Origin of the sequence: Streptomyces phaeofaciens, assembly GCF_014648915.1 — a bacterium.
GTDB lineage: Bacteria > Actinomycetota > Actinomycetes > Streptomycetales > Streptomycetaceae > Streptomyces > Streptomyces phaeofaciens.
The window spans coordinates 53,790-108,661 of the sequence record NZ_BMSA01000010.1; the positions used below are offsets into that span (position 1 = coordinate 53,790).

Annotated in this window: 56 protein-coding genes, 3 tRNA genes and 1 riboswitch (2 of these 60 cut by a window edge); of the genes, 20 read left to right on the forward strand and 39 right to left on the reverse strand. The window is 71.4% G+C overall.

The window, feature by feature from the left end; all coding sequences use genetic code 11:
* The 7 genes from IE275_RS18230 to IE275_RS18260 form a co-directional block, all read right to left on the reverse strand.
* A protein-coding gene (locus IE275_RS18230) for an SCO4651 family lipoprotein (protein WP_189712373.1) crosses the window boundary here: on the reverse strand, window positions 1-811 show its 5' portion. Its footprint begins 17 nt before the window's first position; 811 of the gene's 828 nt are visible here — the first part of the coding sequence; it begins with the start codon at window positions 809-811; the stop codon falls past the left edge of the window.
* Window positions 812-908: 97 nt separating this feature from the next.
* Window positions 909-1,820, reverse strand: coding sequence for an SCO4651 family lipoprotein (locus tag IE275_RS18235; protein WP_189712374.1), 912 nt, complete (start codon window positions 1,818-1,820; stop codon window positions 909-911).
* 150 nt (window positions 1,821-1,970) lie between these two features.
* Entirely contained in the window at window positions 1,971-2,696 is a 726-nt protein-coding gene (rplA, locus tag IE275_RS18240) for a 50S ribosomal protein L1 (RefSeq protein ID WP_189712375.1), read from the reverse strand.
* 80 nt (window positions 2,697-2,776) lie between these two features.
* Window positions 2,777-3,211: a 50S ribosomal protein L11 gene (gene rplK / locus IE275_RS18245; RefSeq protein WP_189712376.1), complete on the reverse strand. Its 435-nt coding sequence runs from the start codon at window positions 3,209-3,211 to the stop codon at window positions 2,777-2,779.
* Window positions 3,212-3,376: 165 nt separating this feature from the next.
* Complete coding sequence (gene nusG, locus IE275_RS18250; RefSeq protein WP_189712377.1) at window positions 3,377-4,291, reverse strand: transcription termination/antitermination protein NusG; 915 nt, start codon at window positions 4,289-4,291, stop codon at window positions 3,377-3,379.
* 79 nt (window positions 4,292-4,370) lie between these two features.
* Window positions 4,371-4,658, reverse strand: coding sequence for a preprotein translocase subunit SecE (gene secE, locus IE275_RS18255; RefSeq protein ID WP_189712378.1), 288 nt, complete (start codon window positions 4,656-4,658; stop codon window positions 4,371-4,373).
* A 108-nt stretch (window positions 4,659-4,766) separates the two neighbouring features.
* A tRNA-Trp gene (locus IE275_RS18260) sits at window positions 4,767-4,839 on the reverse strand.
* Window positions 4,840-5,054: 215 nt separating this feature from the next.
* On the opposite strand from IE275_RS18260, the gene IE275_RS18265 reads away from it, so the two are divergent.
* Both IE275_RS18265 and IE275_RS18270 read left to right on the forward strand, forming a co-directional pair.
* Entirely contained in the window at window positions 5,055-6,281 is a 1,227-nt protein-coding gene (locus tag IE275_RS18265) for a pyridoxal phosphate-dependent aminotransferase (protein WP_189712379.1), read from the forward strand.
* 122 nt (window positions 6,282-6,403) lie between these two features.
* Window positions 6,404-7,435 carry an adenosine deaminase gene (locus tag IE275_RS18270; protein WP_189712380.1) on the forward strand — a complete coding sequence of 344 codons (1,032 nt, stop codon included), beginning with the start codon at window positions 6,404-6,406 and terminating at the stop codon, window positions 7,433-7,435.
* A gap of 26 nt (window positions 7,436-7,461) precedes the next feature.
* Here IE275_RS18270 and IE275_RS18275 read toward each other — a convergent pair whose 3' ends face one another.
* The 8 genes from IE275_RS18275 to IE275_RS18310 form a co-directional block, all read right to left on the reverse strand.
* On the reverse strand, window positions 7,462-8,517 hold the full coding sequence (locus IE275_RS18275; RefSeq protein WP_189712381.1) for a UDP-N-acetylmuramate dehydrogenase: 1,056 nt from the start codon (window positions 8,515-8,517) through the stop codon (window positions 7,462-7,464).
* A 150-nt stretch (window positions 8,518-8,667) separates the two neighbouring features.
* The gene (locus IE275_RS18280) at window positions 8,668-10,149 is read right to left on the reverse strand and encodes a DHA2 family efflux MFS transporter permease subunit (RefSeq protein WP_189712382.1); all 1,482 of its coding nucleotides are present in this window, start codon (window positions 10,147-10,149) and stop codon (window positions 8,668-8,670) included.
* A gap of 101 nt (window positions 10,150-10,250) precedes the next feature.
* Window positions 10,251-10,820 carry a TetR/AcrR family transcriptional regulator gene (locus IE275_RS18285; protein WP_189712383.1) on the reverse strand — a complete coding sequence of 190 codons (570 nt, stop codon included), beginning with the start codon at window positions 10,818-10,820 and terminating at the stop codon, window positions 10,251-10,253.
* A gap of 402 nt (window positions 10,821-11,222) precedes the next feature.
* The gene (locus IE275_RS18290) at window positions 11,223-11,651 is read right to left on the reverse strand and encodes a MaoC family dehydratase (protein WP_189712384.1); all 429 of its coding nucleotides are present in this window, start codon (window positions 11,649-11,651) and stop codon (window positions 11,223-11,225) included.
* A gap of 7 nt (window positions 11,652-11,658) precedes the next feature.
* The gene (locus IE275_RS18295) at window positions 11,659-12,111 is read right to left on the reverse strand and encodes a MaoC family dehydratase N-terminal domain-containing protein (RefSeq protein WP_030788359.1); all 453 of its coding nucleotides are present in this window, start codon (window positions 12,109-12,111) and stop codon (window positions 11,659-11,661) included.
* 101 nt (window positions 12,112-12,212) lie between these two features.
* A complete protein-coding gene (gene rpmG, locus IE275_RS18300; protein WP_003948671.1) occupies window positions 12,213-12,377 on the reverse strand; it encodes a 50S ribosomal protein L33 in 165 nt (54 codons plus the stop codon).
* An 88-nt stretch (window positions 12,378-12,465) separates the two neighbouring features.
* Window positions 12,466-12,538: transfer RNA gene (locus IE275_RS18305), tRNA-Met, on the reverse strand.
* 46 nt (window positions 12,539-12,584) lie between these two features.
* Window positions 12,585-12,657: transfer RNA gene (locus IE275_RS18310), tRNA-Thr, on the reverse strand.
* Between the two features lie 245 nt (window positions 12,658-12,902).
* On the opposite strand from IE275_RS18310, the gene IE275_RS18315 reads away from it, so the two are divergent.
* A complete protein-coding gene (locus IE275_RS18315) occupies window positions 12,903-14,183 on the forward strand; it encodes an amidohydrolase family protein (RefSeq protein WP_189712385.1) in 1,281 nt (426 codons plus the stop codon).
* A gap of 58 nt (window positions 14,184-14,241) precedes the next feature.
* Window positions 14,242-14,898 carry an SDR family oxidoreductase gene (locus tag IE275_RS18320; RefSeq protein WP_189712386.1) on the forward strand — a complete coding sequence of 219 codons (657 nt, stop codon included), beginning with the start codon at window positions 14,242-14,244 and terminating at the stop codon, window positions 14,896-14,898.
* 22 nt (window positions 14,899-14,920) lie between these two features.
* On the opposite strand, the gene IE275_RS18325 is transcribed toward IE275_RS18320, so the two are convergent.
* Window positions 14,921-15,133 carry a hypothetical protein gene (locus IE275_RS18325; RefSeq protein WP_189712387.1) on the reverse strand — a complete coding sequence of 71 codons (213 nt, stop codon included), beginning with the start codon at window positions 15,131-15,133 and terminating at the stop codon, window positions 14,921-14,923.
* Between the two features lie 97 nt (window positions 15,134-15,230).
* Here IE275_RS18325 and IE275_RS18330 point away from each other — a divergent pair, with 97 nt between their 5' ends.
* Together IE275_RS18330 and IE275_RS18335 are read left to right on the forward strand one after the other, a co-directional pair.
* Window positions 15,231-15,551 carry a hypothetical protein gene (locus IE275_RS18330; RefSeq protein WP_189712388.1) on the forward strand — a complete coding sequence of 107 codons (321 nt, stop codon included), beginning with the start codon at window positions 15,231-15,233 and terminating at the stop codon, window positions 15,549-15,551.
* 400 nt (window positions 15,552-15,951) lie between these two features.
* Window positions 15,952-16,440 carry a YajQ family cyclic di-GMP-binding protein gene (locus IE275_RS18335; RefSeq protein ID WP_189712389.1) on the forward strand — a complete coding sequence of 163 codons (489 nt, stop codon included), beginning with the start codon at window positions 15,952-15,954 and terminating at the stop codon, window positions 16,438-16,440.
* A gap of 163 nt (window positions 16,441-16,603) precedes the next feature.
* Here IE275_RS18335 and IE275_RS18340 read toward each other — a convergent pair whose 3' ends face one another.
* Window positions 16,604-16,870: a GlsB/YeaQ/YmgE family stress response membrane protein gene (locus IE275_RS18340; protein WP_189712390.1), complete on the reverse strand. Its 267-nt coding sequence runs from the start codon at window positions 16,868-16,870 to the stop codon at window positions 16,604-16,606.
* A gap of 191 nt (window positions 16,871-17,061) precedes the next feature.
* On the opposite strand from IE275_RS18340, the gene IE275_RS18345 reads away from it, so the two are divergent.
* On the forward strand, window positions 17,062-18,315 hold the full coding sequence (locus tag IE275_RS18345; RefSeq protein ID WP_189712391.1) for an APC family permease: 1,254 nt from the start codon (window positions 17,062-17,064) through the stop codon (window positions 18,313-18,315).
* A 239-nt stretch (window positions 18,316-18,554) separates the two neighbouring features.
* Here IE275_RS18345 and IE275_RS18350 read toward each other — a convergent pair whose 3' ends face one another.
* The 13 genes from IE275_RS18350 to IE275_RS18410 form a co-directional block, all read right to left on the reverse strand.
* Window positions 18,555-19,124 carry an SMI1/KNR4 family protein gene (locus IE275_RS18350; RefSeq protein WP_189712392.1) on the reverse strand — a complete coding sequence of 190 codons (570 nt, stop codon included), beginning with the start codon at window positions 19,122-19,124 and terminating at the stop codon, window positions 18,555-18,557.
* Window positions 19,125-19,233: 109 nt separating this feature from the next.
* Complete coding sequence (locus IE275_RS18355; RefSeq protein WP_189712393.1) at window positions 19,234-19,626, reverse strand: YccF domain-containing protein; 393 nt, start codon at window positions 19,624-19,626, stop codon at window positions 19,234-19,236.
* Entirely contained in the window at window positions 19,623-20,486 is an 864-nt protein-coding gene (htpX, locus tag IE275_RS18360; RefSeq protein ID WP_189712394.1) for a zinc metalloprotease HtpX, read from the reverse strand. Before htpX ends, IE275_RS18355 begins: the two co-directional genes overlap by 4 nt.
* Before the next feature lie 205 nt (window positions 20,487-20,691).
* Window positions 20,692-22,215 (reverse strand): NADH-quinone oxidoreductase subunit N, encoded by a 1,524-nt coding sequence (locus tag IE275_RS18365; protein WP_189712395.1) that lies wholly within the window; start codon window positions 22,213-22,215, stop codon window positions 20,692-20,694.
* Window positions 22,212-23,786 (reverse strand): complex I subunit 4 family protein, encoded by a 1,575-nt coding sequence (locus IE275_RS18370; RefSeq protein WP_189712396.1) that lies wholly within the window; start codon window positions 23,784-23,786, stop codon window positions 22,212-22,214. Before IE275_RS18370 ends, IE275_RS18365 begins: the two co-directional genes overlap by 4 nt.
* A gap of 6 nt (window positions 23,787-23,792) precedes the next feature.
* Window positions 23,793-25,787, reverse strand: a complete 1,995-nt coding sequence (locus tag IE275_RS18375) for an NADH-quinone oxidoreductase subunit 5 family protein (RefSeq protein ID WP_189712397.1) — start codon at window positions 25,785-25,787, stop codon at window positions 23,793-23,795.
* Window positions 25,784-26,182: an NADH-quinone oxidoreductase subunit NuoK gene (gene nuoK / locus IE275_RS18380; protein ID WP_189712398.1), complete on the reverse strand. Its 399-nt coding sequence runs from the start codon at window positions 26,180-26,182 to the stop codon at window positions 25,784-25,786. Before nuoK ends, IE275_RS18375 begins: the two co-directional genes overlap by 4 nt.
* Window positions 26,182-26,871, reverse strand: a complete 690-nt coding sequence (locus IE275_RS18385) for an NADH-quinone oxidoreductase subunit J family protein (RefSeq protein WP_189712399.1) — start codon at window positions 26,869-26,871, stop codon at window positions 26,182-26,184. Before IE275_RS18385 ends, nuoK begins: the two co-directional genes overlap by 1 nt.
* Window positions 26,868-27,443 carry a NuoI/complex I 23 kDa subunit family protein gene (locus IE275_RS18390; protein ID WP_189712400.1) on the reverse strand — a complete coding sequence of 192 codons (576 nt, stop codon included), beginning with the start codon at window positions 27,441-27,443 and terminating at the stop codon, window positions 26,868-26,870. Before IE275_RS18390 ends, IE275_RS18385 begins: the two co-directional genes overlap by 4 nt.
* A 2-nt stretch (window positions 27,444-27,445) precedes the next feature.
* A complete protein-coding gene (locus tag IE275_RS18395) occupies window positions 27,446-28,411 on the reverse strand; it encodes a complex I subunit 1/NuoH family protein (protein WP_189712401.1) in 966 nt (321 codons plus the stop codon).
* Window positions 28,408-30,066, reverse strand: a complete 1,659-nt coding sequence (locus tag IE275_RS18400; RefSeq protein WP_189712402.1) for an NADH-quinone oxidoreductase subunit C — start codon at window positions 30,064-30,066, stop codon at window positions 28,408-28,410. The genes IE275_RS18395 and IE275_RS18400 overlap by 4 nt, the downstream gene beginning before the upstream one ends.
* Complete coding sequence (locus IE275_RS18405; RefSeq protein WP_189712403.1) at window positions 30,063-30,731, reverse strand: NADH-quinone oxidoreductase subunit B; 669 nt, start codon at window positions 30,729-30,731, stop codon at window positions 30,063-30,065. The genes IE275_RS18400 and IE275_RS18405 overlap by 4 nt, the downstream gene beginning before the upstream one ends.
* A complete protein-coding gene (locus IE275_RS18410; RefSeq protein ID WP_189712579.1) occupies window positions 30,722-31,117 on the reverse strand; it encodes an NADH-quinone oxidoreductase subunit A in 396 nt (131 codons plus the stop codon). Before IE275_RS18410 ends, IE275_RS18405 begins: the two co-directional genes overlap by 10 nt.
* 232 nt (window positions 31,118-31,349) lie before the next feature.
* Here IE275_RS18410 and IE275_RS18415 point away from each other — a divergent pair, with 232 nt between their 5' ends.
* The 5 genes from IE275_RS18415 (at window position 31,350) to IE275_RS18435 (ending at window position 38,412) form a co-directional block, all read left to right on the forward strand.
* The gene (locus IE275_RS18415; protein WP_189712404.1) at window positions 31,350-32,630 is read left to right on the forward strand and encodes a sensor histidine kinase; all 1,281 of its coding nucleotides are present in this window, start codon (window positions 31,350-31,352) and stop codon (window positions 32,628-32,630) included.
* 196 nt (window positions 32,631-32,826) lie between these two features.
* A complete protein-coding gene (locus IE275_RS18420; RefSeq protein ID WP_189712405.1) occupies window positions 32,827-34,188 on the forward strand; it encodes a sensor histidine kinase in 1,362 nt (453 codons plus the stop codon).
* 324 nt (window positions 34,189-34,512) lie between these two features.
* On the forward strand, window positions 34,513-35,172 hold the full coding sequence (locus IE275_RS18425) for a response regulator transcription factor (RefSeq protein ID WP_308435661.1): 660 nt from the start codon (window positions 34,513-34,515) through the stop codon (window positions 35,170-35,172).
* Between the two features lie 251 nt (window positions 35,173-35,423).
* Window positions 35,424-37,361 (forward strand): 2-oxoacid:acceptor oxidoreductase subunit alpha, encoded by a 1,938-nt coding sequence (locus tag IE275_RS18430; protein ID WP_189712407.1) that lies wholly within the window; start codon window positions 35,424-35,426, stop codon window positions 37,359-37,361.
* Window positions 37,354-38,412 (forward strand): 2-oxoacid:ferredoxin oxidoreductase subunit beta, encoded by a 1,059-nt coding sequence (locus IE275_RS18435; protein ID WP_189712408.1) that lies wholly within the window; start codon window positions 37,354-37,356, stop codon window positions 38,410-38,412. The genes IE275_RS18430 and IE275_RS18435 overlap by 8 nt, the downstream gene beginning before the upstream one ends.
* Window positions 38,413-38,461: 49 nt before the next feature.
* On the opposite strand, the gene IE275_RS18440 is transcribed toward IE275_RS18435, so the two are convergent.
* Window positions 38,462-38,860 (reverse strand): winged helix-turn-helix transcriptional regulator, encoded by a 399-nt coding sequence (locus tag IE275_RS18440; RefSeq protein ID WP_189712409.1) that lies wholly within the window; start codon window positions 38,858-38,860, stop codon window positions 38,462-38,464.
* A 96-nt stretch (window positions 38,861-38,956) separates the two neighbouring features.
* Here IE275_RS18440 and IE275_RS18445 point away from each other — a divergent pair, with 96 nt between their 5' ends.
* The 4 genes from IE275_RS18445 to IE275_RS18460 all read left to right on the forward strand — a co-directional run bounded on the left by IE275_RS18445 (window position 38,957) and on the right by IE275_RS18460 (window position 42,599).
* On the forward strand, window positions 38,957-39,811 hold the full coding sequence (locus tag IE275_RS18445; protein ID WP_189712410.1) for an SDR family oxidoreductase: 855 nt from the start codon (window positions 38,957-38,959) through the stop codon (window positions 39,809-39,811).
* Between the two features lie 157 nt (window positions 39,812-39,968).
* The gene (gene rarD, locus IE275_RS18450) at window positions 39,969-40,919 is read left to right on the forward strand and encodes an EamA family transporter RarD (protein ID WP_189712580.1); all 951 of its coding nucleotides are present in this window, start codon (window positions 39,969-39,971) and stop codon (window positions 40,917-40,919) included.
* A gap of 101 nt (window positions 40,920-41,020) precedes the next feature.
* Complete coding sequence (locus IE275_RS18455; protein ID WP_189712411.1) at window positions 41,021-41,491, forward strand: VOC family protein; 471 nt, start codon at window positions 41,021-41,023, stop codon at window positions 41,489-41,491.
* A gap of 157 nt (window positions 41,492-41,648) precedes the next feature.
* Window positions 41,649-42,599: a M28 family metallopeptidase gene (locus IE275_RS18460; protein WP_189712412.1), complete on the forward strand. Its 951-nt coding sequence runs from the start codon at window positions 41,649-41,651 to the stop codon at window positions 42,597-42,599.
* 63 nt (window positions 42,600-42,662) lie between these two features.
* Here IE275_RS18460 and IE275_RS18465 read toward each other — a convergent pair whose 3' ends face one another.
* Window positions 42,663-43,796: a tetratricopeptide repeat protein gene (locus tag IE275_RS18465; protein WP_189712413.1), complete on the reverse strand. Its 1,134-nt coding sequence runs from the start codon at window positions 43,794-43,796 to the stop codon at window positions 42,663-42,665.
* A 200-nt stretch (window positions 43,797-43,996) separates the two neighbouring features.
* Between IE275_RS18465 and IE275_RS18470 the strand changes: the two genes are divergently transcribed.
* The 3 genes from IE275_RS18470 to IE275_RS18480 all read left to right on the forward strand — a co-directional run bounded on the left by IE275_RS18470 (window position 43,997) and on the right by IE275_RS18480 (window position 46,488).
* Window positions 43,997-44,503, forward strand: coding sequence for a DUF6668 family protein (locus IE275_RS18470; protein ID WP_189712414.1), 507 nt, complete (start codon window positions 43,997-43,999; stop codon window positions 44,501-44,503).
* Window positions 44,504-44,556: 53 nt separating this feature from the next.
* The gene (locus IE275_RS18475; RefSeq protein ID WP_189712415.1) at window positions 44,557-45,801 is read left to right on the forward strand and encodes an amidase family protein; all 1,245 of its coding nucleotides are present in this window, start codon (window positions 44,557-44,559) and stop codon (window positions 45,799-45,801) included.
* Window positions 45,802-45,891: 90 nt separating this feature from the next.
* Window positions 45,892-46,488 carry a flavodoxin family protein gene (locus IE275_RS18480; RefSeq protein WP_189712416.1) on the forward strand — a complete coding sequence of 199 codons (597 nt, stop codon included), beginning with the start codon at window positions 45,892-45,894 and terminating at the stop codon, window positions 46,486-46,488.
* Window positions 46,489-46,546: 58 nt separating this feature from the next.
* Here the strand turns inward: IE275_RS18480 and IE275_RS18485 are convergent, their stop codons facing one another.
* The 4 genes from IE275_RS18485 to IE275_RS18500 all read right to left on the reverse strand — a co-directional run bounded on the left by IE275_RS18485 (window position 46,547) and on the right by IE275_RS18500 (window position 51,257).
* On the reverse strand, window positions 46,547-47,449 hold the full coding sequence (locus IE275_RS18485; RefSeq protein ID WP_189712417.1) for an ABC transporter permease: 903 nt from the start codon (window positions 47,447-47,449) through the stop codon (window positions 46,547-46,549).
* Window positions 47,436-48,437, reverse strand: a complete 1,002-nt coding sequence (locus tag IE275_RS18490; protein WP_229870335.1) for an ABC transporter ATP-binding protein — start codon at window positions 48,435-48,437, stop codon at window positions 47,436-47,438. Before IE275_RS18490 ends, IE275_RS18485 begins: the two co-directional genes overlap by 14 nt.
* 116 nt (window positions 48,438-48,553) lie before the next feature.
* Entirely contained in the window at window positions 48,554-49,825 is a 1,272-nt protein-coding gene (locus IE275_RS18495; RefSeq protein ID WP_189712418.1) for a LolA family protein, read from the reverse strand.
* A 421-nt stretch (window positions 49,826-50,246) separates the two neighbouring features.
* Window positions 50,247-51,257 carry a polyprenyl synthetase family protein gene (locus tag IE275_RS18500; RefSeq protein ID WP_189712419.1) on the reverse strand — a complete coding sequence of 337 codons (1,011 nt, stop codon included), beginning with the start codon at window positions 51,255-51,257 and terminating at the stop codon, window positions 50,247-50,249.
* Window positions 51,258-51,783: 526 nt separating this feature from the next.
* A riboswitch (cyclic di-AMP (ydaO/yuaA leader) is annotated at window positions 51,784-51,971 on the forward strand.
* A gap of 3 nt (window positions 51,972-51,974) precedes the next feature.
* On the opposite strand from IE275_RS18500, the gene IE275_RS18505 reads away from it, so the two are divergent.
* Complete coding sequence (locus tag IE275_RS18505; protein ID WP_189712420.1) at window positions 51,975-52,460, forward strand: transglycosylase SLT domain-containing protein; 486 nt, start codon at window positions 51,975-51,977, stop codon at window positions 52,458-52,460.
* Between the two features lie 94 nt (window positions 52,461-52,554).
* Here IE275_RS18505 and IE275_RS18510 read toward each other — a convergent pair whose 3' ends face one another.
* The 3 genes from IE275_RS18510 to IE275_RS18520 all read right to left on the reverse strand — a co-directional run.
* Window positions 52,555-53,379, reverse strand: coding sequence for an HAD family hydrolase (locus tag IE275_RS18510; RefSeq protein ID WP_189712421.1), 825 nt, complete (start codon window positions 53,377-53,379; stop codon window positions 52,555-52,557).
* A 149-nt stretch (window positions 53,380-53,528) separates the two neighbouring features.
* Window positions 53,529-54,452: an aminoglycoside phosphotransferase family protein gene (locus IE275_RS18515; RefSeq protein WP_189712422.1), complete on the reverse strand. Its 924-nt coding sequence runs from the start codon at window positions 54,450-54,452 to the stop codon at window positions 53,529-53,531.
* A 127-nt stretch (window positions 54,453-54,579) separates the two neighbouring features.
* A protein-coding gene (locus IE275_RS18520; RefSeq protein WP_189712423.1) for a carboxymuconolactone decarboxylase family protein crosses the window boundary here: on the reverse strand, window positions 54,580-54,872 show its 3' portion. Its footprint extends 169 nt past the window's final position; 293 of the gene's 462 nt are visible here — the last part of the coding sequence; its start codon lies off the right edge, out of view; the stop codon is at window positions 54,580-54,582.

Sequence of the window (54,872 nt, forward strand, 5' to 3'; positions counted from 1 at the left end):
TCCGCATCGCCTCGGACATGTCGAAGGTGTCCGAGGCGGGCGGCGCCTTGACGGTGACCGGCTTGCCGAAGTCGGCGAAGGCGAAGGTGAGGTCCAGCTCGCCGTGGCGCCCGAAGCCCTGGACGCGCATCTTGCGGGTGCGGTCCTCGGCGTCGGTCCACAGGTCCAGGGTCAGCTCGTCGACGCCCAGCTTCTCGTACTGGGCGAGGCTCTTCTCGGTCCGCTGGCGGACCTTCTTCGGCTCGTCCTCGTAGAAGTCGCGGATGCCGTCGAGGGTGGCCGTACCCGTGTAGTGGGTGGTGCGGACGCCGTCGACGGTCTCGGTGCCGGACTCCTTCAGATCGTCGGCCGCGCCGAGGAACCCGCTCTCGTGGGAGGGGTTGTCCCGGAACCGGTCCCCGGCCGCACTGCTGTCGATCTCGACCCCGCTCGGGGTGTCGGAGATGCCCGGCGCCCCGATCCTGATCCAGTGCTTGCCGTCCTCGTTCGCTTCGTCGGAGCCCATGTAGAGCGCCCCGTCGACCAGCCGGAACTCGCCGGTGCCCTGGTCGGGCCCGCCGAGCACGGTCGACTCCAGGCTCATGGCGGCTGGCTCGGTGCTGATCGCGGCCTCGGCCCGGACCCGGCCCTCCTCGGGTGTCCGGCCGGTCATGGTGTAGCGCAGCGACACGGTCCGCTCCGCCTTCTCCGCGGCCCGGGCGACCGCGGCCGCGGCGGCGGCCGAGTCGCTCCCGCCGTCCGCCCCGCCCGCCGCGCCGCAGCCCGCGACGAGCAGTGCGGACAGCCCGAGGACACCCACGGAAAACCTCATCCGACTTCCCCCAGAACACCCATACAGAGAACACACGGTCGATACACAGCAAGACCGTGAACGTATCCCAGAGGGCGCGGTGAGGTCCTGTGAATATCTACGAGGTGCCGAGGCCCTGCTGCTTCACCAGTTCGGCGAAGTCCGCGGTGTCACTGGCCGGGGGTTCGTCGACGCTCACATCGGTGCCGTAGTCGCTGTAGTACGCGGTCTGGGTGAAGGCGCCGGCCGTGGTCTCGCCCTTTTCGACCTTCTTCACCAGGAGGTCCTGGTCGTCGACCCAGATGTCCACGGTCTCGGTGCTGACGCCGGCCTGCTCCAGCTGCTTCTTCAGGTCGTCGAGCTGGCTCCGGTCGAGGTTGGAGTTCTGCGAGGCGAGGTCGGCCACGTCGACCGTGCCCGAGTAGTGCGTGGTCTCCTGGCCCCGGACCTTCTCCTCGCCGACCTTGCGCACGTCCCCGGAGGCCAGCAGGAGCTTCACCGACTGGTTCGGGGTGGTGTTCTGCATCTGGTCCTTCAGATACGCGCCCGAGCCGCCCCCGAGGCTCTCCAGGTCGTCGTACGCGTACTTGATCCAGTGCTTGCCGCCGGCCTGCTCGGCGAAGGCGTCGCCCATCCTGGCGTAGTAGGCGTCGGGCAGGTAGCGGGCCTCCATCGAGGTGCTGCCCGTCTGCCGCATCGTCTCGGCCATGGTGCCGCCGGTGTAGGTGATGGTGAGGGTGCCGGTGAGTCCGTCGCCCCAGCCGAGGGCGCCGTCGGCGGTCATCGACATCACCGAGCCCATGGTCGTGGTGGACTCGACCTTCGCGGAGTCGGCGTCGTCCGTGGACTTCTCCGCGCTGCGCAGGGCGGCGACGGGCGAGAACCGTGGCGTTCCGTCCTTGCCGGAACCGCCGGAACCGCCGGAGTCCCCGGATCCTTCCGAGCCCCCCGAACTGCAGGCCGCCACTCCCGTCAGCAGGGTCACCGCCGCGATCGAGAGGCCCGTACGGCGCACGGTCGTGCTCTTCATTCGCTCCACCCCCAAGGAATCCTGTGTTCGCACGCTAACGCACGGCACTGACACCCGTGCGGGAAAAAGAGTTCGTACGACAAACAGGGACGAGCCCCGCACCTCGAAAGGTTGCGGGGCTCGTCGGGTGACTGCTGTGAGCTGTCAGGCTCAGACCGCGGCCGGGTCCTCCTCGACGAGGAGGTTGCGGGTGCGGTTCGAGTCGACCGGAATGCCGGGGCCGACCGTGGTGCTGATCGCGGCCTTCTTGATGTAGCGACCCTTGGCGGCGGACGGCTTCAGACGGAGGATCTCCTCCAGGGCCGCGCCGTAGTTCTCCACCAGCTTGGTGTCGTCGAAGGACACCTTGCCGATGATGAAGTGCAGGTTCGAGTGCTTGTCGACGCGGAACTCGATCTTGCCGCCCTTGATCTCGGTCACAGCCTTGGCGGTGTCCGGGGTGACGGTGCCCGTCTTCGGGTTCGGCATCAGGCCACGGGGACCGAGCACGCGGCCGAGGCGGCCGACCTTGCCCATGAGGTCCGGGGTGGCGACGACGGCGTCGAAGTCCAGACGGCCCTTCGCGACCTCGTCGATCAGTTCGTCGGAGCCGACGATGTCGGCGCCCGCGGCCTCCGCGGCCGCAGCACGGTCACCGGTCGCGAAGACCAGGACCCGGGCGGTCTTGCCGGTGCCGTGCGGCAGGTTCACGGTGCCACGGACCATCTGGTCGGCCTTGCGCGGGTCGACACCCAGGCGGAAGGCGACCTCGACGGTGCCGTCGTACTTGCTCGTGGAGGTCTCCTTGGCGAGACGGACGGCCTCGAGCGGGGCGTAGAGCTTGTCCCGGTCGACCTTGGCGTCCGCAGCGCGGAGAGACTTGCTGCGCTTGCTCACTACTGCTCCTGGTGATTCTGAGGAGTCGTGGTACGGGCCGAGCAGGCCCTTCCACACTTCTGCTGGTACGGGGGGTGAGGTCAGCCCTCGACGGTGACGCCCATGGAACGCGCGGTACCGGCGATGATCTTCGCGGCAGCGTCCAGGTCGTTGGCGTTGAGGTCGGGCAGCTTGGTGGTGGCGATCTCGCGGACCTGCGCCTCGGTGATCTTGGCGACCTTGGTCTTGTGCGGCTCGCCGGAGCCCTTCTCGATGCCCGCGGCCTTCAGGATCATCTTCGCGGCCGGCGGCGTCTTGGTCACGAAGGTGAAGGAGCGGTCCTCGTAGACCGTGATCTCCACCGGGATGACCCAGCCACGCTGCGACTCGGTCGCGGCGTTGTAGGCCTTGCAGAACTCCATGATGTTGACGCCGTGCTGGCCCAGCGCGGGACCGACCGGCGGAGCCGGGTTCGCCGCACCGGCGTTGATCTGGAGCTTGATAAGCCCCGTGACCTTCTTCTTCTTGGGAGGCATTGCTCTCTCCGGGTCCTAGTGAGAGTTTTCAGCCGTCCGGTCCGGATCATCCGGATGGAGGCATACCGCACAACGATAACGGGTATCCCTGCGCGGCCAAAAACCGAGCAGGTCAGACCGGCTACGAGAGCCCGTCTGACCTGTTCGGAGGCTGGGGTTCCAGAATCAGTTCTTCTGGATCTGGTCGAAGCTCAGCTCGACCGGGGTCTCGCGGCCGAAGATCTCGACGAGACCCTTGACCTTCTTCGAGTCGGCGTTGATCTCGTTGATCGTGGCCTGGAGCGTGGCGAACGGGCCGTCGGTGACGGTGACCGAGTCGCCGACCTCGAAGTCGAGCACCTGGACCTCGACCTTGCGCTGCGGCGCGGGCTTGCCCTCGGCCTCGGCGGCCTCACGGGCGGCCTTCTCCTCGGCCTCCGGGGCGAGCATCTTGACGATCTCGTCCAGGGTCAGCGGGTACGGGTCGTAGGCGTTGCCCACGAAGCCGGTGACGCCGGGGGTGTTGCGGACGACGCCCCAGGACTCGTTCGTCAGGTCCATCCGGACGAGAACGTAGCCGGGGAGCTTGTTCTGGCGGATCGTCTTGCGGTCGCCGTTCTTGATCTGGACGACCTCTTCCTGCGGCACCTCGGCCTGGAAGATGTAGTCCTCGACGTTCAGCGAGACGGCGCGCTGCTCCAGGTTGGTCTTCACCCGGTTCTCGTAACCCGCGTAGGTGTGGATCACGTACCACTCGCCGGGGAGGGTGCGCAGTTCCTCGCGCAGGGCGGTGACGGGGTCGACGGGCTCGGCCGGCTCTTCTTCCTCGGCCTCGGCCTCTTCTTCGGCCTCGACGTCGGTCTCGTCCTCGTCCTCGACGTCGGTCTCGTCCTCGGCCTCTTCGTCGGCTTCGGTCGCGTCCTCGACGTCGCCCTCGTCCTCGCCGTCCTCGACGTGGAGGGCGGCTTCCTCCGCGGGCTCGCCCGCTTCGGCGTCCGCAGCCTCGAACTCGTCCAGGTCCTCGTCAGCGCCCTCGACGATGTCGAGCTCGTCGTCGACGTCGTCGGGCTCGATGGCGTCGTTCAGGTTCTGGTCAGACACGGTGGCTGCTTCTTCCTGGATACATGGGGGTGGAACACGCGAAAGGGGCGCCGATCACCCGGCGCCCTTCGCTCTTGGCTCAGCCGAAGACGTACTTGGCGGCGTGGCTGAGTCCATAGTCAATCACGGTCACCAGGCCGATCATGATGACCACGAAGACGATCACCACGGTCGTGTACGTCGTCATCTGGCTTCGCGAGGGCCAGACGACCTTGCGGAGCTCCGCGACGATCTGGCGGTAGAAAAGGGCGAGGCGCTTCAGCGGGCCCTTCTTGGCACGCTTTCCGCCCTTGCGGCCCTTCTTCTTGGCCTCAGGCACTTCGTCCTGGGCATCAGGCGTGTCGATGGAGCCCACGGCGTCCGCCATTCGTCCTCACCTGTTCCCGGGTCGTGGCCGTGCCGCGCCCGGTCTGAGCCGCACGGCTGTGCATTGCTGTACGTACATGCGCACACATCCTGGCGATGGTGTGTGTAGCAGGGCCGGAGGGACTTGAACCCCCAACCGCTGGTTTTGGAGACCAGTGCTCTACCAATTGAGCTACGACCCTTTGTGTGTCTTCAACTTACCGCATCCGACCGGGTGCTCGGTGTGCACCGGTTGTGGCACGGCTGTTGAAGGCCAACGACGTGAGAGTGTACGTGGTCCGGGGCGCCCCGTCGAACGGAAAATGGTCTTGGACGGATTCCGTCTGGTGTTCTGCCGGTTGCCCAGTGGGTGAAACCCGTGTGCCGGGCCGGTTTCCTGTCTGAAAACATGGGCCGTATGAGCGCTGCAACCTCTCCCACCGAGCGCCGGGTCTCCGCCCGCGTCGGCGCGATCTCCGAGTCAGCCACCCTCGCCGTGGACGCCAAGGCCAAGGCCCTGAAGGCCGCCGGGCGTCCGGTGATCGGCTTCGGTGCCGGCGAGCCCGACTTCCCGACCCCGGACTACGTCGTCGCGGCCGCCGTCGCGGCCTGCCAGGACCCCAAGTACCACCGGTACACGCCGGCCGGCGGTCTGCCCGAGCTGAAGGCCGCGATCGCCGCGAAGACGCTGCGCGACTCCGGCTACGAGGTCGACCCGGCGCAGATCCTGGTCACCAACGGCGGCAAGCAGGCGATCTACAACGCCTTCGCCGCGATCCTCGACCCGGGCGACGAGGTCATCGTCCCGGCGCCCTACTGGACGACGTACCCGGAGTCGATCCGTCTCGCCGGCGGTGTGCCGGTGGAGGTCGTGGCCGACGAGACCACCGGCTACCGGGTCTCGGTCGAGCAGCTGGAGGCCGCGCGCACCGAGAACACGAAGGTCGTGCTCTTCGTCTCCCCGTCCAACCCGACCGGCGCGGTCTACAGCGCCGAGGAGGCCGAGGCGATCGGCCGCTGGGCCGTGGAGCACGGCCTGTGGGTGATGACGGACGAGATCTACGAGCACCTCGTCTACGGCGACGCGACGTTCACCTCGCTGCCGGCCATCCTGCCCGAGCTGCGCGACAAGTGCGTGGTCGTCAACGGTGTCGCCAAGACGTACGCGATGACCGGCTGGCGGGTCGGGTGGATCATCGGCCCGAAGGACGTCGTGAAGGCCGCGACGAACCTCCAGTCGCACGCCACCTCCAACGTCTCCAACGTGGCCCAGGTCGCCGCGCTGGCCGCCGTCTCGGGTGACCTGTCGGCCGTGGAGACGATGCGCGAGGCCTTCGACCGCCGCCGCAAGACGATCGTGCGGATGCTCAACGAGATCGACGGCGTGCTCTGCCCGGAGCCCGAGGGCGCCTTCTACGCGTACCCGTCGGTGAAGGGGCTGCTCGGCAAGGAGATCCGCGGCAAGCGCCCGCAGAACAGCACCGAACTGGCCGAGCTGATCCTGGACGAGGCCGAGGTCGCGGTCGTCCCGGGCGAGGCCTTCGGCACGCCGGGCTACCTGCGGCTGTCGTACGCCCTGGGTGACGAGGACCTCGTCGAGGGCGTGAGCCGGATCCAGAAGCTGCTGGCGGAGGCCAGGGACTGACGTCTCCACACGCGCGTACGGGCCGTTTCCCTCCGGGGAGGCGGCCCGTTTCTTCGTGCGAGCAAGACCACGTTCAGGGAATCGGCTACCGGGACGGCGGTGGCGTACGGCAGGATTCCTGAATGGAGCGTGTACGTGATGTCTCTGAGCTGCCGAAAGCCCATCTGCATCTGCACTTCACCGGGTCCATGCGGCCCGGGACCGTGCTGGAGCTGGCCGACAAGTACGGGGTGCGTCTGCCCGAGGCGCTGACCGACGCGCTGACCAGCGGCGAGCCACCGAGCCTGCGGGCCACGGACGAGCGGGGCTGGTTCCGCTTCCAGCGGCTCTACGACGCGGCGCGGTCCTGTCTGCGGCAGCCCGAGGACATACAGCGACTGGTGCGGGAGGCCGCGGAGGAGGACATCAGGGACGGCTCCGGATGGCTGGAGATCCAGGTCGACCCGACGTCGTACGCGCCCCGGCTGGGCGGGCTGATCCCGGCGCTGGAGATCATCCTGGACGCCGTCGAGAAGGCCTCGCGGGAGACCGGGCTCGGGATGCGGGTGCTGGTCGCGGCGAACCGTATGAAGCATCCGCTGGACGCCCGGACGCTGGCCCGGCTCGCGGTGCGGTTCGCCGACCGGGGTGTGGTCGGTTTCGGGCTGTCGAACGACGAACGGCGGGGCATGGCGCGGGACTTCGACCGGGCCTTCGCCATCGCGCGGGACGGCGGGCTGCTGTCCGCGCCGCACGGCGGTGAGCTGACGGGTCCGTCCTCCGTGCGGGACTGCCTGGACGACCTGCACGCGACCCGGGTGGGGCACGGCGTACGGGCGGCCGAGGATCCCCGGCTGCTGAGGCGGCTGGCCGAGCGCGGCGTGACCTGCGAGGTGTGCCCGGCGTCGAACGTGGCCCTCGGCGTCTACGAGAAGCACGAGGACGTACCCCTGCGCACTCTGTTCGAGGCCGGCGTGCCGATGGCGCTGGGCGCCGACGACCCGCTCCTGTTCGGTTCCCGGCTGGCCGCCCAGTACGAGATCGCCCGCCGCCACCACGGCTTCACGGACGCGGAACTGGCGGAACTGGCCCGTCAGTCGATCCGGGGATCGGCGGCGCCGGAGGACATGAGGACGAAGCTGCTGGCGGGCGTGGACGACTGGCTGGCGGCGTAGCGCGCCCCTCCCTCGCGCCGCGACCCCTAGAGCCCGGCTCCGACCATCACCGGCTCGTTGACTAGCGTGATCCCGAACGCCTCGCGGACTCCGGCCACGACCTCCCGGGCCAGCGCGAGCAGGTCCTCGGTCGTCGCCTCGCCCCGGTTGGTGAGGGCGAGGGTGTGCTTGGTGGAGATGCGCGCGGGCCCGTCGCCGTAGCCCTTGGTGAAGCCCGACTTGTCGATCAGCCAGGCCGCGGAGGTCTTGGTGCGCCCCTCGCCCGCCGGGTACGCGGGCGGCTCCACGCCGTCGCCCAGCCGCTCCCGCACGCGCGCGTGGAACACCGCGAAGTCGGCGTCGGTGAGGATCGGGTTGGTGAAGAACGAGCCGGCCGACCAGGTGTCGTGGTCCTCGGCGTCCAGCACCATGCCCTTCCCGGCGCGCAGCTTCAGCACGGTCTCCCGGGCGTCGGCGAGCGGCACGCGGTCGCCGGGCGCCACGCCCAGCGCCCGGGCCGTCTCGGCGTACTTCAGCGGCGCCGACAGGCCGTCCGCGTCCTCCAGCTCGAAGCGGACGCGCAGCACGACATACCGCTCGGGGTCGGCCTTGAAGCGGCTGTGGCGGTACGAGAAGGCGCACTCGGCGTTGGTGAGCGTGACCGTCTCGCCCGCGCGGCGGTCGTAGGCGATCACCTCGGTGATGCTGGAGGAGACCTCCTGGCCGTACGCCCCCACGTTCTGGATGGGGGTCGCGCCGGCCGAGCCGGGGATGCCGGCTAGACACTCGACACCGGCCAGCCCGGCCTCGACGGTGCGGGCGACGGCGTCGGTCCACACCTCGCCGGCGGCCAGTTCGAGCCGGGTGCCGACCTGTTCGAAGCCGCGGGTGGCGATGCGCAGGGCGGTGCCGTCGAAGCCCTTGTCGCCGATGACGAGGTTCGAACCGCCGCCGATCAGCAGCAGTGGCGTACCGGCGGCGTCGGCCTCGCGCACGGCGGCGATCACCTCGGCGTCGGTGGTCGCGGTCACCAGCCGGGTGGCGGGGCCGCCCAGCCGGAAGGTGGTCAGCGGGGCGAGCGGGGCGTCGTGAAGTTCCAGCACGCGCCCAAGCCTACGAGACCCCACCGACACCCCCGCCCCGCACGGGTCCGTACCGCGCCCCACGCGCGTGTGGGGCCCCGCCGGTGTCGGCGGGGCCCGCACGCGTGCGTGCCGTCACGTTCCCCCGCCGTGCGGGAGCTTCCCGGGGGTTCAGCGCTCGGCGCCCTCCAGCACCGGCACCGCACCGGCGTCGGTCTTCGCGTCGGTCTCCCCCGCGGTCCCGCCGGGGACGGCCCGGCGTGCCGCGGGGATCAGCAGCGCCGCCACGCCGGCCAGCGCCACCACGGCCGCGCCGGTGACCAGGGCGGGCCGCAGCCCGTCCACGAAGGCCTGGCCGGACTCGTAGCCGCCCTGGGCCGAGAAGATCGACGACATGACGGCGATGCCGAGGGCGCCGCCGACCTCGCGCAGCGCGTTGTTCGCGCCGGAGGCGATCCCCTGCTCCTGGGCGCGGACGCTGGACATCACCAGGTTGGCCGCCGGGGCGAAGTACAGGGCCATGCCGATGCCGCTGACGATCAGCCCGGGCAGCTGGACGGCGTAGGAGGCGTCGACGGTCGCGACGGCGGCCATCCAGGCGAGTCCGGCAGCCTGGAGGAAGAGCCCGGCGGCGACGACCGGCCGCCCGCCGATCCGGTCGGAGAGGATCCCGGCGATCGGCGCGACGAGCATCGGCATGCCGGTCCACGGCAGCATCCGCAGCCCCGCCTCGGTGGGCGAGTAGCCGAGGACGCCCTGCATGTACTGGCTGAGCAGGAAGATCGATCCGAACATGCCGAGGAACATCAGCAGGCTGGCCGCGTTGATGCCGGCGAAGGCCCGCGAGCGGAACAGCCGCATCGGCAGCATGGGGTTGGCCGCGCGCATGCCGTACAGCACGAAGGCGACGAGGAGCACGCTTCCCGCGAACAGCCCGGTCAGCACCAGCGTGCTGGTCCAGCCGTCGGCCGGCCCGCGCACCAGGCCGTAGACGATCCCGAAGAGCCCGCCGCTGGCGAGCAGGGTGCCGGGTATGTCGAGGGGCGCGCCGGTGCCGTACGACTCGGCGAGCCGCAGCCGGGCGAGCGGCAGCAGCGCGAGGCCCAGCGGAACGTTCAGCCAGAAGATCCAGTGCCAGGACACATGTTCGGTGAGGCTGCCGCCGATGAGCGGCCCGGAGGCCACCGCGAGCCCGTTGACGGCCCCCCAGATCCCGTACGCCATCCCGCGCTTGGCGGCGGGCACGGCGGCCGTGAGCAGGGTGAGCGTCAGCGGCATCATGATCGCCGCGCCGACGCCCTGCACCGCGCGGGCGGCGATCAGGGAGTCGATGCCGGGCGCCATGGCCGCCGCGGCGGAGGCGCCGGTGAAGACGGTGAGCCCGACGAGGAACATCCGCCGCCGGCCGAACCGGTCGCCGAGCGCCGCGCCGAACATCAGCAGGACGGCGAAGGTGAGGGTGTAGGCGCTCACGGTCCATTCGAGGTCACCCAGCCCACCGCCGAGGTCCTCGCGGATGGACGGCAGGGCGGTGGTGACGACGAGATTGTCGAGTGCCGCCATGAATCCGGCGACGCCGGTGATGACGAGGGCCCAGACGGTTCCCCCGCGCGTGGTGGTCCGTGGGCTCTGCTGTGCCGTTTCCTGTGACATCTCTCCCCCAGAGAGATCGATGGTTAGTTATGGATGACTAACTTTTGCGGGCATGAAGGGACACCGACAGCCGGCATACCGCCCCACCCCGCGCCCCGCGCCTACTTCTCCAGTCGGCCCGTGGCCCGGGCCGAGGGGTAGATCCCCTCCCACACCCGGTGCCCGGGTGGGAACCCCATGGCCACCAGACAGTTGATGAGCATGCCGTAGGCCATGAACGTCGTCGTCTCGTCGACGTCCGCGCCGAGCGGCACGTGGACGGTGTCCCACAGCCGCATCCACCCGGCCCGCACGGCGTCGCCGAACTCGTGGTCCCCCTCCGCCTCGGCGGCGGCCACGGCGAGATACGTCTGCATCTGCATCATCAGCCGCTCGGGCCGCTCCGCGATGACCTTGGCGTACGCGTTTCCCATGGCATGGACGGCCTCTTCGCCCTCCAGCCCTTCGGCAGCCTCCTCGAACATACGGATGAAATCGTCCATACAGCGCTCGGAGACCGCCAGAAAGATCGCCTTCTTGCCGGGGAAGAGCCTGAAGAGATACGGCTGCGAGACGCCCACCCGCCGGGCGATCGCCTCGGTCGACGTGCCGTGATACCCACCCCGGGCGAACTCGGTGGTCGCCGCCCGGACGACGCTCTCACGCCGCTCCTCCGCACTCATCCTGGTCATGGAAGTAAGTTAGTACTCAATCACTAACTACGTCAAGGCGTGGGGTTGGGTGTTGCGTGGGGTGGGGGTGGCGTTGCCTGGGGTGGGGGGGGTGTCGGGTTCGGCGTGGGGTGGGAGCCGGGTCCGGCTCGGCATGGCGTCGCGTCCGGGGTGGTGTCGCGTGGCCGGCTTGGTGTCCCGTGGTGTGGCGTAGCGCCGTATCCAGGAACGACGTACCCACCTCGCCCGTTGTCACGGACAGGGGGCCCGACACGCGTAAGGGGCGCCCCGCAATGGAGAACGCCCCTTACCGACAGCTGTCCGCCCGGCAGTGATCCACCGCCCGTTCAGAGTCGGCCGACCCAGGCGGGTCGGCTCCGGCGAGCGGGCCGCCTCACGCCGCCCGCCTGGAGCGAGACCGACTCAGGCCAGCCGCACAACCGCCCGGGACATGCCGAGCACCTTCTGGCCGCCGCTGGTGACCGTCAGGTCGACCCGGACGGTGTTGTCGTCGAGCTTGGCCCCGACCTTGGCGGTGACCTCGATCACGGCGCCCTGGTCGTCGTTGGGGACGACGACGGGCTTGGTGAAGCGGACGCCGTAGTCGACGACCGCGCCCGGGTCGCCGGTCCAGTCGGTGACCACGCGGATCGCCTCGGCCATGGTGAACATGCCGTGCGCGATGACGTCCGGCAGGCCCACCTCCTTGGCGAACTTCTCGTTCCAGTGGATGGGGTTGAAGTCCCCGGAGGCGCCCGCGTACTGCACGAGCGTGGCGCGGGTCACCGGGAAGGTCTGCGCCGGCAGCTCCGTGCCGATCTCGACATCGGCGTAAGCGATCCTGGCCGTCATCGGTGTCTCACGCCTCCTCGGCCGCGCGGGCCACGAGCTTGGTCCAGGCGGTCACGACGTGCTCGCCGGCCTCGTCGTGCACCTCGCCCCGGATGTCCAGGATGTCGTTGCCGGCCATCGACTTGATGTTCTCGATGGTCGAGGTCACGGTGAGCCGGTCACCGGCGCGCACCGGGCGCTTGTAGGCGAACTTCTGGTCGCCGTGCACCACCCGGCTGTAGTCGAGGCCCAGCTGGGGGTCCTGGACGACCTGCCCCGCGGCCTTGAACGTGATCGAGAACACGAAGGTCGGCGGGGCGATCACATCGGCGTACCCGAGCGCCTTGGCGGCCTCCGGGTCGGTGTACACGGGGTTGCTGTCCCCCACGGCCTCCGCGAACTCACGGATCTTCTCCCGACCCACCTCGTAGGGGTCGGTGGGCGGGTAGCTCCGCCCCACGAAGGACTGGTCGAGCGCCATGGCCCCGACACCTCCTGGTTGCTGTACTGACCGGTACGGGTCGCTCAACGACGCGAGGCCGCCCCCGATCACTCGGGGACGGCCTCGTGTACGAGCCTGATTTATCGCGTTTCGCGGTGCGCGGTGTGCGCGTTGCAACGCGGGCAGTGCTTCTTCATCTCCAGTCGGTCCGGGTTGTTACGCCGGTTCTTCTTGGTGATGTAGTTCCGCTCCTTGCACTCCACGCAGGCCAGCGTGATCTTCGGGCGGACGTCGGTGGCAGCCACAGGAGTGCTCCTTGACGAACGGATGGGACGATTAACGCATAGAAGAGTAGCCGATCGAAGGACCGACCCCACAATCGGCTACTGTCTGTAGCGGTGACCGGACTTGAACCGGTGACACAGCGATTATGAGCCGCTTGCTCTACCGACTGAGCTACACCGCTTTGATGCGATCGGGCCCCGTCTTGCGACGGGGACCTCTCACACCAGAGCCCCAATACGGAATCGAACCGTAGACCTTCTCCTTACCATGGAGACGCTCTGCCGACTGAGCTATTGGGGCGAGCGATGAAGACATTACACGGTCCGCAGCCGTTCACCCAAATCCGTTTCCGGGGCCCCTGCGCGGCCGCCGGGACGGCCGTTTCCCCGGGTTCCCGCCACCCCCGCGAGCCCCTCCCGACCGCCGGGCCACACCGGTACGACTATTGCGCTCCTCCCCGACAGCGCGAATCCCCCGGCCTAGGCTCGACTCACTCTGTGTGATCTTGCGTCCCCCCGCGCAGTGCCCGATCCTCCTGGAGCGCGATGCCCGACAGCCAGCCGCAGCCGTCCCCCTGGTCGTCCTCGTCCGGCGTCCCCGGAGGCACGCCGGACCCGGCCGCCCTGCTGCTGTGCGGGGCCCGTCTGACGGACGGCCGGACCGTGGACGTACGGCTCGGCCACGGTCGTATCGAGGCGGTCGGCACAGCCGGCAGTCTGGCCCCCGGGACCGCCCCCGGCCCCGCCCGCTCCGGCGGCACCCGCGTCGACCTCGGCGGCTACCTCCTGCTCCCCGCCCCCGCCGAGCCCCACGCCCACGCCGACACCGCCCTGTCGGCCGACACCGACGGCCCCGTCTCGTACGCCCCGCAGGACGTCCAGCGCCGTGCCACCGAGGCCGCGCTGCTGCAACTCGGCCACGGCGCGACCGCGTTGCGCGCCCATGTGCGGGTGGGTGACGTCCAGGGCCTCGGCGCGCTGACCGCCGTCCTGCGGGCCCGGCGCTCGCTGCACGGGCTCGCGGAGCTGTCGGCGGTGGCGGTGCCCCGGCTGCTCACCGGGGTGGCCGGGGCGGACGGGCTCGCGATCCTGCGGGACGCGCTGAAGATGGGCGCCTCGGTGGTGGGCGGCTGCCCGGACCTGGACCCCGATCCCACGGGATACGTGGAGGCCGTGCTCGAGGTCGCCGCCGAGCACGGCTGCCCCGTCGACCTGCACACCGACGCCGCCGACCCGGCCCGTCTCGCACGGCTCGCCGCCATGGCCGGCGGCCTGCGCCCCGGTGTCACCCTCGGCCCCTGCGGCGGCCTCGACCGCCTCCCCGCCGAGGTCGCCACCCGCACCGCCGACCAGCTGGCCGCCGCCGGTGTCACCGTGGTGTGCCTGCCCCAGGGCGGCTGCGGGGGCGTGGAGGAGCGCGACACGGCGCCCGTACGACTGCTGCGCGCGGCCGGTGTCCGGGTCGCGGCCGGCAGCGGCGCGCTGCGGGACGTCTCCAACCCGGTCGGCCGCGGTGATCCCCTGGAGGCCGCCTACCTGCTCGCCTCCCGCCACGGCCTGCGCCCCGAGGACGCCTACGACGCCGTGAGCGCGTCCGCGCGGGCGGTGCTGGCGCTGCCCGAGGTCCGGGTCGAGGCGGGCTTCCCGGCCGACCTGCTGGCGGTCCGCGGCGACCGGCTCTCCGCCGCGCTCTCCCTGGCGTACAGCCGCATCGTGATCCACCGGGGGCGCGTGGTGGCACGGACGAGCGCGGTGCGCGAGTACTGCAACTCGGCGGCGGCCGCGGAGTTGGGCCTGCCCCGGCAGGGGCGGGGCGAGTTGTCGTAGGAGTGACGCGGCGGGGGTCGCGGGGCGGACGGGGACGCCCGGGCGTACGGTCGGAAGCATGCGCATTGTCATCGCTGGTGGTCATGGTCAGATCGCGCTGCTGCTGGAACGTCGGCTCGCCGCGCGCGGGGACGAGGTGGCGGGCATCATCCGCAAGGCCGAACAGGCCGACGACCTGCGGGCGGCGGGAGCCGAACCGGTCGTCCTGGACCTGGAGTCGGCGTCGGTCGAGGCGGTCGCCGAGCGGCTGCGGGGCGCGGACGCCGCCGTGTTCGCGGCGGGCGCCGGCCCGGGCAGCGGTACGGCCCGCAAGGACACCGTCGACAAGGGCGCGGCCGTGCTGTTCGCGGACGCGGCGGTCCGGGCGGGCGTACGGCGGTTCCTGGTGGTGTCGTCGCTGGGCGCGAACGCCAGGCACGAGGGCCGCGAGGTCTTCGACGTCTATCTGCGCGCCAAGGGCGAGGCGGACGTCCATGTGCAGCGCCAGGACGCCCTCGACTGGACGATCCTGCGTCCCGGCGCGCTCACCGACGATCCCGGGACGGGCCTGGTCCGTCTGGAGGCGCACACGGGCCGTGGCCCGGTCTCGCGCGAGGACGTGGCCGCGGTCCTGCTGGAGCTCCTGGACTCCCCGGCGACGGCCGGCCTGACCCTCGAACTGGTGGGCGGCCCGGTGCCGGTGTCGGTGGCGGTGAAGTCGGTGGCGGGCAACTGAGCACGCGCGGCCTGGAGTCCGCCTAGAACAGGGGCAGCTGACCGGGGAACTCCGCCACCACGTACCCGTCCAACGAGGGCTGGACGGCTCCCAGTTGCGCCGTCCGCCGCGAGCCGGGGCAGGAGATCAGCTCCCGGCCCTCCCGCGCCCCGGGAGGGTCGTGCCGGGCGTACCGTCCGGCGACGACGGCGATCTCGCGACGGCACTCGGGGCAGGTTCCGCGACGGCTGGACATGGGGCCAGTGTGCCCCAGTGGGCCACGCGGGTACCGTCGCGCGAGGCGCGCCCCGCTCGCCGCGCGGAACCGTCGTCGCATCCCTAGCATCCGAAAGGTGGCACATACCTTCGAGGAACTCGTGCAGAAGCAGCGTGCGGCCGACGAGGCACACGTGAGGGTGCTTCAACTGCGGGACGCCTACGGCGCGCCCACCGCCACCCCCTGGTCGGAGACCCAGAGCGGCACCTACGAGACCGCCTGGCGCGCCTGGCGCGACCTCGCCCGCGACGTCCAGGCAGCGGTGACGGAGTACGCCAAGGCGGAGGGCACCGCCCGCAACGACGTGGAGGCGGAAGTGAAGCGTACGGCGAAGTCCCCGGAGGGAGCGGATGAGCCGGAGGGACCAGAGGGACCGCAAGGACCGGAAGGGCCCTAGGACCCGAAGGACCGAACGACGGAAAGACCGGAGGAGCCGGCGGCCGGGGCGCGAAACCGGGCACTCAGACGTGTACGACGAAGGGCCCGTTACCTGCTTTTACAGCAGGTAACGGGCCCTTCGCTCTCAGCGTGGCGGCGCCAGGATTCGAACCTGGGAAGGCTGAGCCACACCGCCGGGATTTGCTGCCGTTCGAACCGCTTTTCGGCGGTGCTCCCTGGCAACGACGTAAACAATACCCGATGCCGAGGGGTGCTTCGCCACCTGATTGATCTGCGCCGGGAGGACCGCGGGTGGCTAGGCTTGTCCGGATGCGGCCCGGGATCACGCCGGGCTCGGCGGCCGCCCCACGTACGCCGATACGCACCCGACACGCACCCGATACAAGGAGCCACAGGACATGGCCGACTCCAGTTTCGACATCGTCTCGAAGGTCGAGCGGCAGGAGGTCGACAACGCCCTCAACCAGGCCGCCAAGGAGATCTCGCAGCGCTACGACTTCAAGGGCGTCGGCGCCTCGATCTCGTGGTCCGGTGACAAGATCCTGATGGAGGCGAACTCCGAGGACCGGGTGAACGCCGTCCTCGACGTCTTCCAGTCGAAGCTGATCAAGCGCGGGATCTCGCTGAAGGCCCTGGAGGCGGGCGAGCCCCAGCTCTCCGGCAAGGAGTACAAGCTCTTCGCGGAGATCAAGGAGGGCATCTCCCAGGACAACGCGAAGAAGGTCGCGAAGCTCATCCGCGACGAGGGCCCCAAGGGCGTGAAGGCCCAGGTGCAGGGCGAAGAACTGCGCGTCAGCTCCAAGAGCCGTGACGACCTCCAGGCCGTCATCGCCCTGCTGAAGGGCCAGGACTTCGACTTCGCGCTGCAGTTCGTGAACTACCGGTAGTCGCTCCCAGGCCGCGCACTCCCGGTGGCGAAGAAGGGTGGGTACCCGGGCCGGAAGCCCGACGGTGCCCACCCTTCTCGTGCGCCCGGCCGTGACCGGGTGCGCGAGGCACGCGAGGCGCTCCAGCGGCAGCGTCCGGCGCCCCGACGCCCCCTCCCGCGCGTCAGTCGCGTGAGTTGCCGAAGAGGATGCGGTAGGCGATCAGCAGCACGAGCGAGCCGCCGATCGCGGCCGCCCAGGTGGCGCCGTCGTAGAAGTCCTTGGTGATGGGGTGGTCCAGCCAGCGGGCCGAGATCCAGCCGCCGACGAAAGCGCCCGCGACGCCGATGAGGGTTGTTCCGATGAAGCCGCCCGGGTCGCGCCCGGGCAGCAGGACCTTGGCGATGACTCCGGCCAACAGCCCCAGGATGATCCAGCTGATGATGCCCATGTCCTGAACCTGCCCTTCCGTGCTGTGCCCTCACTGTCCAGGCACTGTGATCTTGCTCGCTCCGGGCGAGCAGTACCCGCTCCGCACCCGCCGTCGCCCGCGTCCTGCCTCGCCCGCGGGTTCGTGCCGTGTTGACGTGCACGACGTCACGGCGGCACCTGGTGGTTCCCCCGGTCAGTAGGGTGCGGCGCATGACGCAGCCCGGATCCTCCGCCCAGCTTCGACGGACTCTGAGGCTCGGCGACGCCGTGGTCATCGGGCTCGGCTCGATGATCGGGGCGGGTGTCTTCGCCGCTCTGGCTCCCGCCGCGGCAGCCGCCGGTTCCGGGCTGCTGCTCGGACTCGCCCTCGCCGCACTGGTCGCGTATTGCAACGCCATGTCGTCGGCGCGACTCGCCGCCCGCTATCCCGCCTCGGGCGGTACCTACGTGTACGGGCGGGAGCGGCTGGGGGCGTTCTGGGGGTACCTGGCGGGGTGGTCGTTCGTGGTCGGCAAGACGGCCTCCTGCGCGGCGATGGCACTGACGGTCGGGGCGTACGTCTGGCCGGAGCAGGCGCACGCGGTGGCGGTCGCGGCCGTGGTGGCGCTGACCGCGGTGAACTACGGCGGCATCCAGAAGTCGGCCTGGCTGACCCGGGTGATCGTGGCGGTGGTCCTGGCGGTCCTCGCTTCCGTGGTCGTGGTGTGTCTGGGGTCCGGGGCGTCCGACGCGGGACGCCTGGACGTCGGGGCCTCCGGAGGCGTCGGCGGGATGCTCCAGGCCGCCGGTCTGCTGTTCTTCGCGTTCGCCGGGTACGCGCGCATCGCGACCCTCGGCGAGGAGGTACGCGATCCCGCGCGCACCATCCCCCGGGCGATCCCCCTGGCTCTGGGCATCACGCTGGCCGTGTACGTGTGTGTGGCGGTCGCCGTCCTTTCCGTGCTGGGGGCGGGGGCTCTGGGGCGGGCTGCCGCGCCGCTGGCGGACGCGGTGCGGGCGGCGGGGGTGCCGGGGCTGGTTCCGGTGGTACGGGCCGGCGCCGCCGTGGCCGCGCTGGGGTCGCTGCTCGCCCTCATCCTGGGGGTCTCGCGCACGACGCTGGCCATGGCCCGGGACCGCCATCTGCCTGGGGCGCTGGCGGCCGTGCATCCGCGCTTCCAGGTGCCGCACCGGGCCGAACTGGCCGTGGGCGCGGTGGTCGCGGTCCTCGCCGCCACGGTGGATGTGCGGGGTGCGATCGGCTTCTCCTCCTTCGGTGTGCTGGCGTACTACGCGGTGGCCAACGCCTCCGCCTGGACCCTGGATCCGGCCCCGACGGCCCGCCTGCTGCCGGCGGTGGGCCTGGTGGGGTGTGTGGTGCTGGCGTTCGCGCTGCCGGTGACGTCGGTGGTCGTGGGGGCGGGTGTGCTGGTGGTGGGTGTGCTCGCGTACGGGGTACGGCGGTGGGCGGGCAGCGGTCGGTAGCGCGTCGTATTCAGCGGCGCGTCGTACCCGGTGGCGCAGCGTATCCGGTGGCGCCTGGTCCGCGGTGGCGCGCGGTCCGCGGTGGCGCCTGGCCCCTGCGGCCGGCGGGGCAGCTGGGTGCCGAGGCCGAGGCGCACGGGGTGCGGGCGGGCGTACTGCCTGTGGCAGGCGGCAGTCGGGGCGCGCCGGTGCCGGTTCGCAGTGCCGGTTCGCGGTGCCGATTCGCGGTGCCGGTTCGGCTAAGCCGGCGTCTCTTCCGCCGCCGCGCGTATCCGGAACTCCGTCCACGGGGCCATTTCGAGCCCCTCGTCCGCGACGTCGTACCAGGCCGTGCCGTCGAGCCAGGCGTGCAGCCAGTCCGTGAGGCTGGGGGCGTCGACGAACCAGGCGTGGTCGGGGTCGCCGGGGTTCGGTTCGAAGAACAGGACGGTCGCCTGCGGAGAACGGCAGTCCACGCACGCGTACATCCCGCAGCCCCAGTGGGATATCGGCAGGACGCCCTCGGGCCAGGGCCAGTCGGGGTCCTCCCGGCCGCTCTTGCGGTTGGCGAGGTACTGGGTGACGGCGGCGGGTTCACCGGCGGGCGGGCTGTCGAGCAGGGGCAGCAGGCCGTACTCCGGGCCGAATCCGCCGTCCCCTGTCCGCAGGTAGAGGTCGGCGAGGAGCGAAGGCAGGCGGAAGCCGAGGGCGGCCTCGGCGCGGGCCAAGGTGGCCGTGTCCACGGGGTCGGGAAGCGAAGTCCAGCCCCAGGGCAGGGTGGTGGCCGCCTTGGCCGCCACCCTTGCCAGCAACTGCTCGTTCTCGGTCATGCGTTCATGGTGCACGCCGCCACTGACAATCGGCCCGGCCTGTGGACAACCGGTCGATTGTGGAGAACGCGGGAACTCCTGCGGGGGAATCGCGGCCCGGATCGGTCCGTCAGCGACCGGCGAACGGCTCGTCGGTGGACACGATTTCGCGGCCCAGCGGGAACAGCGAGACCGGGATCAGCTTGAAGTTCGCGATGCCGAACGGGATACCGATGATGGTGATGCACAGCAGGAGGCCGGTGACGATGTGGCCGATGGCCAGCCACCAGCCGGCCAGCACCAGCCAGAGCACGTTGCCGAGGCAGGAGGCCGCGCCGGCGTCCCGGCGCTCGACCGTGGTGTAGCCGAAGGGCCACAGGGCGTAGAGGCCGATCCGGAATGCCGCGATGCCGAACGGGATGCCGATGATCGTGATGCACAACAGCACGCCTGCGAGGAGGTAGCCGAGGAACAGCCAGAAGCCGCTCAGAACGAGCCAGATGACGTTCAGAATGGTCTTCACCGGGAGCCACCTGCCATTTTCTCGAGCCGGGCGATGCGTTCCGCCATCGGCGGGTGTGTGGAGAACATCTTGGAGAATCCCTGGCCGGGGCGGAAGGGGTTCGCGATCATCATGTGGCTCGCGGTCTCGATACGGGGCTCGGGAGGCAGCGGGAGCTGCTTGGTGCCCGCTTCCAGCTTACGCAGCGCGCTGGCGAGGGCGAGGGGGTCGCCGGTGAGCTGTGCGCCGGAGGCGTCCGCCTCGTACTCGCGGGAGCGGCTGATGGCGAGCTGGATGAGGGAGGCCGCGAGGGGGCCCAGGATCATGATCAGGAGCAGGCCCAGGAGGCCGGGACCGTCGTCGTCGTCGGAGCGGCCGATCGGGATCAGCCAGGCGAAGTTGACCAGGAACATGATCACGGAGGCGAGGGCGCCGGCGACCGAGGAGATGAGGATGTCCCGGTTGTAGACGTGACTGAGTTCGTGGCCGATGACGCCGCGCAGTTCGCGCTCGTCGAGGATGCGCAGGATGCCGTCCGTGCAGCACACGGCCGCGTTGCGCGCGTTGCGGCCGGTCGCGAAGGCGTTGGGTGCCTCGGTCGGGGAGATGTACAGGCGGGGCATGGGCTGGCGGGCCTGGTTGGAGAGTTCGCGGACCATTCGGTAGAGGGCCGGGGCCTCGAACTCGCTGACCGGGCGGGCCCGCATCGCGCGCAGTGCCAGTTTGTCGCTGTTCCAGTACGCGTACGCGTTGGTGCCGAGCGCGATCACGACCGCGACGACGAGCCCCGCACGGCCGAAGAAGCTGCCGATGACGATGATGAGTGCGGACAGTCCCCCGAGGAGTACTGCGGTCCTGAGCCCGTTGTGCCGGCGGTGCACGGTACGCCCTCCAAGTCGTGCAGCAGGGGAACCCTTTGCTTGCGGATCTTGCGCTGTTCTCCGGTGGCCCTGGTGTCGTGCTGTCACGTCCAGTGGACCCTCCCGTACTGGTCAACGCCAGGCGGAAGCCTCTAGTTCCCTTGTGCATGCGGGCACGGGTGTGGGCCGTCCGGGTGACGGCGGGGGCGTACGCGCGCGTGCGGGCTCAGAAGAGGCCGGTGTCGGCGAAGCGCAGGACCAGTTGGGGTGCTCCGGAAAGGGCGATGCCGACGACCGCGGTGAGAGTGATCGCGACGGTGAGGGGAGCGGGGATCCGGTGTTCCACGGGTTCGCCCTCGGGGGCGCGGAACAGCAGGGTCGTCCACTGGAGGTAGTAGTAGAGCGCGATCACCACGTTGACGGCCATGACGACCGCCAGCCAGCCAAGGCCCGCGTCGACGGCCGCCGAGAAGACGGTGACCTTGGCGAAGAGGCCGATGACGCCCGGCGGCAGTCCGGCGAGGCAGAGCAGGAAGAAGGCCAGAAGGAGCGCGGAGAGGGGGTTCCTGGCGTAGAGGCCCCGGTAGTCGGTGAGACGGTTCCGGGGGCTCGTACGGCCCACCAGAGCGGCGACCGCGAAGGCGCCCAGGTTCACGGCGGCGTACATGAGGGCGTACGCGACGGTGGAGCCGACGGCGTGTTCGGCGTCGTCGGAGTACGCGGCGGCGGCGATCGGTACGAGGAGGTATCCGGCCTGGCCGACCGAGGACCAGGCGAGCAGGCGGACGGCGCTGTACGCGCGCGTGGCCTGCTGGCGGAGGGCGCCGACGTTGCCGACGGTCATGGTGAGGGCGGCCAGTGCCGCCAGGGCGGGGCCCCAGACGTCGGCGTAGGACGGCAGGGCGACGACCGTGACGAGGATGAGGCCGGAGAAGCCGACCGCCTTGCCGACGACCGACAGGTAGGCGGCGACGGGCAGCGGGGCGCCGATGTAGGTGTCGGGGACCCAGAAGTGGAAGGGCACGGCGGCGGTCTTGAAGGCGAAGCCGACCAGGGTGAGGACCACGCCGGTCTGGGCGAGTGTGTCGAAGCGGCCGTCGACGTGCTGGATGCGGTCGGCGATCCGGGTGAGGTACAGGGTGCCGGTGGTCGCGTAGACGAAGCTGATGCCCATCAGGCTGACGGCGGTCGCGGTGACGGACGACAGGAAGAACTTCAGGGCCGCTTCGGAGGACCTGCGGTCGCCGTGCCGGATGCCGACGAGGGCGAAGGCGGGCAGCGAGGCGACCTCCAGGGCGACGACGAGGGTGGCGAGGTCGCGGGAGGCGGGCAGCAGGGCGGCGCCGGCGGCGGAGGACAGCAGCAGGAACCAGAACTCCCCTTCGGGGAGTCTTCCGCGCGCGTCCTTCAGCGCGGTGACCGACAGGAGGGCCGCGAGCAGCGCTCCCCCCAGAACCAGGAACTGGATGACGAGGGTGAAGCGGTCGGCCGTGTAGCTGCACGCGCTCGGGTCGCCGGTCAGGCAGAACGTGGAGCGGTCGCCGTCCAGGAGGGGCAGCAGCAGGGCTGCGGAGGCGGCGAGTCCGGCCACGGACAGCCAGCCGAGGAACGGCTTGCGCGCCTCGCTCACGAACAGGTCGGCGACGAGGACGACCAGGGCGACGACGGCCGCGAGGGTCGGCGGGGCGATCGCGAGCCAGTCGACGGACTGGACCAGCGACTCGGCGACGGGCTGGGCCGGGGAGCTCATCGGGTGCCTCCTGCGAGGAGCTGCTGCACGGCCGGGTCGGTCAGGCCGAGGAGGGCCTTGGGCCACAGGCCGGCGGCGACGGTGAGGGCGACGAGCGGGGTCCAGGCCGCGAACTCGTACGTCTGGACGTCGGCGAGCTTGGGGGCGTCCTGGGGGAGGGTGCCCATGCAGACGCGGCGGACCACGACGAGCAGGTAGGCGGCCGTCAGGAGGGTGCCGAACGCGGCGATCGCCGTGAAGGTGAGGAAGGCGGGGCGGCTGAGGTCGGCGGCGGGGTCGAAGGCGCCGAACATCGCGAGCATCTCGCCCCAGAAGCCGGCCAGGCCGGGCAGTCCGAGCGAGGCGACGGCCGCGAAGGCGAGCAGGCCGCCGAGGCGCGGGGCCTTGCCGTAGAGGGCGGCGCCGGTCTGTTCGGCGAGGGCGTCGAGGTCGGTGGTGCCCGTGCGGTCCTTCAGCGCTCCGACCAGGAAGAAGAGGAGGCCGGTGATGAGGCCGTGGGCGATGTTGGCGAACAGGGCGCCGTTGACGCCGGTCGGGGTGGTGGAGGCGATACCGAGCAGGACGAAGCCCATGTGGCCGACGGAGGAGTAGGCGATCAGGCGCTTGAGGTCGCCCTTCGCGCCCTGCTTGGCGAGGGCCAGGCAGGCCAGGGATCCGTAGATGATCCCGACGACGGCGAAGGCGGCGAGGTAGGGCGCGAAGGTGTGGAAGCCGTCGGGGGCGATCGGAAGCAGGATGCGGACGAACCCGTACGTACCCATCTTGAGCAGGACGCCGGCCAGCAGGACCGAGCCGACGGTCGGGGCAGCGGTGTGGGCGTCGGGCAGCCAGCTGTGCAGGGGCCACATCGGGGTCTTGACCGCGAGTCCGAGCCCGATCGACAGAACGGCGATGACCTGCACGGATGTGGTCAGCGACCGGCCGTTGTCAGTGGCGAGTGCCACCATGTCGAAAGTGCCCGCGTCGATTCCGATCAGGAGCAGGCCGAGCAGCATGACCACGGATCCGAGCAGCGTGAAGAGGATGAACTTCATCGCCGCCGGGCTCCTGCCCTCGCCGCCCCAGCGGGCGATGAGGAAGTACATCGGGATCAGGACCATCTCGAAGGCGAGGAAGAACAGCAGCAGGTCGAGGACGGCGAAGGTGGCGAGGGTGCCGGACTCGAGGACGAGCACGAGTGCGACGAAGGCCTTCGGGGTCGGGCCCGCGGGCATCTTGAAGTAGGAGTAGAGCGCGCAGAGGAAGGTCAGCAGCGCAGTCAGGAGCAGCAGGGGGAGGGAGATGCCGTCGATGCCGAGGTGGATGCGCACGTCGAGTGCGGGGATCCAGCTGATGTCCGTGCCGGCCTGCATCTTCGACGGATGGTCGTGGTCGAAGCCGAGCGCGAGGACGATCGCGGCGACGAGGACGACTCCGGTGACCGTGACGCCGTGGCGGAGCACGGCCTGCTCGGGTGACTTCCCCTTCAGCCCGGGCGGGGCGGGCAGCAGAGCGGCGGCGGCGCCGAGGAGCGGGCCGACGACGACGAACGCCAGAAGGAACTGCATCACGGACTCGTTGATATCGATCACGCCTGCTCACGCTCCCGAGGCGACGAGAAGGGCGGCGACCGCCAGGACGACGGTGCCGGCGAGCAGCGCGCTCACATAGGTCTGGACGTTGCCGGTCTGGGCTCGCCGTACGGCGATGCCGAGCCAGCGGGGCAGGGCGCCCGCGCCGCGTACGTAGGTGTCGACGACCTCGCGGTCGAGGAACCGTACGAGGCTCGCGCCGGCCTGGACCGGGCGGACGAACAGCGCCTGGTAGACGGCGTCGAGGTGGAAGCCGACGGCCGCGTGGCGGTGCAGCGGGCCGAGCAGCAGCCGCCCGGGGTCGGCCGGGTCGGGTGCGGAGGCCACGTCTCCGTAGGCGGGTGCGTGGGTGGCGATCGCCTCGGCCTCGACCTGGGCCGCGTCGCCCTCGGGGTGGGCGGCGACCGCCCCGATCGGGGTGACGGCGGTGAGCGCGGTGAGGTGACGCCAGGCCGCGTAGGTGACGAGCCCGCCGGCCAGGGCCACACCCGTGCCGATCACGGAGGTGGTGAGGGCCGGCGTGAGGTCGTTGCCGTCGAACCAGTCGGGGAGCGTGCGGTAGGCGAGCCCGCCGAGCGCGAGGGACGGGACGGCCAGCACCCACAGCACGACGGTCATGGACCGCGGCTGGCGGCCGTGGTCGGGGGCCTCGGCGCCCCGGCCGCGGAAGGCCAGCAGCCACAGCCGGGTCGCGTAGGCGGCCGTGAGGAGGGCGGTGATCAGTCCCGCGACGAGGATCAGCCAGCCCGCGGCGCCGGGGGCGTGCTCCGTGTGGCCGGTGGTGACGTGCTCGGCTGCGCCGAGGACGGACTCCTTGGAGAAGAAGCCGCTGAACGGCGGGATCGCGGCGAGCGCGAGGAGCGCCACGGTCATCGTCCAGAAGGCGTCGGGGACGCGGTCGCGCAGATGGCTCATGCGGGACATGGCGGCCAGCGAGTTGGTGCCGGCGGCATGGATGATCACGCCCGCCGCGAGGAACAGCAGGCCCTTGAACGCGCCGTGCGAGAGGAGGTGGAAGACGGCGGCACCGCGGTCGCCGACGGCGAGGGCACCGGTCATGTAGCCGAGCTGGCCGATCGTCGAGTAGGCGAGGACGCGCTTGATGTCGTCCTGGGCGAGCGCGGCGACGCCCGAGCCGACCATGGTGACGGCGGCCATCACCGCGAGGACGACCATCGCGGCCTGGGAGGCCTCGAACACCGGGAGGAGTCGGGCGACGAAGTAGACACCGGCGGCGACCATCGTCGCGGCGTGGATCAGCGCGGAGACGGGCGTCGGGCCCGCCATCGCGTCGGGGAGCCAGGTGTGCAGCGGGAACTGCGCCGACTTGCCGGCCACGCCCGCCAGGAGGAGCAGGGCGATGAGCGTCGGGTGGTCGAGTCCGCCGTGGGCGACGGTGTCGAGGACCTTCGTGATGCGGAAGGAGCCTGCGTCGGTGGCGAGCGCGAACAGGCCGAGGAGGAAGGGGACGTCACCGAGCTTGGTGACGAGGAAGGCCTTGATGGAGGCGGCGCGGGCCTCCGGGGTCTCCCAGTAGTGGCCGACGAGGAAGTAGGAGCAGATGCCCATGACTTCCCAGCCCACCAGGAGCACGATCAGGTCGCCGGTGTAGACGACCAGGAGCATCGCCGAGGTGAAGAGGGAGACGAGCGCGGCGTAGGAGGGGTAGCGCGGGTCGTCGCGGAGGTAGCCGGTCGAGTAGATCTGCACGCAGGTGGCGACCATGCAGACCAGGACGGCGACCAGGGCGGCGAAGCCGTCGATGTGCAGGGCCAGTTCGATCGGGACCGAGCCGGTGGGGGTGAGTTCGGTGGCCGCGTCGACGGCGGCGTCACCGCCTTGGCGTACGGCGACGACGGCTGCCACGACGAGGGCGGTGAGGATCGGCAGAACGGCGAGCGGGCGGACGAAGCCCGGTGCGGTGCGGCCGAGGAGCAGGCCGGCGGCGGCGCCCAGGAACGGAAGGAGGGGGACGAGGACGGCGAGGGTGGTCGTGGTCACGCGGTGGCCTCAGCCTTCTCGGTCCCGTCGATGGTGGGGGCGTCGTTGTCGTGGCCGTCGGCCGTGGGGCTCTCGTGGCCCTCGGCGGTGTCGCGGAGCCTGTCGATGTCCGAGGTGCCGCGGTTGCGGTGCACGGCGAGGACGATCGCCAGGCCGATGCCGATCTCCGCGGCGGCGATGGCGATGGTGAACAGGGTGAGGGCCTGGCCGGAGTGCAGGGTCTCCTCGGCGGCCCTGCTGAGCCAGACGTCGAAGGCGACCAGGTTGAGGTTGACGGCGTTGAGCATCAGCTCGACCGACATCAGCACCAGGATCGCGTTGCGGCGGGCGAGGACGCCGTACAGGCCGGTGCAGAAGAGGAGGGCGGCGAGGACGGCGGGGTAGGCGAGGTGCATCAGCGGGCGCCTTCCTGCTCGGCCGGGTCCTGCCGGGTGTCCGGACCAGGCGGGGAACTCTCTGTGACGGATCGGGAACTCTGGGTGGCGCCTCGGGCGTTCATCGGGGGAGAGCTCGACTCCGCCTTCGCCTTGCGGGACAGGACGATCGCGCCGACCAGTGCGGCGAGGAGGAGGACGGAGAGGGCCTCGAAGGGGAGGACCCAGTTCTGGAAGAGGCTCGCGCCGGTGACCTCGGTGGAGCCGGCGGCCGGCCCGTCCAGGTCGATCCAGGTGGCGCGGAAGGCGTCGACGACCACCCAGACCAGGGCGGCGGCCGCGGCGACGGCGACCGTGAGGGCGGCCCAGCGGTTGCCGGAGTCCGCGTCCGGGGAGCGGCCGATGGGGGCCCTGGTGAGCATCAGACCGAAAAGAAGGAGGACGACTACGGAACCCACGTAGATGAGGACCTGCACCCAGGCGATGAACTCGGCGGTGAGCAGGAGGTACTCGACGGCGAGACCACCGAGGGTGACCACCAGCCACAGGGCGGCGTGCACCAGCTGCCGGGTGGTGACGGTGACCAGGGCGGCGCCGAAGGTGGCGAGGCCGACGAGGAGGAAGGCGATCTCCACGCCGGTCGGGGAGAGGAAGCCGTGCGGGCCGGATGCGGCCAGGGACGCCGTCGCGGCTGCGGAGGCGAGGGTCACGACTCTCCTCCTTGAGGGGCGGTGGGCTCGTCCGGGGCGGGCTCGGCCTGGGCCGCGGCCAGCTTCTCCGCCGTCTTGCGGGCGGCGGCGATCTCCTTCGGTTCCTCGGCGGCGGGATCGAGGGCGGGCGGGGCCGGCACGGTCCACATCCACTCGCGGAGCTTGTCCCGCTCGTGGGTGAGATCACGAATGTCGGTCTCGGCGTACTCGAACTCCGGGGACCAGAACAGGGCGTCGAAAGGACAGACCTCGATGCAGATACCGCAGTACATGCACAGGGAGAAGTCGATGGCGAAACGGTCGAGGACGTTGCGGCTGCGCTCGCGGCCGCCCGGGGCTGCGGGCGGGACCGTCTCCTTGTGGGAGTCGATGTAGATGCACCAGTCGGGGCACTCGCGGGCGCAGAGCATGCAGACCGTGCAGTTCTCCTCGAACAGACCGATCACACCGCGGCTGCGGGGCGGGAGCTCGGGCTGGGCGTCCGGGTACTGCTCGGTGACGGTCTTCCTCGTCATCGTGCGCAGGGTGACGGCCAGGCCCTTGGCGAGGCCGCTGCCGGGGAAGGGGGCCATGGCTAGATCACCACCTTGACGACGCCGGTGAGGGCGATCTGGGCGAGGGAGAGGGGGACGAGGAGGGTCCAGGAGAGCTTCTGGAGCTGGTCCTCGCGCAGCCGGGGGTAGGTCACGCGCAGCCAGATCACGACGAAGGCGAGTACGGCGGCCTTCAGCAGGGTCCAGACCCAGCCCAGGCCGTCCGCACCCCAGGGGCCGTGCCAGCCGCCCAGGAAGAGGACGGTGGTCAGCCCGCACAGCACGACGATTCCGGCGTACTCGGCGAGGAGGAAGAGAGCGAAGCGCAGACCGGTGTACTCGGTGTACGCGCCGAAGATGATCTCCGAGTCGGCGACGGGCATGTCGAACGGGGGGCGCTGGAGTTCGGCGAGGCCGGCGACGAAGAAGACGATCGCGCCGACGATCTGCCAGGGCAGCCACCACCACTCGAAGGCGTCCACGATGCCGGGGAGGGAGACCGTGCCGGCAGCCATCGCGACGGAGGCGGCCGTGAGGAGCATCGGGAGTTCGTAGGCGAGGAGCTGGGCGGCGGTGCGCAGGCCGCCGAGGAGGGAGAACTTGTTGGCGCTGGCCCAGCCGGCCATGAGCGAGCCGAGGACGCCCACGCCCATCACGGCGAGCACGAAGAAGACACCCGCGTCCAGGACCTGGCCGACCGCGCCCTCCCCCGGACCGATGGGGATGGCGAGGAGGACGAGCAGGTACGGGAGGAGGGCGACGGCGGGGGCGAGCTGGAAGATACGGCGGTCCGCGCCGGCCGGGACGATGTCCTCCTTCTGCGCGAACTTCACGCCGTCCGCGACGAGCTGGGCCCAGCCGTGGAAACCGCCGGCGTACATGGGACCGAGGCGGCCCTGCATGTGGGCCATCACCTTGTGCTCGGTCTGACCGACGATCAGGGGGAAGGTGAGGAAGACGACGAAGACGACCAGGAGACGCAGCGCGACGTCGAGCGCGTCGTTCATCGCGGGCCTCCTGGAGGGGTGTCGGGAGTTTCGGGAGCGTCGGAAGTACGGGGAGCGTCGGAAGCTCCGGGGGTGGCGGGCCCGGTCGGGGGTTCGCCGTCTTCGGTGGGGGACGGCTCTTCGTCCGCGCCAGGGGTGTGCGGGCGCGGATCCGGCTCCGGCTGGGGCTGCCCCTCCGGCTGGGGCTGCGGCTCCGGCTCCGGCTGCGGCTCCGCTTCTGGATGCGGCTCCGGCTGCTTCGGCTCGGGCGCCTGCCCAGCCTCGGGCTTGCGCCCAGCCTCGGGCTTGCGCCCAGCCTCGGGCGCCTGCCCAGCTCCGGGCTCCTGGCCGGACCCAGGTCCCTGCCCAGCTCCGGGCGCTTGCCCAGCCCCGGGTGCCTGCTCGGAATCGGGCTCCTGATCAGGCTTCGGTCGCTGTTCGGGGGTGTCGAAGGCCGGGCGGGCGTGGTGCCACGGGGCGTCCGAGCTGCGGGGGGCCGGAGAGGGGCGGGTAGGGGTGGTCGGCTGGGTGCGCTGGGAGGCCGAGCCCTGGGAAGCGGTGCGGGCACGGCGGGGGCCGGCCGGGGGCCGCGGGGTCACCTCGGTAGCCTCCGCACCAGCCGCCGCACTCTCTGCGCCCTCGGCACTCTCCTTGCCCTCAGCAGCCGCTGCGCCCTCGGCACCCGCTGCGCCCTCGGCGGCCGTCCGCTGGGAGGCCGAGCCGCCGCTGGCGGTGCGGGCGCGACGCGGGCCGGCCGGAGTCCGCGGTGCTGCCGCATCCGTGCCGGGAGCCGTGGCCGTACCCGGGCCGGTACCCGTACCCGGGCCGGCACTCGTACCCGTACCCGTACCCGGCGCCGTGGCCCCACCGGTACCCGGGGCCGCGCTCGGGCCGACACCCGGGGCCGTACCCGGGGCCGCGCTCGGGCCGGCGCCCGGGGCCGTACCCGGGACGGCACCCGCCTGCGTCCCCGATGCGTCCGCGGTCGGAGTGGTCTGGCTTGCTGAGCCCTCGGCTGCCGTGCGGGCTCGGCGGGGCGGGCGGTCGGCCGTGGTGCGGGCCGGGCGGGCGCCCGGGGTGCGGGTGGGGCGGGCGGGGGCCGGGGGGAGCTGGCCCTTCAGGGGGCCCCATTCGTTGGGGTCGGGGACGCCTGGGGGGAGCATCTGGCGACGTTTGGGGCCGCCGTGCTCGGACTCGCCCGGTTCCTTCGCGCCGGGCCAGGCCTTGGCGACGCGGGCCGCGAGGACGAAGTCCTTGCGGAGGGGGTGGCCCTCGAAGTTCTCGGGGAGGAGGAGGTGGTCGAGGCCGGGGTGGCCCTCGAAGCGGACGCCGAACATTTCGTGCGTCTCGCGTTCGTGCCAGGTGGCGCCGGCATAGATGTCGACGGCGGAGGCGAGGACCGGTGCCTCGTGCGGGACGGTCGTGCGCAGGAGGAGGCGGCGGACCGGGGAGAGGGCCACGACGTGTGCGGAGACGCGGAAGCCGGTGCCCGGTTCGTCGACCGCGCTCAGCCAGTCGAAGTAGGTGCAGGCCAGATCGTCGCGGGCGACGCGGAGGGCGGTGATCCAGGATGCCGGGGGGACGTCGACGGTGAGGACGTCGTAGGACTCCTCGGCCGTGGCGTCCGGGCCGAAGAGTTCGTCGGCGGGGGCGGGGAGCCAGCCGATCGTGGTCATCGGCCCTCCTCCGAGGGCGACTCCGAGGACGGCTCCGAGGGAGACTCGGCGGGCGACTCGGCGGGAGAGACAGCGGTGGCGGGTGCGGGCGGGGGCTTCAGCAGGTCGCTCTGGAGGGCGGCGGGCGAGGGGCGGGAGGTGCCGTAGCGCTCGCCGAGAGACTCGCGGGCGATCTTCTCCTGGAGCTTGAGGATGCCCTGGAGCAGTGCCTCGGGGCGGGGCGGGCAGCCGGGGACGTAGACGTCGACGGGGATGATCTGGTCGACGCCCTTGGTCACCGAGTAGGAGTCCCAGTAGGGGCCGCCGCAGTTGCTGCACGCGCCGAAGGAGATGACGTACTTGGGCTCGGGCATCTGCTCGTAGAGGCGCTTCACGGCCGGGGCCATCTTGTCCGTGACCGTGCCGGAGACGACCATCAGGTCGGCCTGGCGGGGGCCGGGCGCGAAGGGGATGACGCCGAGGCGGATGAAGTCGTGGCGGGCCATGGACGCGGCGATGAACTCGATCGCGCAGCAGGCGAGGCCGAAGTTGAAGACCCAGAGCGAGTAGCGGCGGCCCCAGTTCAGGACGACCTTCATGGGCTCGGGTGCGAGGCGGGCGAGGGCGCCCAGGCGCTTGGGCTCGGGCAGCATCACCGGCTCGGGTGCGGACGGGGTCACGTCCATTCCAGGACCCCCTTCTTGTACGCGTAGAGCAGGCCGACGGCGAGGAAGCCCAGGAAGATGAACATCTCGACGAGGGTGGTGGCGCCGTAGCCGGGGGCGGCGAAGACCGTCGCCCAGGGGAACAGGAAGATCGAGTCGACGGCGAAGATGACGTAGAGGAAGGCGTAGACGTAGTAGCGGACCTGGGTGTGGGCCCAGCCCTCGCCGACGGGGTCGACGCCGCACTCGTACGTCAGGAGCTTCTCGGGGGTGGGGACCACCGGGCGCAGGAGGCGTCCCGCGCCGAAGGCGACGGCGACGAAGAGCACGCCGACGACGGCGAGCAGTCCGACGACCGAATAGGACCGGAAGTAGTCCGCCGCGACCTCGACGGTCGGTTCCCGCACGTCCGTCCCTCGCTCCCTGACCTCGGCCTCCGCGGCCGTGGCCGCTCCGGCCTCGTCGGCCACTTCGACATCTTCGGCGTCTTCGACGACCTGTACGCACGGAGTCTAGGCCCTGATAAAGAGACGGTAAGCAGCCCGTCACACCTTGATCTGCCGAGGGGGGATTTCCCCAGGCGGCAAAGGCCGGGGAACCTCATGGCGCAGCGGTCCGCGGCGCGGCAGGCTAGCTCGTATGACCGCATCTCAGTCCGCCGCCTCTCACCGGCCCGACGCCCATGGTTCCCGCCGGGCCGACGGGAACGACTCCCGTGGGGCCGTCGCCCGCGAGGCCGTCGCCCGCCACCGCGGCGCGGAGCACGACGACGACCGTCCGCCGCCGGCGCGCTTCGCCTACGAACCGTGGACGTGGAAGGAGATCGCGCATCTGCTGGCGAACCTGCCGGTGTCGGTGTTCGGCTTCACCTATGTGATGACGGTGATCATCGGTGGTGCGGCGCTGAGCGTCACCGTGATCGGGTTGCCGCTGCTCGGGCTCGGGCTGGCGGGGGCGCGGCTGATCGGGCGGTTCGAGCGGGGGCGGGCGCGGATGCTGCTCGGGCTGCGGATCGACGAGCCGAGCACGCTGCCCGTACGCCGGGCGGGCGGGCTGCTGTCGCGGATGTGGCTGGCGCTGAAGGATCCGGTGGCCTGGCGGACGGTGCTGTACGAGGTGATTCGGCTGCCCTGGGGCATCCTCACCTTCACCGTGGCCCTGACCTCGATGTTCGTGCTGTGGCCGGTGCTGCCGTATCTGGCGCGGGGGCTGACCAACGCGGACCGGGCGATGGTGCGGGCGCTGCTGTCGCCGTCGGACGAGCTGGAGCGGCGGATCGCGGAGCTGGAGTCGGACCGGGGGGTCGTGGTGGACACGGCGGCGGCGGATCTGCGGCGGATCGAGCGGGATCTGCACGACGGTGCCCAGGCCCGGCTGGTGAATCTGGCGATGGGGCTGGGGCTGGCGAAGGAGAAGCTGCTGGAGGATCCGGACGCGGCCTCGGCGATGGTGGAGGAGGCGCACGGCGAGGTGAAGCTGGCGCTTCAGGAGTTGCGGGATCTGGCGCGGGGCATCCATCCGGCGGTGCTGACGGACCGGGGGCTGGACGCGGCGCTGTCGTCGGTGGCGTCGCGGTGCACGGTGCCGGTGAAGGTGACCGCCGACCTGGACTCCAGACCGGCGGCGGCGATCGAGGGGATCGCCTACTTCACGGTGTCCGAGCTGCTCCAGAACATCAGCAAGCACAGTGGGGCACGGTCGGCCTCGGTGGATGTGTGGCGGACGGAGGACCGGCTGCTGATCCAGGTCCGCGACGACGGCGAGGGCGGGGCACGGCTGGACGGCGGGACGGGGATGCGGGGGCTGGCGGAGCGGCTGAACGCCGTGGACGGGCTGTTCGTCGTGGACTCGCCGGTGGGGGGTCCTACGACGGTGACCGCGGAGCTGCCCTGGCGGGAGCGGGAGCGGGAACGCGGGTGACGGTGCGGCCCGCGCGGACGGCATCGGCCGGACGGCAGCGGGCGGTCGGCACCGGCCGGACGGCTCGGCGGGGTAGGGAAAACCCCCCGTTCGAGACGCCGACGGCCTTCATGGTGCGGGAGGACGGGGGCGAGGAGGGTGGGAGGTACGAGCCAACAGCTGCGCGATGAGCGGACGAGTAGAACGGACGACGCGGATGGCCACGCAGTACGGGAATTACGAGCCGGGGTACGGGCACCCGGGGACGGGCGCCGGGGAGCGGGCGCACCGGGTGCCGACCGCGTTGCGGGAGCCGTTCACGGGGCGGCACTGGCGTGAGCTGCTGTATGTGCTGCTCGGGTTTCCGATCAGCGTCGTGCTGTTCGTCCTCACGGTCACCGTGCTGTCGACGGGCGTCGGTCTCACGCTGACGTTCCTCGGGATTCCGGTGCTGGCGGCGGGCCTGGCGATGTGCCGGGGGTTCGGGGCGCTGGAGCGGGCGCGGGCGCGGGGGCTGCTGGGGCTGGAGGTGGCGGAGCCCGAGCCGGTGCGGGTGCGGGGCGACCGGCGCGGGGCGTTGGCGTGGATGGGGGCCATGCTGAGGAGCGGGACGTCGTGGCGGCACGCGCTGTTCGTGCTGGTGCAGTTCCCGTGGGCGGTGTTCTCGTTCTGCGTCACGCTGACGGTGTGGGCGCTCGGCTGGACGATGCTGACGTATCCGGTGTGGTTCTGGCTGTTCCCGATGTACGGCGGGCAGGGCGGATTGCAGTTGTACGGGGACGAGCAGCATCAGGTGTATCTGGACAACCCGTTCGAGATCACGGTGACGGCACTGGTGGGGCTGCTGGTGACGATGGCGACGCCGTGGATCGTGCGGGCGCTGACGACGGTGGACCGGCTGCTGGTGCACGGGCTGCTGGGGCCGTCGCGGCTGGCGTCGCGGGTGGTGGAGCTGGAGTCGGACCGGGGGGTCGTGGTGGACACGGCGGCGGCGGATCTGCGGCGGATCGAGCGGGATCTGCACGACGGGGCGCAGGCGCGGCTGGTGGCGCTGGCGATGGATCTGGGGCTGGCGAAGGAGAAGCTGCGGGAGGATCCGAAGGCGGCGGCCCGGATGGTGGACGAGGCGCACGGTGAGGTGAAGACGGCGCTCCAGGAGCTGCGGGATCTGGCGCGGGGCATCCATCCGGCGGTGCTGACGGACCGGGGGCTGGACGCGGCGCTGTCGTCGGTGGCGTCGCGGTGCACGGTGCCGGTGCGGGTGGAGGTCGATCTGGTGGAGCGGCCGGCGGCGGCGATCGAGGGGATCGCCTACTTCACGGTGTCCGAGCTGCTCCAGAACATCAGCAAGCACAGCGGGGCACGGTCGGCCTCGGTGGATGTGTGGCGTGTGGAGGACCGGCTGATGTTGCAGGTGGTGGACGACGGGGTGGGCGGTGCGGACGCCTCCGGCGGGTCGGGGCTGGCCGGGCTGGCCGGGCGGCTGGACGCGGTGGACGGGATCCTGGTGGTGGATTCGCCGGCCGGTGGGCCGACGAGGGTGACGGCCGAGCTGCCTTGGCGGGGTCCTCGGCTGTAGGAAGGGTGCGGGAGTACCGGTCGGCGGTGTCGTAACAGCGGGCGGGGGCGGGGACCGAAGGACGTCCGCCCGGCACGGCCGGGGGGCCGAACGGCATCGCACCCGCGTCCCGCGGCTCCACGTCCCCGCGCCCCGCGCCCCCGCGGCCGAAAACCCTCGTCACCTGGCTGTATCCCGCCCTTCCCCCCGTCCCGCGGCTGTCCTGCGGCTCTCCCGCGACGTTCCTCCCGCCCTTTTCCGGGTGCAGACGGCATGGTTGCTGGAATGCTGGACCGGAACGTTGACGGGTGGACGGCTGGGGGGCCGAGGAGCGTGGAGGACAGGGTGCGGGTGGTCATCGCCGAGGATTCGGTGCTGTTGCGGGAGGGGCTGACCCGGTTGCTGACCGACCGGGGACTGGAGGTCGTGGCGGGGGTCGGGGACGCCGTGGCGTTGGTGAAGACCATCGCCGAGCTGCACGCGGAGGGTGCGTTGCCCGACGTCGTCGTCGCCGATGTGCGAATGCCGCCCACCCATACCGACGAGGGGGTGCGGGCCGCCGTACAGCTGCGCAAGGCGCATCCGGGGCTCGGGGTGCTGGTGCTGTCGCAGTACGTGGAGGAAAGGTACGCCACCGAACTTCTGGCCGGTTCCAGTCGCGGGGTGGGGTATCTGCTGAAGGACCGGGTGGCCGAGGTGCGGGAGTTCGTGGACGCCGTGGTGCGGGTGGCGTCCGGGGGGACCGCGCTCGATCCGGAGGTCGTGGCGCAGCTGCTCGGGCGGAGCCGGAAGCAGGACGTGCTGGCCGGGCTCACCCCGCGGGAGCGGGAGGTGCTGGGGCTGATGGCCGAGGGGCGGACCAATTCCGCGATCGCGAAGCAGCTGGTCGTGAGCGACGGGGCCGTCGAGAAGCATGTCAGCAACATCTTCCTGAAGCTCGGCCTGTCGCCGAGTGACGGGGATCACCGTCGCGTCCTCGCGGTGCTCACCTACCTGAATTCCTGACGAAGTGGCACTGTGCGGACGGACGTACACATCATCGACCCCCCGGGAGAACCGGAGGTCGTGGCGGTGCGTCTACCAGGGCAACACCTCAGGGCGGTAAATCATGACAAGTCGGGGTGCCGGGCCGTCTCGGGGCAGTGATTTGTCATGCGAATGGCCAAGGGAAGGTGACCCCGACAGACGTAGGGTTGATCCAGGAGGGTCTTCGGGAAGGCCCCCCGGGACAGCCACCTCGAGGGAGGTCCAGTTCAGTGACCAGTGAGGTCAGCAGAGCAACGGAACAGGCCGATCAGGCTGACGGGGCCGTCGTGGGAGAACAGCGCAAACCGGCCGGGACGAAGGACGTACGCCGTCTCGACCGGGTGATCATCAGGTTCGCGGGCGACTCGGGTGACGGTATGCAGCTCACCGGTGACCGTTTCACCTCGGAGACGGCTTCGTTCGGCAACGATCTGTCCACGCTGCCGAACTTCCCCGCCGAGATCCGTGCGCCCGCCGGCACCCTGCCAGGCGTCTCCTCGTTCCAGTTGCACTTCGCCGACCACGACATCCTCACTCCGGGTGATGCGCCCAATGTGCTGGTCGCGATGAACCCGGCCGCCCTGAAGGCGAACATCGGGGACGTGCCGCGCGGTGCGGAGATCATCGTCAACACGGACGAGTTCACCAAACGGGCGATGCAGAAGGTGGGGTACGCGGCCTCGCCGCTGGAGGACGGCTCCCTCGACGGTTACCAGCTCCATCCGGTCCCCCTGACCACCCTGACCGTCGAGGCTCTCAAGGAATTCGACCTCACCCGCAAAGAGGCCGAGCGCAGCAAGAACATGTTCGCGCTCGGCCTCTTGTCATGGATGTACCACCGGCCCACCGAGGGCACGGAGAAGTTCCTGCGGTCGAAGTTCGCGAAGAAGCCGCATATCGCCGAGGCGAACCTGGCCGCCTTCCGTGCCGGGTGGAACTTCGGGGAGACGACCGAGGACTTCGCCGTCAGTTACGAGGTCGCTCCGGCCGCCAAGGCCTTCCCGGTCGGGACCTACCGGAACATCTCCGGGAACCTGGCCCTCGCCTACGGGCTGGTCGCTGCCTCCCGGCAGGCCGATCTGCCGCTGTTCCTGGGCTCGTACCCGATCACCCCGGCCTCGGACATCCTGCACGAGCTGAGCAGGCACAAGAACTTCGGGGTGCGGACCTTCCAGGCGGAGGACGAGATCGCGGGGATCGGGGCCGCGCTGGGGGCCGCGTTCGGGGGGTCGCTGGCCGTGACCACGACCTCCGGGCCCGGGGTGGCGCTGAAGTCGGAGACGATCGGGCTCGCCGTCTCGCTGGAGCTGCCGCTGCTGGTCGTGGACATCCAGCGCGGCGGGCCGTCCACCGGGCTGCCGACCAAGACCGAGCAGGCGGATCTGCTCCAGGCGATGTTCGGGCGCAATGGCGAGGCCCCGGTGCCGATCGTGGCGCCGCGCACACCGGCGGACTGTTTCGACGCGGCGCTGGAGGCCGCCCGGATCGCGCTCACCTACCGCACGCCGGTGATGCTGCTGTCCGACGGCTACCTGGCCAACGGCTCCGAGCCGTGGCGGATCCCGGAACTGGAGGAGCTGCCGGACCTGACCGTGCAGTTCGCGCAGGGCCCCAATCACACGCTGGACGACGGCACCGAGGTCTACTGGCCGTACCAACGCGACCCGCAGACGCTGGCCCGGCCGTGGGCGGTGCCCGGCACACCGGGGCTGGAGCACCGGATCGGCGGGATCGAGAAGGAGGACGGGACGGGGAACATCTCCTACGCCCCGGCCAACCACGACTTCATGGTCCGCGTCCGCCAGGCCAAGATCGACGGCATCGACGTCCCGGACCTGGAGGTCGACGACCCGGACCGGGCCCGGACGCTGGTGCTGGGCTGGGGGTCCACCTACGGTCCCATCACGGCGGCCGTACGGCGGCTGCGGGCGGCCGGGGAGGCCGTCGCGCAGGCGCATCTGCGGCATCTGAACCCGTTCCCCGGCAATCTGGGGGCGGTGCTGAAGGCGTACGACAAGGTCGTCATCCCGGAGATGAACCTCGGCCAGCTCGCCACGCTCGTACGGGCGAAATACCTGGTCGACGCCCACTCCTACAACCAGGTCAACGGGATGCCGTTCAAGGCGGAGCAGCTCGCCGCGGCACTGAAGGAGGCCATCGATGACTGACGCCGACACGCTGCTCCAGCTGGTTCCCAAGGCCGAGGCCAAGCAGTCCATGAAGGACTTCAAGTCCGACCAGGAGGTGCGCTGGTGCCCCGGCTGCGGTGACTACGCGATCCTGGCGGCCGTCCAGGGCTTCATGCCGGAGCTGGGGCTGGCCCGGGAGAACATCGTCTTCGTCTCGGGCATCGGCTGCTCCTCGCGTTTCCCGTACTACATGAACACGTACGGCATGCACTCCATCCACGGGCGGGCCCCCGCGATCGCGACCGGGCTGGCCGCCAGCCGGCGGGATCTGAGCGTGTGGGTGGTCACGGGGGACGGTGACGCGCTGTCCATCGGCGGGAACCACCTGATCCACGCCCTGCGGCGCAATGTGAACCTGAAGATCCTGCTGTTCAACAACCGGATCTACGGGCTCACCAAGGGGCAGTACTCCCCCACCTCCGAGGTCGGGAAGATCACCAAGTCGACGCCGATGGGGTCGCTGGACGCGCCCTTCAACCCGGTGTCGCTGGCGCTGGGCGCGGAGGCGTCCTTCGTCGCGCGGACCTTCGACTCGGACCGCAAGCATCTGACGGAGGTGCTGCGGCAGGCCGCCGCCCATCCGGGTACGGCGCTGGTGGAGATCTACCAGAACTGCAACATCTTCAACGACGGCGCCTTCGAGGCGCTCAAGGACCGGGAGTCGGCCGAGGAGGCGGTGATCAGGCTGGAGCACGGGCAGCCGATCCGGTTCGGCACCGACCGTTCCAAGGGCGTGGTGCGGGACGCGGTCACCGGGGATCTGCGGGTCGTCGCGGTGACGCCGGAGAACGAGGGGACGATCCTGGTCCACGACGCGCACTCCGCGTCCCCGACCACCGCGTTCGCGCTCTCCCGGCTGGCCGATCCGGACACCCTGCACAACACCCCGATCGGCGTGTTCCGCTCGGCCGTGCGGCCGGTCTACGACACCCAGATGGCCGACCAGCTCGACGCGGCCATCGAGCAGCACGGCAAGGGCGACCTGGCGGCGCTGCTGGCCGGCGGGGACACCTGGACGGTCGTCGGCTGACCGCCGCCGGCCGCGAGGGGCGGCCGACGAGGAGCCACGGGGCCCGGGACTACGACTCCCGGGCCTTGTCGTAGGCGGCGCGGGACTTCTCGACCTCGTCCATGCGCTCGTGCGTCCAGGTGGCGAGGCCCCGCACCTGTTCCGCGGCCTCGCGGCCGAGGTCGGTGAGGGAGTAGTCGACCCGGGGCGGGATGACCGGCTTGGCGTCGCGGTGGACCATGCCGTCGCGCTCCAGGGTCTGGAGGGTCTGGGTCAGCATCTTCTCGCTGACCCGGCCGATCGCCCGGCGCAGCTCGCTGAAGCGGTGCGGCCGGTCCAGCAGGTGGATCAGGACGAGCACCCCCCAGCGGCTGGTGACGTGCTCCAGGACCAGTCGGTAGGGGCACATGCCCTCGATCGCGGGCACGGTGCGGGCGGCGGGGGCGGGAGCAGGGGTACTTACGGCCATGCCAGTACCTTACTTCAAAGTGGGTACTTTCGCTTGGTTAGTGCAGCTCTTAGGGTGAGTGTCAGTCCCGCACACCCCCACCTGGAGTTCTGAACCATGAGCATCGTCGTCACCGGAGCCACCGGACACCTCGGCCGCCTCGTCGTGGAGCAGTTGCTGGAGAAGGTCCCGGCGGACCGGATCACGGCCGTCGTACGCGACGAGGCCAAGGCCGCCGACCTCGCGGCCCGCGGCGTACGGCTCGCGGTCGCCGACTACAACACCCCCGAGACCTTCGACGGCCTGTTCGCGGCCGGCGACAAGGTGCTGCTGATCTCGGGCAACGAGTTCGACAAGGGCCGCCCGCAGCAGCACCAGGTCGTCATCGACGCGGCGAAGGCGGCCGGTGTGGCGCTGCTGGCGTACACGAGCGCGCCGGGTTCGCTGACCGCCGCCCTGGCCGACGACCACCGCGCCACCGAGCGGGCGCTGACCGCCTCCGGCGTGCCGTACTCCCTGCTGCGCAACGGCTGGTACCACGAGAACTACACCGAGCAGCTCGCCCCGGTGCTGGAGCACAACGCGGTGGTCGCCGCCGCCGGTGACGGCCGGATCTCCTCCGCCTCCCGCGCCGACTACGCGGCCGCCGCCGTCGCCGTACTGACCGGTGAGGGCCACGAGAACTCGACGTACGAGCTGGGCGGCGACGTGGCGTGGAGCCTCGCCGAGTACGCGGCCGAGCTGAGCCGGCAGACCGGCAAGGAGATCGCCTACAACTCCGTGCCCGGCGACGCCCTCGTCGGCATCCTGACCGGCGCCGGCCTGCCCGGGCACTTCGCCGAGATCCTCGCCGGCGTGGACGCGTCGATCGAGAAGGGCGAGCTGGTGGTCTCCACCGGCGACCTGTCCCGTCTGGCGGGCCGCCCGACGACCCCGCTGGCCGAGGCGATCACGGCGGCGCTCAAGGGCTGACCTCTCCCCCGGAGGCCTCGGGCGGCCCGCCCCCGCCTGTCATGACCGTATGGCGATACGGGCATGACAGGCGGGGGCGTTCGGCGTTACCTTCGTGGACGCGGTGGACACGGTGGACACCGGCACGCGCGCACAGCGACGCGAGAAGGAGGAGCCCGTGGCCGGGTCGTCGACGAGTGAGGGCCGCAAAGGCCTGCTGAACGGCTTCGCGGCGTACGGGATGTGGGGGCTGGTCCCCCTGTTCTGGCCGCTGCTCAAGCCCGCCGGATCGGTGGAGATCCTCGCCCACCGCATGGTGTGGTCCCTCGTCTTCGTCGCCGCCGCGCTGCTCTTCGTACGGCGCTGGGCGTGGGCCGGGGAGCTGCTGCGCCAGCCGCGCCGGCTCGGCATGGTCGTGATCGCGGCGGCCGTGATCACCGTGAACTGGGGCGTCTACATATGGGCCGTGAACAGCGGCCATGTCGTCGAGGCCTCGCTCGGCTACTTCATCAATCCGCTGGTCACCATCGCCATGGGCGTGCTGCTGCTGAAGGAGCGGCTGCGGCCGGTGCAGTGGGCGGCGGTCGGTGTCGGCCTCGCCGCGGTGCTGGTGCTGACCATCGGCTACGGGCGGCCGCCGTGGATCTCGCTCTGTCTCGCCTTCTCCTTCGCCGTCTACGGGCTGGTGAAGAAGAAGGTCAACCTGGGCGGGGTCGAGTCGCTGACCGCCGAGACAGCCGTGCAGTTCCTGCCCGCGCTCGCCTATCTGGTGTGGCTGTCCGGGCGGGGCGACTCCACCTTCACGAGCGAGGGCGTCCCGCACGCGGCCCTGCTCGCCTCCACGGGCGTGGTCACCGCGATCCCCCTGGTCTGCTTCGGCGCGGCCGCGATCCGCGTGCCGCTGTCCACGCTGGGGCTGCTGCAGTACCTCGCGCCGATGTTCCAGTTCCTCCTCGGCGTCCTCTACTTCGGCGAGGAGATGCCGGCCGAGCGGTGGGCCGGGTTCGGGCTGGTGTGGCTGGCGCTGATGATGCTCACGGTGGACGCGTGGCGCACCGCACGGCGGCCGAAGGCGGTCGTCGAGGTGCCGGGCGCCTCCCCCGCGGCACCCGTTCCCGCGGACGCCTGACCGGGGCTCCCCGGATCCGATGCCGCCCCGGACCGAAACAGTCGCGCGGGCCGTGGGCGATTCGGTTGAGCGGCCGGTGCGCGTTGGGTTGAGTGGGGGGCATGACTGAGACACCCGCACCCGCCCCCGTGCACTGGAAGCTCGTGATCGACACCGCCGACCCGCACGCCCAGGCCGATTTCTGGGGTGCCGCGCTGCACTACACGGTCGAGGACAACAGCGCGCTCGTCGAGCGGCTGCTGGAACTGGGCGCGCTGCCGGGCGCCGCGACGGTGGAGTTCCACGGCCGCCCGGCCTTCCGGGACCTGATCGCCGTACGGCATCCGGACGATCCGTACGACGCCGACAGCGGGACCGGGCTGGGGCGGCGGCTGCTGTTCCAGCGGGTGCCGGAGCCGAAGGCCGGGAAGAACCGGCTGCATCTGGACCTGCATCCGGGCGAGGGGCGGCGGGCCGGTGAGGTGGAGCGACTCACGGCACTCGGGGCGAGCGTGCTGCGGGAGGTGCGGGAGCCCTCCGGGGCGTGGGTGGTGATGGCGGACCCCGAGGGGAACGAGTTCTGCGTGCACTGACGTGGGGAAGGGCTCCGGAATGTGAACTCCTTGTCCGAATGGCGCTCTTGACGGAACGTCAGTCCCGGATTCACCATCCAGACACCCCATTCACTGTGGACTTCCTGTGGGCCACCCCGCCCCCGGGCGTCCCTCTGGAATTCGGAGCCCCCCCACCATGAAGCTCTCCGTCTCCGGGCGCGCGATGGTGTCCGTCGCCGTCGCGACCGTCACCCTGCTGGCCACCGGATCCATAGCCGGCGCGGCGCCCGCCCCCGAACGCGCGGCACTCGCCGCCGCACCCGACCTGCCCGTCGCCAACGTCAAGGCGCATCTCGCCCAGCTCCAGTCCATCGCCACCGCCAACGGCGGCAACAGAGCGCACGGCCGGGCCGGCTACACCGCCTCGCTGAACTACGTGAAGGGCAAGCTCGACGCCGTCGGCTTCACCACCACCGTGCAGTCGTTCACCTCGGGCGGCCGCACCGGCTACAACCTGATAGCCGACTGGCCCGGCGGCAACGCCAACCAGGTGATCATGGCCGGCTCGCATCTCGACAGCGTCACCTCGGGCGCCGGCATCAACGACAACGGCTCCGGCTCGTCGGCCGTCCTGGAGGCCGCGCTCACGGTCGCGCGGACCAACTACCAGCCCACCAAGCACCTGCGGTTCGCCTGGTGGGGCGCGGAGGAGCTGGGTCTGGTCGGGTCCCGGTACTACGTCAACAGCCTGTCGTCGACGAACCGGGCGCGCATCAACGGCTACCTCAACTTCGACATGATCGGCTCGCCGAACCCCGGCTACTTCGTGTACGACGACGACCCGGCGATCGAGAAGACCTTCAAGGACTACTTCGCGGGCATCGGCGTCCCCACCGAGATCGAGACCGAGGGCGACGGCCGCTCCGACCACGCGCCGTTCAAGAGCGCGGGCGTCCCGGTCGGCGGCCTGTTCAGCGGCGCCAGCCGGGCCAAGACCGCCGCGCAGGTCACCAAGTGGGGCGGTACGGCCACCGCCTTCGACCGCTGCTACCACTCGTCGTGCGACACGACGTCCAACATCAACGACACGGCCCTGGACCGCAACGGGGACGCGCTGGCGTACGCGGTGTGGACGCTGTCGTCCTGACGGACGCTGTCTTCGCGACGCTGGAGCGGGAGACGTGAGGCGGCCGGGCGCTCGCTTCCGCTGCTACGCGCCCGCCTTCCGGGCCCGTTCGGCCAGTCGGAGCATCCGGGAGCGGGCCGTGTCCAGCTCCTCGGCATCCTCGGCGGCCGGACCGTCCTCGGTGGTCAGCTCCGTCCACAGGCCGATGAGCTCGGTGCCCAGGTTCAGGCCCTGGAAGGGGTCGCGTACGGCACGCCAGGCCGTCGCCGCGCTCTGGACGTTGCCGTACGCGGCCTCGCCGTCCCGGGCGCGGCGGTGGATCCGGGCCAGTTCGAGCGAGAGATGGAAGGAGCGCAGCGGGTCGCCCGCCAGGTAGGCGATGTACGCGGTGAGTTCACGGAGCCGGAGCACCTCGGGGTGTTCCGGCCCCAGCGTGCCCGACGCCTCGGTCACCGTCCGTTCCGCGAGCACCGCCGCCGTGTCCGTCCGTCCGGCCCGCACCGCCTCGTTGATCTGCGCCATCGGCTCCCCGAGGAGCGCGGGCGCGCCGCTGCCGGGAAGGGTGTGCGGGTCCTCCCCGAGCACGGCCTCGGCCACGGCGTCGAAGCCGCGCGCGGGGGTGGGCCTGGGCTCGGGGTCCGGGTCGGCCCGGAGGTCGGTGTCGACCGGGACCAGCGGAGTGGGGTCCGGGGCCGGCACGGCGTCCATCGCCGGGGGCGGACCGAAGACGCCCGTCGGGGCGGTGACGGTGCCCGGCGGCGGGGACACCTTGCGCAGCTGGTGCGTGGGCCTGTCCCGGCGCGGCTCGGAGGGCAGTTCGGCCGTGGGCGGCGTGGCCGCCGGGGACGTGGACGGCTCGGGGTCCGGCGCCACGGGCTGCGCGGGCCGGGCCAGGCGGACCGTCGGCGGGGCCGCCGTGCGCAGGGGCTCGGCCGTGAAGTGGCTGGCGCCGTCCGGGTCCACGCGCAGGGGGACGACGTAACCGATGCGTTCGTCGTGGACCGTGACGAGAACCGCGTGCCCGGTGGCCAGGGCGATGCGGTGCAGATGGCTCAGGACGGCGTGCTGGATCTCCTCGCCGTCGGCCGCCGCGACCGGCACGCCGCCGATCGTCGCCGGCCCGCCCGCGCGGACATGGACGTCGAGCGGTGCGACCACGGCGACCGGCCGGCCGGCGCCCTTGTGTTCCCGCTTCTTCTCACGGCTGAGTCCGTACATCGGTTCCTCACGTCGTCCAGGTGCGTGTACGCGTCCACGTACTGTTGAGTTTCTCCGCTCGCCCCCGATGCGCACGTCACCACGACGTCACAGCCTCGTTCCAAGGATCCACGCCCGGCTCCCGGGCTGCCCTTCCGGGGGGGGCGTCGGGGGTCAGGGGGCGTCCCGCGGGGGCGACGACGACGAGGAGGGGACGGGTCATGGGGACGACGGACGCGCCGCGGGGTCCGGAGATCTGGATCCGCGGGCCGGTGGCCGTACCGGAGCCGGAGCCGGGGCCGCACGCGCCCCTCGCCACTGCGCGCCGGTTCTCCTGGCTCGCCACGCACGGCGGCGCCGGCGCCTCCACACTCGCGGCCGTCTACGGCGGTCAGGACTGCGGACGTGACTGGCCCGCCCCGGGCGACCCGCCGTCGGTCCTGCTGGTCGCCCGGACCCATGCGGCCGGCCTGGGTTCCGTGCTGCGGGCTCTTGAGGTCTTCCGGCGCGGGGAGGCCCCGCACGGGCTCGACCTGGACGCGGTGGTCCTGGTCGCCGACGCGCCGGGCAGGCTGCCGCGTCCGCTCGCCGAGCGGATCCGGCTCGTCGAGTCGGTGATCGACGTGTACCGCGTCCCGTGGGTGCCGGACTGGCGCCTGGGCGACCTGGGCGGGAGCCCTCCGCGGGAGACCGAGGCACTGGCCCGGCTGACCGGACGGGGGCGGTGAGCGGGGCGGGACCGCTTCGGGCGACGGAAGGTGGGGCGGGACCGCTTCGGGCGATGGAAGGTGAGGCGGAGCAGCCGCTTTCCGCGACGGCCGTCGCCTCGGCCGTCCGGGCCGGGCGGTCGGGGGCCGTGGACGTGGTCCGTTCCGCGCTGGACCGGATCGCCCGGGTCGACCCCGGCCTGTGCGCCTTCGCCGAGGTGTGGGAGGAGGCGGCGCTGGCGCGGGCCCGCGAGGTCGACGCGCGGGTCGCGGCCGGTGAACGGCTGCCGCTGGCCGGGGTGCCGCTCGGGGTGAAGGGACGGCTCGGGGCGCGCGCGGCCGGGCCGCTGATCGCGGCGGGGTGCGTGCCGGTGGGCGCGACAGCCGTACCCGGGCCCGGCACGCCCTGGCAGACCTGGGGACTCGGCGCCCATGGACGCACCGTCAACCCCTGGCGCGCCGACCGCACCCCGGGCGGCTCCTCGGCGGGCGCCGCGGCGGCGGTCGCGGCCGGCCTGGTGCCCCTGGCCACCGGCAGCGACGGCGCCGGCTCGATCCGGATCCCGGCGGCCTGGTGCGGTGTCCTCGGCCTGAAGACGACGAACGGCCGGCTCCCGTCTCCCGACCGGACAGGACTGGCGGCGCCCGGCGTGCTGGCCCGCAGCGCGGCGGACGTGGCGGCCTATTGGCGGGTGGCCGGGTCTCCGTTCGCGTCCCCGCACGACGGGGCCGTCCCGGAGCCGCCCGGCCGGGAGGTGGTCCCGGAGCCGTCGGCCGAGGGGCGCGCCCTCCCGCCGCTCGCCGTCTTCTCCCCCGGTCTGGGGTTCGTCCGGTCCGATCCGGAGCCCCTGGCCCTCGCGCGGGCCGCCGCCGAACGGCTCGCCGCCGCCGGGGCCGTACGGCTGCTGCCGGACGACGTGCCGGTGCGGCTGGAGGATCCGGGGCCCGCGTGGCTCGCGTTGCGGACGCCGGGGGCGGATCCGCGGGAGGCCCGGCGGGTCCGGGAGACGAACGATCTGCGGCTGGCCGGGCTCTTCGGCCGGGCCGAGCTGCTGCTGACGCCCACCACTCCGCATGCCGCGCACGGCCACGACGGACCGGGCGACCGGTACTCGACCGCGCTGACCTGGGCGTTCAATCTGAGCGGGCATCCGGCGGCGAGCCTGCCCGCCGGGTTCGGGACGGACGGCTGTCCGGTGGGACTCCAGGTGGTCGCGGCGCACGGGCGGGAGGCGCTCCTGCTGGCGGTGGCACGGGCGGCGGAGCGGGCCCATCCGGAGCGGGCCTTGCCGGACGCCTTCCGTGAGCGGCTTCCCTGACCCCTGACTCCTGACCCCTTTCGCAGATTATTGCGTACGCATATAATGCAAGTGCAGATTATCGTCGTACGCCGACCACCTGGGGGATCCATGCCGAACCGCCGTTTCCTGTTCCTGCTGGGCAGCAGCCGCAGCGAGGGCAACAGCGAGCTGCTGGCGCGCCGGGCCGCCGAGCAGTTGCCCGCGGAGGTGGAGCAGGAGTGGATCAGCCTCACGGAGCATCCGCTGCCCGAGTTCGCGGATCTGCGGCACGACACCGACCATGTGCGCCCGACGGGCGGCGACGCGGGGCTGCTGCTCGACGCCACACTCGCGGCGACGGATCTGGTGATCGTGTCCCCGCTGTACTGGTACTCGGTGTCCGCCCCCACCAAGCGCTACCTCGACCACTGGTCGGGCTGGCTGCGCACCCCCGACATCGGATTCCGGGACACCATGGCCGGGCGCACCCTGTGGGGCGTCACCGCCCTCGCGCACGAGGAGTTCGAGGTCGCCGACCCGCTGTACGGCACCCTGCACCACACGGCCGCGTACATGAGGATGCGGTTCGGCGGGGTGCTGCTCGGCAACGGCAGCAAGCCGGGCGACGTCCTGGCCGACACCGCCGCGCTGGCCCAGGCCAAGACCTTCTTCGCACGGGAGGCGCCGGTGGCCCGCTTCCCCTACGAGACCGGCGAGCCCGCGTAGGGGAAGCGGGCCCCTCAGGTCCCTCGGGCCGCTCGCGCCCCGCAGGCGGTTCAGCCGTTCAGGCCGTGATGTCCTTCGTCGTGAACCGCGCCCAGGCCGCCGAGCCGAACACCGCCGCGTACAGGGCCTGGAGGCCGAGGTTCTTCTCCAGCTCGTCCCAGTAGACGGGGTCGCGCATGAGGTCGGCGAAGGACAGCCAGTAGTGGGAGAAGAGATACGGCTGGATCGCGTGGAGCTGGGGGATCTGGTCGAGGATCTGGACGGTGATCAGCAGGCCCACCGTGGTCGCCATCGCCGCGATGCCACTGCCGGTCAGCGTGGAGACGAACAGACCGAGTGCCGCGACGCCGGTGAGCGACGCGGCGACGACCAGGGCGATCAGCAGGGCACGCAGCAGGCCGTCGGTGAAGCCGATCGTCGTACCGGAGATCGTCGTGAGGTCGCCCAGCGGGAACAGCAGGGCGCCGACCGCCAGCGCCGAGACCGCGACCACGAGGGTGGCCACCAGGCAGAACGCCATGACCGTGGCGTACTTGGTGAGCAGCAGACGGGTGCGGCCGGCGGGGGCGACGAGGAGATAGCGGAGGGTTCCCGCACTGGATTCGCCGGCGATCGCGTCGCCCGCCACCACGCCGATCGCCATCGGCAGGAAGAACGGCAGGGTCGCGGCGAGCGCGGTGAAGACCAGGAACAGGCCGTTGTTGGTGATCTGCGCGATGAACGCGGGGCCGCCCTCGCCTCCGCCGCCGGGCCCGGCGGACGAACCGTCGCCCGTCTCGATCTTCACGGCGATGCCGACGAGGATCGGCACGGCCGCCAGCACGGCCAGCAGCGCGAGGGTGCGCCAGCGCCGGAAGGTGGTGACCAGCTCGCTGCGCAGGAGCCCGAAGGTCCACAGGGGGTTCGGCCCGCGGGCCGCCTCCGCGGACGGCCGGACCGCCGCCGTGTCAGCCCGCGACATCGAAACCCTCTCCGGTGAGCGCCACGAACGCGTCCTCCAGGGAGGCCCGTTCCACGGTGAGGCCGCGGACGCGGACACCGGCCGTCACCAGCGCGACGGTCACCTCGGCGAGATCGCGGTCCGGTGGTTCGGCGGTGACCCGGGCCTCCTCCGCCGTCACGTCCGCCGCCCCCTGTTCCTTGAGCACCCGGGCCGCGTCGGCGGTGTCGGGGGTGGTGACGACCAGACGGCCGCGCGCACCCGCCGCGAGGTCCGCCACCGCGCCCTGGGTGATCAGACGGCCCTGGGCCATCACCGCGGCATGGGTGCACACCTGCTCGATCTCGTCGAGCAGATGGGAGGAGAGGAAGACGGTCGTGCCGTCCGAGGCCAGCTCCCGGACCAGGGAGCGGATCTCCCGCATGCCCTGCGGGTCCAGTCCGTTGGTCGGCTCGTCGAGGACGAGCAGCCGGCGGGGCTGGAGCAGGGCTGCGGCGAGGCCCAGCCGCTGCTTCATGCCCAGCGAGTACGCCCTGGCCCGCTTGCCCGCCGCCGCCGTCAGCCCGACCCGCTCCAGCGCCCGCTCGACGCGGGTCCGCCGGGTGCGCGGGTCGGCGGTCGGGTCGGCGGCGTCGTAGCGCAGGAGGTTGTCGCGGCCGGAGAGGAAGCCGTAGAGGGCCGGGCCCTCGATGAGGGCGCCGACGTGCGGCAGGACCGTGCGCGCGGCCCGGGGCATGGGGTGCCCCAGGACGCGCGCCGAGCCTGCCGTCGGTTCGATCAGTCCCATCAGCATGCGGATGGTGGTGGTCTTGCCGGAGCCGTTGGGGCCGAGGAAGCCGAAGACGCTGCCCGCCGGGACGGTGAGGTCGAGACGGTCCACGGCGAGCTGGCCGCCGCGGTAGCGCTTGGTGAGGGCGTGGGTGCGGATGACGTTGCCGTCGCCGTCCCCGGATTCCCTGGACTCTTCGGACTCCCCGGAACCCTCGGACTCCTCCACCGGCTCCCTCATCGGTCCCCCGATCTCCGACACCCGATCTCCGACCCCGGTCTCCGACGCCGATCCCGGCACCCGCTCGCCGGCACCCGCTCGCCGGGACCCGTAGACCCCTTGGGGGCCGAGGGTACTTACTTCGCCGAGTCGGCCGCCTTCACCAGGGCGTCCTTGGTGACGGCGCCGACGTAGACCGTGCCGTCGTCCGTCACGAGGGCGTTGACCAGTCGGGTGGAGAAGACGGTGCCGGAGCCGAACTTGCCGCTCACCTTGTCCCCGAAGGAGCCGAGGAAGCCGCTGAGCGCGCCGCCGGCGTCGGAGCCGAGTTCGGAGTTCAGCTCGGAGTCCGAGGGGACGCCCGCGCCGCCGGTCTCGAAGACGGCCACGGAGTTCCAGCCCTCGCCGATGACCTCGTGGCCCTCGGGAGCCTCGGAACCGGCCGAGCCCTCCAGACCCTCCAGCCCTTCCAGGCCCTTGAAGTCCTTGGCGAAGTCGTCACCCGATCCGCCGATGCCCTCCGGCGCCGCCTCGGCGTCGTCCGCCTCGGTGACCTTCGCACCCTTGGGCGGGGTGAAGTCGAAGGTGGAGGCGGCGGGCTTGGCGAAGCTGACCTGGGTGAAGCCCGCGTCCACGACGGCGGCGCCGCCGCTCGCCGGGGTCAGCGTGAACTTCAGCGGCAGGCCCGTCCCGGCGTCCACCGCCACACTGATCGCGCCGACCGTGGAACCGGACTGCTTCGGCTTGATCACCAGACGGTAGGCGTCGCGGCCGGCCACGTGAACGGTGCCGTCCACCGTCACCGACGTGGTGTCGTCGACGGCCTTGAGGGCTTCCTCGGTGAGGCCCTTGGGCGTGGCGGGAGGGGTCTCGCCGTCGTCCGCGCTCTCGTCGACGGTGGAGTGGTAGACCTCGTTGGAGGCGCTGTCGTACCCCCACACGTCCTTGCCGTCGTGGATGACGCTGTACTCGGCCGCGTTCTCCAGGAGGGAGAGCTTCTGCCGGTCCGGGCCGTCGGCGGCGACGCGCAGGGTGTGCGTGCCGGAGGCCAGTTCGGTGAGCCTGGTGGACGGATCGGCGGACGATCCGTCACCGCCGCCCGTGGCGCCCGAGAGCAGTCCGCTCTCCAGCCCGCCGAGGTCGGGCAGGCCCAGGTCGGTGGTGATCTTCACCGTGCCGGACAGCTGCTCGACGTCCGCCGCGGCGATCTTGTCGAGGAGCTGGGCCGCGGTGATCTTCGGCAGGTCGGGGTCGCCGGAATCGGCGAGCGCCGGGACCAGCCCGATCGTCGCCGCCGCGATACCCACCACGGTGACCGGGACGACGTACCGCACGGCCTTGCGCCGCCCGACGCGCAGGTCGTCTGCCTCCCCGGCGGTCGTGTTGTCGTCGGTTGCGTTCGGTGCCATGTGTGCCTTACCTCCGTCGTCGGCGGCGGCTGGTCATCTCACGAGTGAACGTCCCCACCCCGAGCCGCCATTGTCACCCGAATCGGTGAGGAGTGGTGCTTTCCGTGGTGTCCATCTGACCAAATCGGCCGTGGCGAAGCGTCACCCCGAGGACTCAACTCCGTGTACGCCTCCGGTATGACACCCGGGGCGGTGACTCACCCGGGACCCGTAGGGGTCGGCCCCCGAACGGTCCCCGAGCGGCCCCCGGACGGCACACGGACACCCCTGGACGACACGCGGACGGCACCCAGACACCCTCGGACGGCACGTGGCAGGCGCACGACAGACACACAGCAGGCAGCGACAGGGCGGCAGCCCCGAAGCAGCGGCCCCGAAGCGTCAGCCCCGATACGGCAGGGCCGACACGGCAGGGCCGGGCTCACCCCGCCCGGTGCACCACCGCATCGCACAGTTCCGTCAGCGCGGCCTTCGCGTCGCACTCCGGGAGCGGGGCCAGCGCGGCGCGCGCCTCCTCCGCGTAGCGCACGGTGTCCCGGCGGGCCCGCTCCAGTGCCGGGTGGTTCCGCAGGGCGGCGACGGCCTCGGCGAGCCTGGCGTCGTCGGTGAGGTCGGAGTCGAGCAGCTCGCACAGCGCGATGTCCTCGGGCAGCGACAGCTGCGCGGCCCGTTCCCGCAGTCGCAGCACCGGGAGCGTCGGCACGCCCTCCCGCAGGTCCGTGCCGGGCGTCTTGCCCGACTCGCGGGAGTCGGAGGCGATGTCGAGTACGTCGTCCGCCAGCTGGAAGGCGACCCCGAGCCGCTCCCCGTACTGGGTGAGCACGTCGACGACCGTGTCGTCGGCGCCGGACATCATCGCGCCGAAGCGGCAGGACACCGCCACCAGGGAGCCGGTCTTGCCGCCGAGCACGTCGAGGTAGTGCTCGACGGGGTCACGGCCGTCGACCGGGCCGGCGGTCTCCAGGATCTGGCCCGTGACCAGCCGCTCGAACGCCTCTGCCTGGACCCGTACGGCCTCGGGGCCGAGGTCGGCCAGGATGTGCGAGGCGCGAGCGAAGAGGAAATCACCCGTGAGGACGGCGAGCGAGTTGCCCCAGCGGGCGTTGGCGCTGGGCACCCCGCGCCGCACGGCCGCCTCGTCCATGACGTCGTCGTGGTAGAGGGTCGCCAGATGGGTCAGCTCGACCACCACGGCCGACGGCACGACCCCCGGCGCGTACCGGTCGCCGAAGCGCGCGGCGAGCATCACGAGCAGCGGACGGAACCGCTTGCCCCCTGCCCTCAGGAGGTGCTGCGCGGCCTCCGTGATGAACGGGACCTCACTCTTGGTGGCCTCGAGCAAGCCTTCCTCGACAGCCGCCAATCCGGCCTGGACATCGGCTTCCAGAGCCTGGTCCCGCACGCTCAGCCCGAACGGCTCGACGACGGTCACGAGGAGTCTCCTGTCTGCTGGTGTCTAGTGCGATGACGCGGTTTGTCGATAGGTCTCTGCGCTCACTCAAGTCAGCGTATCCGGTCACGTTTCGATCACCGATAGCCCCCACGTCCCCCGGGCCCGAATGCACTCGCCCGGGAGGCGCCCCCCTCAGGCCGGGCCGTGTCGGATCACGACCGATATGTTTCTGATCAGACGATATGAATAGACATTCATCGCAAATCCAAGGAGTGGAATACGAGGGCCCGACCGGACGCGACCCTTTGCATTGCGATTGAGGTTATTGCCCGATTCGCACCTCTTGTGGAAGTCGGTGAGTTGGCTCACTCCACCCACCCGCTCCACCCCGACCGGGTACCCCCCGACTCCTTGTACAACTCAGGCGAGTTGAAGCTTTGCATCCACAAAGGATCAAGCACCCCATAGGTAACAGACCAAGGTCAATAGGACTGATCTGTGAATTCGCCACTTGTTCCGGACATGTGCTCTCGCATACGTTCCCGGCCTGTCGGGCGGACGCCGAATCCTGCCACCGCCTCGGCACCCACCTAGAACACGTGGCAGGAGCGGGGGAACCAGGTAAGTCGCCGGATCCGGATGTCTCAGGACATATCGGTACGGCTTGGGGTGAAGTCGCGTCCTTCCGGGCGCGGCCGGGCATCTCCCGCCCGAACCCGACAGCTCACCTCGCAGGCGCCGGAGAGGACATTCGTCATGCCTGCTGCCACTCAGCCCCGCCGTGCCCGCCGTCTCGCCCGCACCCTCGCCGTGGCCGCCACCGGCGCCGCCGTGCTCGCCCTTCCGCTCATCGGCGCGAGCACCGCCTCGGCCGCCCCGACGACCGGCACGGCCCCCGGCGCGATCGGCGTCACCGGCTACCCCAACAACCTCGACGGGTGGATCCGGGAGTCGCTCGCGATCATGGCCCTGAAGGGCATCCCGGGCAGCTACGACGGCATCCACCGCAACATCATGCGTGAGTCGTCGGGCAACCCGGCCGCCATCAACCTGTGGGACTCCAACGCGGCCAAGGGCACCCCGTCCAAGGGCCTGCTCCAGGTGATCGACCCGACGTTCCAGGCGTACCACGTGGCGGGCACCTCGTTCGACCCGTTCGACCCGGTCGCGAACATCACCGCGGCGTGCAACTACGCGGCCGCGCGTTACGGCTCGATCGACAACGTGTTCGGCGCGTACTGAGCCCGACGCCGCACGACCCCGCACCGCTCCGTCCGGCCCTGCCCGACCCCTCCCGATCCCGCTCCGCTCTGCCCTGACGTGCCCTGACCCGCTTTCAGGGATAGAGACGTTCGAGGACGACGGCCACGCCGTCGTCCTCGTTCGACGTGGTCACCTCGTCGGCCACCGCCTTGAGTTCGGGGTGGGCGTTGGCCATCGCCACACCGTGCCCGGCCCAGTCGAACATCGGGATGTCGTTGGGCATGTCGCCGAAGGCGACGGTGTCCCGCGGGCTCGCACCCAGGTGTTCGGCGGCCAGGGCCAGGCCCGTCGCCTTGGTGATGCCGCACGGCTGGAGTTCCACCGTGCCCGGACCCGACATGGTCACGGTGGCCAGCGAGCCGACCACCGAGCGGGCCGTGGCCGCCAACTCGTCGTCGGACAGGGCGGGATGGCGCAGCAGCACCTTGCTGATCGGCTCGCACCACAGGTCGTCGCGGGAGCCGACGCGCAGGGCCGGCAGGGTCGGATGCGGCATCCGGTAGCCCGGCTCGATGAGGGTGAGCCCGTCGACCCCGTCCTGGTCGACGGCCGCGTACACCTGCCCGACCTCGGCCTCGATCTTGCCGAGCGCGGTCTCCGCCAACTCCCGGTCCAGGGTGACCGACCAGAGCAGACGGTTCGCGCCGGCGTCGTACAACTGCGCGCCCTGTCCGCACACCGCGAGCCCCCTGCTGTGCAGGCGGTCGAGCAACGGCCTGACGCGGGGCGCCGGTCGGCCGGTCACCACCAGGTGGCGTACGCCGGCGGCCGCCACCCGCGCGAGCGCGTCGAGCGACCGGTCGGAGAACGTGTCGTCGCCGCGGAGCAGCGTTCCGTCCAAGTCGGTGGCGATGAGGGAGTACGCGGTGCGCGCGGCATATGCGGTGGGTGCGGCCATGATCAGAGAATACGGATCCCGCACCCGTCGGACTCGACGCGAACCGGACGAGGACGAAGTCCGGTCTCCTTCTGCCAACTCCCCTTCCACAGTTGACCGGAGACGCCCACCGGTCCTTCGGCCGACCCCGGTGGAGGCCGCCCGGCGCATCACTCCGTCGCGAACCACGCGCGCGCGAGCGCTTCCGGCGTTCCCTCGGCGGGCGCGCCCAACTCCCGCAGATACCAGGGGAGGTTGCTGTACACGTGCAGCAGTGTGTACGCGAGGAGGGTGGACGGCTCGAAGGTGTGGCCGTACGCCCGGGACAGGAGCGCCAGCAGGTCCGGTCGGCCACGGGTGACGAACAGGCCGACGCCCACGAAGTCGTAGGCGCGGTCGCCGATCATGGCGGGTTCGAAGTCGAACAGCCCGGTCAGCCGCCAGCCGTCGGGGTCGACCAGGAGGTGCTGCCGCATGACCTCGGTGTGCAGCAGCGACGGGTGCGGGGCGCGGGGCAGGGGGACCGAGGCGAGGAAGTCCGGGATCTGCTCCAGCCAGTGCTCCGGCAGCCCGTGCGCGCGCTGCCGCTCGACGGCACCGGCGCGCTGCCGGTCCAGGAAGGCCCCCCAGTCGCCCGGGCCGAGGACGTCCCCGAGGGGCGCGGGGTCGAGCGCGTGCAGGGCCGCCAGCGTCTCGCCGACCTCGCCGACGATCCGCTCCTGGTCACCGCGCGGCACCCGGTCCCAGACGGCGGCCAGGTTCTCGCCCGCCAGCCGGGACATCAGCACGTACTGCCAGCCGTTCTCGTACGCTCCGAAGTCCCGCACCCGTGGGGTCGGCACCGGCAGCCGGTCCTGGAGGTGGGTGAGGACGCGGCCCTCCGCGACGCCGTCCTGGGCGGCGGCTCCGGGGAACAGCTTCAGTACGTGGGTGTCGCCGACCGCGTAGACCGGCTGCGACCCGTCCGGGAACCGGGTCAGGGGGGCACCGGCGAGGCCCAGGCGGGCGCAGAGGTCCGCCGCGCCCGGGCGCATCACCGTCTCGTCGGGGACGATCTCGTTCCAGTCCTCGTCCGTCTCCACCTCGGGCAGCATGATCGCGACCGTAGGGGGGCGGGGAGGGGCGGGCAACGGGATTTCGGCCTGTCGTTCCCGCACGGAAGCGGGACCGGTCCGTCACCCCGTGCCGGAACGGCTCGTCGCTCGGTGCGAGACCGGCCCGTCACCCCCAGGTGGTGCCCGCGGGTTCCTTGATCGTGGTGTTGATGCGGTTGAACAAGTTGGTGACCGCGATGGTGAGGATCAGCGCGGACAGCTCCCGCTCGTCGAAGTGGTCGGCCGCCTCGTCCCACAGCGCGTCCGGCACGGACTCGTGGGAGCGGTCCGCGAGCCGGGTGACCGACTCCGTGAGCTGGAGCGCGGCGCGCTCGGCGTCGTCGTAGAAGGGCGCGTCGCGCCAGGCGGTGACGGAGGCGATGCGCTCCTCGCTCGCGCCCGCCTTCCGCAGGTTCTGCA

Coding starts and splice junctions, on each gene's coding strand:
- IE275_RS18235 (WP_189712374.1), bottom strand. CDS start 1,820: ATGAAGAGCACGACCGTGCGCCGTACGGGCCTCTCGATCGCGGCGGTG.
- rplK (WP_189712376.1), bottom strand. CDS start 3,211: ATGCCTCCCAAGAAGAAGAAGGTCACGGGGCTTATCAAGCTCCAGATC.
- secE (WP_189712378.1), bottom strand. CDS start 4,658: ATGGCGGACGCCGTGGGCTCCATCGACACGCCTGATGCCCAGGACGAA.
- IE275_RS18265 (WP_189712379.1), top strand. CDS start 5,055: ATGAGCGCTGCAACCTCTCCCACCGAGCGCCGGGTCTCCGCCCGCGTC.
- IE275_RS18270 (WP_189712380.1), top strand. CDS start 6,404: ATGGAGCGTGTACGTGATGTCTCTGAGCTGCCGAAAGCCCATCTGCAT.
- IE275_RS18280 (WP_189712382.1), bottom strand. CDS start 10,149: ATGTCACAGGAAACGGCACAGCAGAGCCCACGGACCACCACGCGCGGG.
- IE275_RS18285 (WP_189712383.1), bottom strand. CDS start 10,820: ATGACCAGGATGAGTGCGGAGGAGCGGCGTGAGAGCGTCGTCCGGGCG.
- IE275_RS18290 (WP_189712384.1), bottom strand. CDS start 11,651: ATGACGGCCAGGATCGCTTACGCCGATGTCGAGATCGGCACGGAGCTG.
- IE275_RS18295 (WP_030788359.1), bottom strand. CDS start 12,111: ATGGCGCTCGACCAGTCCTTCGTGGGGCGGAGCTACCCGCCCACCGAC.
- IE275_RS18315 (WP_189712385.1), top strand. CDS start 12,903: ATGCCCGACAGCCAGCCGCAGCCGTCCCCCTGGTCGTCCTCGTCCGGC.
- IE275_RS18320 (WP_189712386.1), top strand. CDS start 14,242: ATGCGCATTGTCATCGCTGGTGGTCATGGTCAGATCGCGCTGCTGCTG.
- IE275_RS18325 (WP_189712387.1), bottom strand. CDS start 15,133: ATGTCCAGCCGTCGCGGAACCTGCCCCGAGTGCCGTCGCGAGATCGCC.
- IE275_RS18335 (WP_189712389.1), top strand. CDS start 15,952: ATGGCCGACTCCAGTTTCGACATCGTCTCGAAGGTCGAGCGGCAGGAG.
- IE275_RS18340 (WP_189712390.1), bottom strand. CDS start 16,870: ATGGGCATCATCAGCTGGATCATCCTGGGGCTGTTGGCCGGAGTCATC.
- IE275_RS18345 (WP_189712391.1), top strand. CDS start 17,062: ATGACGCAGCCCGGATCCTCCGCCCAGCTTCGACGGACTCTGAGGCTC.
- IE275_RS18350 (WP_189712392.1), bottom strand. CDS start 19,124: ATGACCGAGAACGAGCAGTTGCTGGCAAGGGTGGCGGCCAAGGCGGCC.
- IE275_RS18365 (WP_189712395.1), bottom strand. CDS start 22,215: ATGAGCTCCCCGGCCCAGCCCGTCGCCGAGTCGCTGGTCCAGTCCGTC.
- nuoK (WP_189712398.1), bottom strand. CDS start 26,182: ATGCACCTCGCCTACCCCGCCGTCCTCGCCGCCCTCCTCTTCTGCACC.
- IE275_RS18390 (WP_189712400.1), bottom strand. CDS start 27,443: ATGGCCCCCTTCCCCGGCAGCGGCCTCGCCAAGGGCCTGGCCGTCACC.
- IE275_RS18395 (WP_189712401.1), bottom strand. CDS start 28,411: ATGAACGACGCGCTCGACGTCGCGCTGCGTCTCCTGGTCGTCTTCGTC.
- IE275_RS18400 (WP_189712402.1), bottom strand. CDS start 30,066: ATGACCACGATCGGCTGGCTCCCCGCCCCCGCCGACGAACTCTTCGGC.
- IE275_RS18405 (WP_189712403.1), bottom strand. CDS start 30,731: ATGGACGTGACCCCGTCCGCACCCGAGCCGGTGATGCTGCCCGAGCCC.
- IE275_RS18415 (WP_189712404.1), top strand. CDS start 31,350: ATGACCGCATCTCAGTCCGCCGCCTCTCACCGGCCCGACGCCCATGGT.
- IE275_RS18420 (WP_189712405.1), top strand. CDS start 32,827: ATGGCCACGCAGTACGGGAATTACGAGCCGGGGTACGGGCACCCGGGG.
- IE275_RS18435 (WP_189712408.1), top strand. CDS start 37,354: ATGACTGACGCCGACACGCTGCTCCAGCTGGTTCCCAAGGCCGAGGCC.
- IE275_RS18440 (WP_189712409.1), bottom strand. CDS start 38,860: ATGGCCGTAAGTACCCCTGCTCCCGCCCCCGCCGCCCGCACCGTGCCC.
- IE275_RS18445 (WP_189712410.1), top strand. CDS start 38,957: ATGAGCATCGTCGTCACCGGAGCCACCGGACACCTCGGCCGCCTCGTC.
- IE275_RS18455 (WP_189712411.1), top strand. CDS start 41,021: ATGACTGAGACACCCGCACCCGCCCCCGTGCACTGGAAGCTCGTGATC.
- IE275_RS18460 (WP_189712412.1), top strand. CDS start 41,649: ATGAAGCTCTCCGTCTCCGGGCGCGCGATGGTGTCCGTCGCCGTCGCG.
- IE275_RS18465 (WP_189712413.1), bottom strand. CDS start 43,796: ATGTACGGACTCAGCCGTGAGAAGAAGCGGGAACACAAGGGCGCCGGC.
- IE275_RS18470 (WP_189712414.1), top strand. CDS start 43,997: ATGGGGACGACGGACGCGCCGCGGGGTCCGGAGATCTGGATCCGCGGG.
- IE275_RS18475 (WP_189712415.1), top strand. CDS start 44,557: ATGGAAGGTGAGGCGGAGCAGCCGCTTTCCGCGACGGCCGTCGCCTCG.
- IE275_RS18480 (WP_189712416.1), top strand. CDS start 45,892: ATGCCGAACCGCCGTTTCCTGTTCCTGCTGGGCAGCAGCCGCAGCGAG.
- IE275_RS18485 (WP_189712417.1), bottom strand. CDS start 47,449: ATGTCGCGGGCTGACACGGCGGCGGTCCGGCCGTCCGCGGAGGCGGCC.
- IE275_RS18490 (WP_229870335.1), bottom strand. CDS start 48,437: ATGAGGGAGCCGGTGGAGGAGTCCGAGGGTTCCGGGGAGTCCGAAGAG.
- IE275_RS18495 (WP_189712418.1), bottom strand. CDS start 49,825: ATGGCACCGAACGCAACCGACGACAACACGACCGCCGGGGAGGCAGAC.
- IE275_RS18505 (WP_189712420.1), top strand. CDS start 51,975: ATGCCTGCTGCCACTCAGCCCCGCCGTGCCCGCCGTCTCGCCCGCACC.
- IE275_RS18510 (WP_189712421.1), bottom strand. CDS start 53,379: ATGGCCGCACCCACCGCATATGCCGCGCGCACCGCGTACTCCCTCATC.
- IE275_RS18515 (WP_189712422.1), bottom strand. CDS start 54,452: ATGCTGCCCGAGGTGGAGACGGACGAGGACTGGAACGAGATCGTCCCC.